Source organism: Rhodospirillales bacterium (assembly GCA_014323865.1).
In the GTDB taxonomy this organism is placed as follows: Bacteria; Pseudomonadota; Alphaproteobacteria; order SP197; family SP197; genus SP197.
Genome location: JACONG010000006.1, coordinates 75607 through 132447, shown reverse-complemented (window position 1 = coordinate 132447; position 56841 = coordinate 75607). Strand labels below are relative to the sequence as shown.

Annotated in this window: 56 protein-coding genes (1 of these 56 only partly in view); 40 read left to right on the top strand and 16 right to left on the bottom strand. The window is 63.5% G+C overall.

The window, feature by feature from the left end:
* The 12 genes from uppS to GDA49_03195 all read left to right on the top strand — a co-directional run.
* Positions 1-463: the 3' portion of a di-trans,poly-cis-decaprenylcistransferase gene (gene uppS, locus GDA49_03250; GenBank protein MBC6439431.1), read on the top strand. It extends 275 nt beyond the left edge of the window; the window shows 463 of its 738 coding nt (coding positions 276-738); its start codon lies off the left edge, out of view; it ends in the stop codon at positions 461-463.
* The gene (locus tag GDA49_03245) at positions 429-1265 is read left to right on the top strand and encodes a phosphatidate cytidylyltransferase (GenBank protein ID MBC6439430.1); all 837 of its coding nucleotides are present in this window, start codon (positions 429-431) and stop codon (positions 1263-1265) included. The genes uppS and GDA49_03245 overlap by 35 nt, the downstream gene beginning before the upstream one ends.
* Positions 1258-2430: a 1-deoxy-D-xylulose-5-phosphate reductoisomerase gene (locus GDA49_03240; protein MBC6439429.1), complete on the top strand. Its 1173-nt coding sequence runs from the start codon at positions 1258-1260 to the stop codon at positions 2428-2430. The genes GDA49_03245 and GDA49_03240 overlap by 8 nt, the downstream gene beginning before the upstream one ends.
* A 30-nt stretch (positions 2431-2460) precedes the next feature.
* Complete coding sequence (locus GDA49_03235; GenBank protein ID MBC6439428.1) at positions 2461-3594, top strand: site-2 protease family protein; 1134 nt, start codon at positions 2461-2463, stop codon at positions 3592-3594.
* A gap of 32 nt (positions 3595-3626) precedes the next feature.
* Positions 3627-5891: an outer membrane protein assembly factor BamA gene (bamA, locus tag GDA49_03230; GenBank protein MBC6439427.1), complete on the top strand. Its 2265-nt coding sequence runs from the start codon at positions 3627-3629 to the stop codon at positions 5889-5891.
* A complete protein-coding gene (locus GDA49_03225) occupies positions 5891-6442 on the top strand; it encodes an OmpH family outer membrane protein (protein MBC6439426.1) in 552 nt (183 codons plus the stop codon). The genes bamA and GDA49_03225 overlap by 1 nt, the downstream gene beginning before the upstream one ends.
* A 3-nt stretch (positions 6443-6445) precedes the next feature.
* Entirely contained in the window at positions 6446-7471 is a 1026-nt protein-coding gene (gene lpxD / locus GDA49_03220) for a UDP-3-O-(3-hydroxymyristoyl)glucosamine N-acyltransferase (GenBank protein ID MBC6439425.1), read from the top strand.
* Complete coding sequence (gene fabZ, locus GDA49_03215; GenBank protein ID MBC6439424.1) at positions 7468-7956, top strand: 3-hydroxyacyl-ACP dehydratase FabZ; 489 nt, start codon at positions 7468-7470, stop codon at positions 7954-7956. The genes lpxD and fabZ overlap by 4 nt, the downstream gene beginning before the upstream one ends.
* 10 nt (positions 7957-7966) lie before the next feature.
* Positions 7967-8767 carry an acyl-ACP--UDP-N-acetylglucosamine O-acyltransferase gene (lpxA, locus tag GDA49_03210; GenBank protein ID MBC6439423.1) on the top strand — a complete coding sequence of 267 codons (801 nt, stop codon included), beginning with the start codon at positions 7967-7969 and terminating at the stop codon, positions 8765-8767.
* Positions 8757-9581: a UDP-2,3-diacylglucosamine diphosphatase LpxI gene (lpxI, locus tag GDA49_03205; protein ID MBC6439422.1), complete on the top strand. Its 825-nt coding sequence runs from the start codon at positions 8757-8759 to the stop codon at positions 9579-9581. The genes lpxA and lpxI overlap by 11 nt, the downstream gene beginning before the upstream one ends.
* Positions 9582-9584: 3 nt before the next feature.
* Positions 9585-10739: a lipid-A-disaccharide synthase gene (gene lpxB, locus GDA49_03200; GenBank protein ID MBC6439421.1), complete on the top strand. Its 1155-nt coding sequence runs from the start codon at positions 9585-9587 to the stop codon at positions 10737-10739.
* A gap of 92 nt (positions 10740-10831) precedes the next feature.
* Positions 10832-11986 (top strand): Rieske 2Fe-2S domain-containing protein, encoded by a 1155-nt coding sequence (locus GDA49_03195; protein ID MBC6439420.1) that lies wholly within the window; start codon positions 10832-10834, stop codon positions 11984-11986.
* A gap of 15 nt (positions 11987-12001) precedes the next feature.
* Here the strand turns inward: GDA49_03195 and GDA49_03190 are convergent, their stop codons facing one another.
* The 3 genes from GDA49_03190 to GDA49_03180 form a co-directional block, all read right to left on the bottom strand.
* Entirely contained in the window at positions 12002-12421 is a 420-nt protein-coding gene (locus tag GDA49_03190) for a VOC family protein (GenBank protein ID MBC6439419.1), read from the bottom strand.
* A gap of 29 nt (positions 12422-12450) precedes the next feature.
* Positions 12451-13791: a citrate synthase gene (locus tag GDA49_03185; GenBank protein ID MBC6439418.1), complete on the bottom strand. Its 1341-nt coding sequence runs from the start codon at positions 13789-13791 to the stop codon at positions 12451-12453.
* A 148-nt stretch (positions 13792-13939) separates the two neighbouring features.
* Positions 13940-15349, bottom strand: coding sequence for a glutamate--tRNA ligase (locus GDA49_03180; GenBank protein MBC6439417.1), 1410 nt, complete (start codon positions 15347-15349; stop codon positions 13940-13942).
* 135 nt (positions 15350-15484) lie between these two features.
* On the opposite strand from GDA49_03180, the gene GDA49_03175 reads away from it, so the two are divergent.
* Positions 15485-17575, top strand: a complete 2091-nt coding sequence (locus GDA49_03175) for a ComEC/Rec2 family competence protein (protein ID MBC6439416.1) — start codon at positions 15485-15487, stop codon at positions 17573-17575.
* Here GDA49_03175 and lexA read toward each other — a convergent pair.
* From lexA to GDA49_03145, 6 genes are all read right to left on the bottom strand, one after another.
* Positions 17569-18258 carry a transcriptional repressor LexA gene (lexA, locus tag GDA49_03170; protein MBC6439415.1) on the bottom strand — a complete coding sequence of 230 codons (690 nt, stop codon included), beginning with the start codon at positions 18256-18258 and terminating at the stop codon, positions 17569-17571. The genes GDA49_03175 and lexA overlap by 7 nt on opposite strands.
* A 131-nt stretch (positions 18259-18389) precedes the next feature.
* Positions 18390-19583 (bottom strand): molybdopterin molybdotransferase MoeA, encoded by a 1194-nt coding sequence (locus GDA49_03165; protein MBC6439414.1) that lies wholly within the window; start codon positions 19581-19583, stop codon positions 18390-18392.
* On the bottom strand, positions 19580-20062 hold the full coding sequence (gene moaC / locus GDA49_03160; GenBank protein ID MBC6439413.1) for a cyclic pyranopterin monophosphate synthase MoaC: 483 nt from the start codon (positions 20060-20062) through the stop codon (positions 19580-19582). Before moaC ends, GDA49_03165 begins: the two co-directional genes overlap by 4 nt.
* Positions 20059-20871, bottom strand: a complete 813-nt coding sequence (gene trpC, locus GDA49_03155) for an indole-3-glycerol phosphate synthase TrpC (protein MBC6439412.1) — start codon at positions 20869-20871, stop codon at positions 20059-20061. The genes moaC and trpC overlap by 4 nt, the downstream gene beginning before the upstream one ends.
* 6 nt (positions 20872-20877) lie before the next feature.
* Positions 20878-21909, bottom strand: coding sequence for an anthranilate phosphoribosyltransferase (gene trpD / locus GDA49_03150; protein ID MBC6439411.1), 1032 nt, complete (start codon positions 21907-21909; stop codon positions 20878-20880).
* Positions 21906-22496 (bottom strand): aminodeoxychorismate/anthranilate synthase component II, encoded by a 591-nt coding sequence (locus GDA49_03145; GenBank protein ID MBC6439410.1) that lies wholly within the window; start codon positions 22494-22496, stop codon positions 21906-21908. The genes trpD and GDA49_03145 overlap by 4 nt, the downstream gene beginning before the upstream one ends.
* 91 nt (positions 22497-22587) lie before the next feature.
* Between GDA49_03145 and GDA49_03140 the strand changes: the two genes are divergently transcribed.
* On the top strand, positions 22588-23760 hold the full coding sequence (locus GDA49_03140) for a divergent polysaccharide deacetylase family protein (GenBank protein ID MBC6439409.1): 1173 nt from the start codon (positions 22588-22590) through the stop codon (positions 23758-23760).
* Positions 23761-23779: 19 nt separating this feature from the next.
* Here the strand turns inward: GDA49_03140 and GDA49_03135 are convergent, their stop codons facing one another.
* Both GDA49_03135 and GDA49_03130 read right to left on the bottom strand, forming a co-directional pair.
* Positions 23780-25297: an anthranilate synthase component I gene (locus tag GDA49_03135; GenBank protein MBC6439408.1), complete on the bottom strand. Its 1518-nt coding sequence runs from the start codon at positions 25295-25297 to the stop codon at positions 23780-23782.
* 1 nt (position 25298) lies between these two features.
* Complete coding sequence (locus GDA49_03130; GenBank protein ID MBC6439407.1) at positions 25299-27185, bottom strand: peptidyl-prolyl cis-trans isomerase; 1887 nt, start codon at positions 27183-27185, stop codon at positions 25299-25301.
* A 214-nt stretch (positions 27186-27399) separates the two neighbouring features.
* On the opposite strand from GDA49_03130, the gene GDA49_03125 reads away from it, so the two are divergent.
* The 13 genes from GDA49_03125 to GDA49_03065 all read left to right on the top strand — a co-directional run bounded on the left by GDA49_03125 (position 27400) and on the right by GDA49_03065 (position 39530).
* Entirely contained in the window at positions 27400-28152 is a 753-nt protein-coding gene (locus GDA49_03125) for a triose-phosphate isomerase (protein MBC6439406.1), read from the top strand.
* Between the two features lie 115 nt (positions 28153-28267).
* Positions 28268-28603, top strand: a complete 336-nt coding sequence (gene secG / locus GDA49_03120; GenBank protein ID MBC6439405.1) for a preprotein translocase subunit SecG — start codon at positions 28268-28270, stop codon at positions 28601-28603.
* A 98-nt stretch (positions 28604-28701) separates the two neighbouring features.
* Entirely contained in the window at positions 28702-30330 is a 1629-nt protein-coding gene (locus GDA49_03115) for a CTP synthase (protein MBC6439404.1), read from the top strand.
* A gap of 7 nt (positions 30331-30337) precedes the next feature.
* Positions 30338-31183 carry a 3-deoxy-8-phosphooctulonate synthase gene (kdsA, locus tag GDA49_03110; GenBank protein ID MBC6439403.1) on the top strand — a complete coding sequence of 282 codons (846 nt, stop codon included), beginning with the start codon at positions 30338-30340 and terminating at the stop codon, positions 31181-31183.
* A 52-nt stretch (positions 31184-31235) separates the two neighbouring features.
* Positions 31236-32522, top strand: coding sequence for a phosphopyruvate hydratase (gene eno, locus GDA49_03105; GenBank protein ID MBC6439402.1), 1287 nt, complete (start codon positions 31236-31238; stop codon positions 32520-32522).
* Positions 32523-32662: 140 nt separating this feature from the next.
* The gene (locus GDA49_03100) at positions 32663-32953 is read left to right on the top strand and encodes a septum formation initiator family protein (protein ID MBC6439401.1); all 291 of its coding nucleotides are present in this window, start codon (positions 32663-32665) and stop codon (positions 32951-32953) included.
* Positions 32954-33099: 146 nt separating this feature from the next.
* Positions 33100-34149 carry a pyruvate dehydrogenase (acetyl-transferring) E1 component subunit alpha gene (gene pdhA / locus GDA49_03095; protein MBC6439400.1) on the top strand — a complete coding sequence of 350 codons (1050 nt, stop codon included), beginning with the start codon at positions 33100-33102 and terminating at the stop codon, positions 34147-34149.
* A gap of 10 nt (positions 34150-34159) precedes the next feature.
* Positions 34160-35146, top strand: a complete 987-nt coding sequence (locus tag GDA49_03090; protein MBC6439399.1) for a pyruvate dehydrogenase complex E1 component subunit beta — start codon at positions 34160-34162, stop codon at positions 35144-35146.
* Positions 35147-35162: 16 nt separating this feature from the next.
* Positions 35163-36404, top strand: a complete 1242-nt coding sequence (locus GDA49_03085; GenBank protein ID MBC6439398.1) for a pyruvate dehydrogenase complex dihydrolipoamide acetyltransferase — start codon at positions 35163-35165, stop codon at positions 36402-36404.
* 11 nt (positions 36405-36415) lie between these two features.
* Positions 36416-37816 (top strand): dihydrolipoyl dehydrogenase, encoded by a 1401-nt coding sequence (lpdA, locus tag GDA49_03080; GenBank protein MBC6439397.1) that lies wholly within the window; start codon positions 36416-36418, stop codon positions 37814-37816.
* 24 nt (positions 37817-37840) lie between these two features.
* Positions 37841-38806 (top strand): lipoyl synthase, encoded by a 966-nt coding sequence (gene lipA, locus GDA49_03075; GenBank protein MBC6439396.1) that lies wholly within the window; start codon positions 37841-37843, stop codon positions 38804-38806.
* Positions 38806-39270: a type II toxin-antitoxin system RatA family toxin gene (locus GDA49_03070; protein MBC6439395.1), complete on the top strand. Its 465-nt coding sequence runs from the start codon at positions 38806-38808 to the stop codon at positions 39268-39270. Before lipA ends, GDA49_03070 begins: the two co-directional genes overlap by 1 nt.
* A 17-nt stretch (positions 39271-39287) precedes the next feature.
* Complete coding sequence (locus tag GDA49_03065) at positions 39288-39530, top strand: DUF1989 domain-containing protein (protein ID MBC6439394.1); 243 nt, start codon at positions 39288-39290, stop codon at positions 39528-39530.
* A 196-nt stretch (positions 39531-39726) separates the two neighbouring features.
* On the opposite strand, the gene GDA49_03060 is transcribed toward GDA49_03065, so the two are convergent.
* Entirely contained in the window at positions 39727-40581 is an 855-nt protein-coding gene (locus GDA49_03060) for an ankyrin repeat domain-containing protein (GenBank protein ID MBC6439393.1), read from the bottom strand.
* Between the two features lie 226 nt (positions 40582-40807).
* On the opposite strand from GDA49_03060, the gene GDA49_03055 reads away from it, so the two are divergent.
* Positions 40808-41236, top strand: a complete 429-nt coding sequence (locus GDA49_03055) for a DUF1989 domain-containing protein (protein ID MBC6439392.1) — start codon at positions 40808-40810, stop codon at positions 41234-41236.
* Here the strand turns inward: GDA49_03055 and GDA49_03050 are convergent.
* Entirely contained in the window at positions 41117-41821 is a 705-nt protein-coding gene (locus tag GDA49_03050; GenBank protein ID MBC6439391.1) for an SDR family oxidoreductase, read from the bottom strand. The two genes, GDA49_03055 and GDA49_03050, sit on opposite strands and share 120 nt — an antisense overlap.
* Positions 41822-41931: 110 nt before the next feature.
* On the opposite strand from GDA49_03050, the gene GDA49_03045 reads away from it, so the two are divergent.
* Complete coding sequence (locus GDA49_03045) at positions 41932-42834, top strand: LysR family transcriptional regulator (GenBank protein ID MBC6439390.1); 903 nt, start codon at positions 41932-41934, stop codon at positions 42832-42834.
* On the opposite strand, the gene GDA49_03040 is transcribed toward GDA49_03045, so the two are convergent.
* From GDA49_03040 to ispD, 3 genes are read right to left on the bottom strand one after another with little or no spacing between them, the layout of a single operon-like run.
* Complete coding sequence (locus GDA49_03040; GenBank protein MBC6439389.1) at positions 42783-43271, bottom strand: CinA family protein; 489 nt, start codon at positions 43269-43271, stop codon at positions 42783-42785. The two genes, GDA49_03045 and GDA49_03040, sit on opposite strands and share 52 nt — an antisense overlap.
* Positions 43264-43731, bottom strand: a complete 468-nt coding sequence (locus GDA49_03035; GenBank protein ID MBC6439388.1) for a phosphatidylglycerophosphatase A — start codon at positions 43729-43731, stop codon at positions 43264-43266. Before GDA49_03035 ends, GDA49_03040 begins: the two co-directional genes overlap by 8 nt.
* Before the next feature lie 26 nt (positions 43732-43757).
* Positions 43758-44921 (bottom strand): 2-C-methyl-D-erythritol 4-phosphate cytidylyltransferase, encoded by a 1164-nt coding sequence (gene ispD / locus GDA49_03030; GenBank protein MBC6439387.1) that lies wholly within the window; start codon positions 44919-44921, stop codon positions 43758-43760.
* Between the two features lie 88 nt (positions 44922-45009).
* On the opposite strand from ispD, the gene ccsA reads away from it, so the two are divergent.
* The 11 genes from ccsA (at position 45010) to GDA49_02975 (ending at position 56817) form a co-directional block, all read left to right on the top strand.
* Complete coding sequence (gene ccsA / locus GDA49_03025; protein ID MBC6439386.1) at positions 45010-45804, top strand: cytochrome c biogenesis protein CcsA; 795 nt, start codon at positions 45010-45012, stop codon at positions 45802-45804.
* A 71-nt stretch (positions 45805-45875) separates the two neighbouring features.
* Positions 45876-46133, top strand: coding sequence for a hypothetical protein (locus tag GDA49_03020; GenBank protein ID MBC6439385.1), 258 nt, complete (start codon positions 45876-45878; stop codon positions 46131-46133).
* Positions 46130-47230, top strand: a complete 1101-nt coding sequence (locus tag GDA49_03015) for a PAS domain-containing protein (GenBank protein MBC6439384.1) — start codon at positions 46130-46132, stop codon at positions 47228-47230. The genes GDA49_03020 and GDA49_03015 overlap by 4 nt, the downstream gene beginning before the upstream one ends.
* The gene (gene ntrC, locus GDA49_03010) at positions 47227-48660 is read left to right on the top strand and encodes a nitrogen regulation protein NR(I) (GenBank protein MBC6439383.1); all 1434 of its coding nucleotides are present in this window, start codon (positions 47227-47229) and stop codon (positions 48658-48660) included. Before GDA49_03015 ends, ntrC begins: the two co-directional genes overlap by 4 nt.
* On the top strand, positions 48657-50942 hold the full coding sequence (locus GDA49_03005; protein ID MBC6439382.1) for a PAS domain-containing sensor histidine kinase: 2286 nt from the start codon (positions 48657-48659) through the stop codon (positions 50940-50942). Before ntrC ends, GDA49_03005 begins: the two co-directional genes overlap by 4 nt.
* Positions 50932-52344 carry a sigma-54-dependent Fis family transcriptional regulator gene (locus tag GDA49_03000; protein ID MBC6439381.1) on the top strand — a complete coding sequence of 471 codons (1413 nt, stop codon included), beginning with the start codon at positions 50932-50934 and terminating at the stop codon, positions 52342-52344. Before GDA49_03005 ends, GDA49_03000 begins: the two co-directional genes overlap by 11 nt.
* 13 nt (positions 52345-52357) lie before the next feature.
* Positions 52358-53734, top strand: coding sequence for a Trk system potassium transporter TrkA (gene trkA, locus GDA49_02995; protein ID MBC6439380.1), 1377 nt, complete (start codon positions 52358-52360; stop codon positions 53732-53734).
* 51 nt (positions 53735-53785) lie between these two features.
* On the top strand, positions 53786-54658 hold the full coding sequence (locus GDA49_02990; GenBank protein ID MBC6439379.1) for a D-amino-acid transaminase: 873 nt from the start codon (positions 53786-53788) through the stop codon (positions 54656-54658).
* Between the two features lie 190 nt (positions 54659-54848).
* Positions 54849-55115, top strand: coding sequence for an RNA chaperone Hfq (gene hfq, locus GDA49_02985; protein MBC6439378.1), 267 nt, complete (start codon positions 54849-54851; stop codon positions 55113-55115).
* Positions 55075-56412, top strand: coding sequence for a GTPase HflX (gene hflX, locus GDA49_02980; protein ID MBC6439377.1), 1338 nt, complete (start codon positions 55075-55077; stop codon positions 56410-56412). The genes hfq and hflX overlap by 41 nt, the downstream gene beginning before the upstream one ends.
* Before the next feature lie 168 nt (positions 56413-56580).
* Entirely contained in the window at positions 56581-56817 is a 237-nt protein-coding gene (locus GDA49_02975; GenBank protein MBC6439376.1) for a hypothetical protein, read from the top strand.
* Positions 56818-56841: the final 24 nt, after the last annotated feature.

The following is a 56841-nucleotide window of genomic DNA, read 5'->3' as shown; positions in this document are numbered from 1 at the left end:
GATTTCCCATATTAGGGGACGCCGTATTCGTCTGGATTTCGTCGGGGACCAGACGGGTCTGGCGCCTGACATCAGGGAGATCATGGCCAATGCCGAGCGCGAGACAGCCGATGGCGACGCGCTTTCGGTGCATGTTGCGCTGAACTACGGCGGACGGGATGAACTGGTGCGTGCCGCACGAAGCCTCGCTGCCGATTGCGCGGACGGTCACATCAAGGCCGATGCCATCGATGAAGACGCCGTAACCCAGCGTCTTGACACCGCCGGCATTCCTGATCCGGATCTGATGATCCGAACCAGCGGCGAGCAGCGTCTGAGTAACTTTCTGGTCTGGCAGTGTGCCTATGCGGAGCTCATTTTCGCACCGGTGCTCTGGCCCGACTTCGGCCGGGCCGACCTCGACGCGGCTATCAAGGAGTTTAACACCCGTGACAGGCGATACGGTGCTGTCGCGGTTTCCTGACCGGGCGGGTTCCGAGCTCGGCCTTCGCGTCCTCTCGGGCGTCGTTCTTGCGACGGTCAGTGTAGCGTTGGCGACGCTTGGCGGCTGGTGGTTCGCCGGATGTGTCCTGCTCCTTGCCCTTGCGGTCACGCACGAGTGGTTCGACCTGACCGGAAGTGCGGGGAAGTGGGCCTCAATGGCCTCGGTTTTTGCGGCCTGGCTCGCCATGGCATACCAGGGCGGCCTGATTCTGGCGCTTTATGTTACCGTGATGGGGGCAGCGGGCACCGCGATGTTCACCCTAATGCTGCGCCGGGGCGAAGGCGGGCTCTGGGGGGCGGCGGGCACGGTCTATGCCACGGTCCCTCTGGTTGCCCTCATCTGGATAAGCCAAGCCGAGGCCGGCTGGCAGGTCATCCTGTGGCTCTTCTTTGTGGTCTGGGCGACCGACAGCGGCGCGTTTGCGGTCGGGAAACTGCTGAAGGGTCCCAAACTTGCGCCTTCAATCAGTCCCGGAAAGACGTGGTCGGGTGCCTTCGGCGGTCTCTTCGGCGCTCTCGTTGTGGGGGTCGTCTTCGACACCTTCATTCAGGCGGATGCGGCTCAGGCCGCCGCCCTTGCGGTCGCCGTCTCGATTGCAGGGCAGGTCGGCGACTTGGTGCAATCGGGCGTCAAACGACGTTTCGGGGTCAAGAACACGGGCTCGATCATTCCGGGCCACGGCGGTGTCATGGACCGCTTGGACTCCTTGGTTGTGGCCTCGCCTGTGCTTGCCATCGTCGTTTCGGGCATCGCTTTCCTGTCGGGAGGCACACATGGCTGAAGCCAGGGCACCGCGAGCCGTTTCGATCCTCGGCGCTACGGGCTCGGTCGGCGAAAGCACGGTCGATCTGTTGCGCCGCGCGAATGGTGCCTTCACCGTCGAGGCGATGACAGCGCACACTAATGTCAAGGGACTGGCGCGCATTGCGCGCGATGTCGGAGCCCGGTTCGCTGCGATCGCCGACCCCGATCTTCACGATGCGCTCAAGGACGCGCTCGACGGTACGGGCATCGCCTGCGGTTCCGGTGAATCGGCGCTTCGGGAGGCGGCCTGCCGCCCGGCGGACTGGGTCATGGCTGCCATCGTAGGCGCGGCAGGCCTGGCGCCGACTCTCGAAGCGGTTCGGCGTGGCGCTATTGTGGCGCTGGCCAACAAGGAGGCGCTGGTCTGCGCGGGCAGCATCTTCATGCAGGAGGCGGAACGGACGGGCAGCACCGTTCTGCCGGTCGATTCCGAACACAACGCAATTCATCAGGTCTTCGATTTCGAACGGATCGAGGCAGTTCGCCGGCTGGTCCTGACCGCATCGGGAGGCCCGTTCCGCACGGCTTCGCACGAGACCATGCGCGATGCGACTCCGGCGGAGGCCGTGGCGCATCCGAACTGGAGCATGGGCGCGAAGATCTCCGTCGATTCCGCGTCGATGATGAACAAGGGCTTGGAACTGATCGAGGCCTGCCATCTCTTTCCGGTGGGGCCTGACAGGGTGGACATCGTGATCCACCCGGAATCGATCATCCACAGCATGGTGGAGTACGTCGATGGGTCCGTTCTCGCCCAGTTGGGTTCGCCCGACATGCGGACGCCGATCGCCTACACGCTGGCTTGGCCCGATCGCATGGTGGGGCCGTCGCCCCGGCTCGATCTGGTCAAGGTCGGCCGTCTGTCCTTCGAAGCGCCCGATGTTGAGCGATTCCCGGCGCTGAGACTGGCGCGGGCCGCCGCTGTCGAGGGGGGGCAGGTGCCGGTTGTTCTTAACGCGGCGAACGAAGTTGCTGTGGGGGGATTTCTGGACGCAGCCATCGGCTTTCTAGATATTGTGGCCGTCGTCGAGGAAACCGTCGATGCGATGGGATCGGGAGCGGTGGAAAGCCTCGACGATATTGTGGCTGTAGATCAGGCGGCCCGACGCATGGCGGCCGATTTCATTGGCAAACGGACATAAGGACCGTGACGGGAAAGCGATAGGATCTTGATCGACGTCATCAACAGCATTATCAATAGCATTTGGCCGTTCCTGGTCGTGATAACCGTGATCGTGTTTTTTCACGAGTTCGGCCACTATTGGGTTGCGCGACGCAACGGCGTCATCGTCGAGGTGTTCTCGATCGGCTTCGGTCGAGAGATCTTTGGCTGGACCGATCGCGCCGGTACGCGCTGGAAAATCTCGCTCCTGCCGCTGGGCGGCTACGTCAAGATGTTCGGCCAGAGCGATGTCGGTCCTGATGCGGACAGTGCCAAATCCCAGTGGACCGAAGAGCAGCGCGCCGGCGCCTTTCCCGAGAAACGTGTCTGGCAGCGGTTCCTGATTGTGCTGGCCGGGCCCATCGCAAACTTCATTCTCGCCATCGTGCTGTTCGCCGGCGTTTTCATGTTCATCGGGCAAAGCCAGACGCTGCCCGAAGCCTCGGTTGTCATGGTGGACAGCGCGGCAGAGCGCGGCGGCATCATGCCCGACGATATGATTGTTGCGATCGACGGTAAACCGGTCTCCCGCTTCGACGAATTGCAGTTCGCGGTCATCACCAGCCCCGGTGTCCCGATGATCTTCACGATTGATCGCGGCGGCAAGCTGATCGAGCTCGAGATTACGCCCGACACGGTCATGACCGACGATGGTTTCGGCAACGAACGTGAAACCGGCCGTCTCGGCATCCAGGCCGACAACGTTTTCCACGAAAACGTGCCGGTCGGCGAGGCGCTGCTTGGCGGTGTCGCCGAGACCTACAAGTGGTGTGTCAGGATCTTCGATTTCCTGGGCAAGATCTTTGCCGGTACCCAGAGCAGCGGTGATCTCGCTGGCCCGCTCGGGATCGCGGGCATGTCACAGGACGTCTCCGAGCACGGCATCGCCAATCTGGTGATGTTCATGGCGATCCTCTCGGTCAATCTGGGCCTGATCAACCTGTTCCCCGTGCCGATGCTTGACGGTGGTCACTTGGTTTTCTACACGATCGAAGCCCTGCGCGGCCGCCCCCTGAGCGAGCGCGCGCAGGAGTACGGGTTCTTTGTCGGTATGGGTCTGGTCGCGGCTTTGTTCCTGTTGGTCACGTTCAACGATCTCGCACGTTTCGGCGTGGTCGATTTCCTGACCGATCTGGTATCCTAACCGCCGTGTCGCGACGTCTGATCCTCATGCCCATGATCCGCGCTGCAGCAGGCCTGTGCATGTTGCTTGTAACGCTACTCGCGGGTACCAGCGGAACGGCGCAGTCGCTGATCGACCAGATCGTCGTGGTCGGCAACCAGCGTATCGAGCCCGAGACCATCGCGAGCTACATGACGGTGCGCGTCGGCGACACGTTCGACGTCAACGAAATCGACGAATCGCTCAAGAGCCTGTTTGCTACGGGTTTGTTCGCCGACGTCGTGATCCGGCCTGAGGGAACCGCGCTGGTCGTGCAGGTCGTCGAGAACCCGATCATCAACCGCATAGCGTTTGAAGGAAACCGCTCGCTCGACGCCGAAGAGCTTGAGGTAGAAGTTCAGCTGCGACCGCGCAGGGTCTACACGCGCACGAAGGTGCAGAACGATGTGGCGCGCATTCTGGAGCTTTACCGGCGTGATGGCCGCTTCAACGCGACGGTCGAGCCGAAGGTGATCATCCAGGAGCAGAACCGTATCGATCTTGTCTTCGAGATCGAAGAGGGGGATGCGACGGTCGTGCGCGAGATCAACTTCATCGGCAACGAGGAGTTTTCTGACGGTACCCTGCGCGAGCGGATCGTCAGCCGCGAGACTGCCTGGTATCGGTTCCTCTCGGCCGACGACACCTATGACCCGGATCGTCTGGCGTTCGATCAGGAACTCCTGCGTCGCTTCTATCTCTCAGAGGGTTTCGCCGACTTTCGGGTCCTCTCGGTCGTGGCCGACCTGACGTCCGACCGCCGGGAGTTCTTCATCACTTTCACGATTGAGGAGGGGCCCCGCTACGAGTTTGGCGACATTGTCGTCACCAGCGAGTTACGCAATGCGGAACCGGAACTCGTCACCGGCCTTGTGAGCATGGACCCGGGCGACTGGTATGACGCCAGAGAGGTCGAGGAAGTTACCGAAGAGATGGTGCTCGCCCTCGGCGACATGGGCTTTTCCTTCGTCGATGTGCAGCCGCGTGCCGAACGTGATCGCGAAAACCTGACGATTGATCTGGAGTACCGGATCGGCAAGTCCGATCCGCTCTACGTCGAACGGATCGACATCTTCGGCAATCTCAGGACCGCCGACGAGGTCATCCGTCGCGAGTTCAAGATGTCCGAGGGCGACGCCTTCAGCATCGCCAGGCTCCAGCGCAGCGAGCAGCGCGTCCGCGAGCTCAACTTCTTCAGCAATGTGCGGGTCGATACGATTCCAGGTTCACAGCCCGACACCACTGTGATTGCGGTTGAGGTCGAGGAGAAATCAACCGGTGAACTCTCGTTGGGTGCCGGTTTCTCGACCTTCGACAACATTCTGTTCAACATCTCGGTCCGCGAGCGAAACCTCCTCGGCAACGGGCAGAGGCTGACGCTCGACCTCTCGCTCTCCGGTCGTCGCCAAACCATCGACTTCCGATTCACAGAGCCCTATTTTCTTGATCGCGAGCTTGAAGCCGGCATCGACCTGTTCCTTCGCAGGCTTGATCTTCAGGACGAATCGTCATTCTCGCAAGAGAACTTGGGTGGTGTTCTCAGGATGTCCTACCCGGTGACGGAGTACCTCGAGCAGACTGTCTTCTACTCGCTTCAGTCGATCACCATTGAGGATGTGCAGGACGACGCGTCGATCTTCGTGCTCGAGGAGGAAGGCACGTCGACGACCTCAGCGCTGGGTTATCAGCTCAACTACGACCGCCGTGACGATGCCTTCAATCCAACCGACGGATACCTGCTCCAGCAGGGCATCGATGTCGCCGGATTCGGCGGCACGGAGAAGTACATCCGCAACAGATTGGGCGCGTCCTTCTTCCATCCCTTTGCCATCGACTGGACCAGCAACATCCGCGGTGAGACCGGCATCATCCAGGGCATTGCGGGTGAGGACATCAGCATCGCCGACCGCTTCTTCATCGGTGGCTCGAGTCTACGAGGCTTCGAGCCCGCCGGTATTGGCCCGCGCGACCTGTCGACCGGTGACGCCCTGGGCGGCAACATCTTCTGGACCGCGACGGCCGAATTGACGTTCCCGCTCGGGCTTCCGCGCGAGCTCGGCCTGCTCGGTCGAGTGTTCACGGACTGGGGCAGCCTGTGGGAGATCGACAACAGCGGGCCGACGGTTGCTGACGAGGACTCGGCGCGCGGTTCGATCGGCGTCGGCCTGTCTTACAACTCGCCGCTCGGACCCATTCAGCTCGACTTCGCCCTGGCGATCGTCGAGGAGGACTTCGACCGCACCGAAGTTTTCCGCTTCAACTTCGGGACAGCGTTCTGATGGCCAGGCCGCGATGGCGTGCGCGGCACTTGGTGTCACTTCTGGTCGCGTTGCTGTTTCCGCTGCACGCGGTCGCGCAGGACGACACCATCATCGCCGTAGTCGACATTCAGCGCCTGCTCCAGGAGTCGCTCGCGGGCCAGTCGATCGAACGCCAGATTGATCAGATCAGAGCCAGCTTCGCCGAGGAAATCGCACAGAAGGAAGCCGCGCTCCGCGAGCGTGAACGGACCCTGATCGAGCAGGCAACCATCTTGGCACCCGAGGTCCTGGCAGAGGAAAGCCGGAAGTTCGAAGAGAGCGTGATCGCGCTTCAGCGGGAGGTGCGCGAGCGCCAGCAGGGGATCGAGCGGGCCTATGCCGAAGGCTTCGCGGCGGTGCGCGAAAATGTTCTGATCATCCTGAAGTCGATCGTCGAGCAGCGCGGCATCGACGTCGTCCTGGCGCGCTCCGGCTACATCGTTGCCAACCTCGAGCTCGACATCACCGATGACGTTCTGGCCGAACTGAACCAGGTATTGCCCTCGGTCACCCTGAGCGGCGGAGAGTAAATCATGGCCGATCCTCGTTTTTTCGCGCGTTCGGGATCCTTCAAGCTGTCTGCGGTGCTGGAGGTTACAGGCGCGCGCGCGCCCGACGGTACTGACGCTGGCCGCATGTTCAGTGACATCGCGCCGCTCGAAGCGGCCACGGCCGACGACATCAGTTTTCTCGATAACAAGAAGTACACGGTGACGTTTACCGAGAGTGATGCGGGCGCCTGTTTCGTCGACCAGCATCTCGCGGCGCGCGCGCCTGACGGGATGATCACCTTGATCACCGACCGGCCCTATCTCGCCTTCGCTCTTGCAGCGCAGATGTTTTACCCGCTTGCTGCGCTTGAACAGGGCATTGCGGAAACGGCTTTGGTTGATCCGAGCGCAACGTTGGGTGAGGGCGCACGCATTGAGGCGGGCGCGGTCGTCGGCCCGGGCGTGGAGCTCGGTGCGCGCTGTCATGTCTCCTACGGTGCGGTGATCTGCGACAACGTGCGTGTTGGCAACGACTGCCATATCGGCCCGGGTGCCACGCTGATGTGTTGCCTGATCGGCGACCGCGTCTGGATCGACGCAGGCGCCCGGATCGGCACGCAGGGTTTTGGCTTTGCCATCGGACCGGGCGGAGCGGTCCGGATTCCTCACACGGGCAGAGTCCTGATCGGCAACGATGTGGAAATCGGCGCGAACTCGACCGTCGATCGTGGAACGGCCGGAGACACGGTTATCAACGATGGTGCGATGATTGATAATCAGGTCCAGATCGCCCATAACGCACAGGTTGGTCGCGGCGCGGTCCTTGCGGGCCAAGTCGGACTGGCAGGCAGCGCGCATGTCGGCGATTTCGCGATGATTGGCGGCAAATCCGGTGTAGCCAACCACGTGAAGGTTGGTGCGGGGGCGAAGATCGGGGCTCTTTCGGGAGCAGCAACCGATCTGGAACCAGGGGGCACCTATCTGGGTCAGCCGGCCATTGCCATCAGGGAGTTTTGGCGTCAACAGGCTGCCATCCGTCGGTTGATGAAGCAGGGCAAGGGGGCATGAACGACGAAGCTGGAACCACAGTCCCAGGAGAGACTGGTTGTTCCGTCGATGTGATCGGGATCGAACGCGTGATGCAGATGATCCCTCATCGTTATCCGTTTCTGATGATCGATCGTGTGATCGATGTCGTGCCGGACGAAAGTGCGATCGGCATAAAGAACGTGTCGATCAACGAACCGCACTTTCAGGGCCACTTTCCGCGCCACCCGGTGATGCCGGGTGTACTGATCATTGAGGCCATGGCGCAATCGGCTGCTGTTCTGGTGGTCGAAACCCTGGGTGCCGAGTTCGAGGGCAAGCTGGTCTACTTCATGGGCGTCGACAAGGCGCGCTTCAGAAAGCCGGTTACGCCGGGCGACGTGCTGAACGTGCATGTCACCAAGGAGCAGAAACGCGGTTTGGTCTGGAAGTTCCGGGCCTTGGCCAAGGTCGACGGTCAGGTCGTAGCCGACGCCAACTATTCCGCGATGATTCTGGATAACTGACCCCCCGTTCATGCCCGACATTCACGCCACCGCCGTCGTCGATCCCGCCGCGGACATCGCCGACGATGTGACCATCGGTCCATACTGCACGATTGGTGCCGGCGTCCGGCTCGGGGCCTTCGTCCGTCTGGTGTCGCATGTCGTGATCGACGGCGAGACGTCGCTTGGCGAGGGCTGTCAGGTCTTTCCCTTCGCGTCGCTGGGCCTGAGGCCACAGGATCTCAAGTATCAGGGTGAGCCTTCGAGACTTGAGATCGGCGCGAACAACACGATCCGCGAGTACGTCACCATGAACCCGGGCACTAAGGGCGGCGGCCTGTTGACCCGTGTCGGGGACAACGGACTTTTCATGGTCGGGGCCCACGTGGCGCACGACTGCATGCTCGGCGATCACATCATCATGGCGAACAACGCCACACTAGCGGGCCATGTGGTGGTCGAGGACTTCGCCATCATCGGCGGGCTGTCGGCGGTCCATCAGTTTGTCCGCATCGGCCGTCACGCCATGGTGGGCGGCATGTCGGGTGTGGAGCAGGATGTCATTCCCTTCGGTTCGGTTAGCGGCGACCGCGCCCATCTCATGGGGCTCAACCTCGTAGGCCTGAAGCGCAACGGCTTCGGTCGTGACGACATTCACACCATGCGCAATGCCTATCGCCTGCTGTTCGCCGATGAAGGCACGCTCGGCGAACGGATGGACGATGTCGACGAGGTCTTCGGTGCATGTCCTCCGGTCGAGGCAATCCTCGCGTTCATGCGTATCGAAAGCACACGCGGCCTGTGCCAGCCCAAAGATGGACATGCCGCCTAAACTCGGCATCGTGGCGGGCGGCGGCATGCTGCCCGGCTATCTCGCCCGAACCGCCTTGTCCCAAGGGCGCGAGGTCTTTGTTCTGGCGCTTGAGCGACACGCCGATCCCGCTGTCGTCGAACCGTTCCCCCATGTCTGGCTACGCCTTGGCGCAGCCGGCAAGGCGCTCGAAGCGTTTCGTGACGCTGGCGTCGAAGAGGTTGTCCTCGCTGGGTCGGTGAGGCGGCCTTCCCTTGCCGAGATCAGGCCGGACGCCCGTGCCGCACGATTCCTGATGCGCGGTGTGCTCGGCCGCGGCGATGACAGCGTTCTCGGAGCCATTGTCGAGGCGCTTGAGAAGGAGGAGGGGCTCCGGGTCGTGGGTGTCGACGGCATCGCCGGCGGTTTTCTGGCCGCCGAAGGTCTCGTCTCGGCACGCGCGCCGACTGAGGAGGAGCAAGCCGACATCCAACGTGGCATTGATGTCCTGCGCACGACCGGCGCAGCCGATGTCGGCCAGTCGGTCGTCATCCAGCAGGGGCTCGTTCTGGGGATCGAGGCGATCGAGGGCACCGATGGCCTGATCCGGCGAACACAGGCGTTGCAGCGTGAGGGACCGCAGCCGGTGCTCGTGAAGATGGCCAAGCCGGGTCAGGAGCGCCGTGTCGATCTTCCGACCATTGGCCCTGACACCATTGCCGCATGTCGTGAGTCCGGTCTTGCGGGTCTTGCCGTCGAAGCCGGGAACTGTCTCGTCGTCGAGCGCAAGGCGGTGGTGCAGATGGTCGACGATGGCGGTCTCTTTCTGATTGGTCTCGCCGTTCCGGAGGCGTGAGCAGTGCCGAGTCCGACAATCTTTCTGGTCGCCGGTGAGCCGTCGGGCGATGCCCTCGGTGCCGCACTCATCCGGTCGCTTCGGGCCCAACGGGATGATCTGGTCATCTGCGGTGTCGGCGGCCCCGAGATGGAGGCCGAAGGGCTCGAGTCCCTGTTTCCAATGTCGGATCTCGCTGTCATGGGCCTTGTCGAGGTCCTGCCGCGGGCCCGTGCGATCCTGCGTCGCCTGCGGGAAACCGCCGAAGCGGTGGCGCGAGTCGACCCCGCCGTGGTGGTCACGATCGATACGCAAGGCTTCTCGTGGCGCCTGGCGAAGCGCCTGCAGCCGTCACCACGCCCCTTGGTCTACTATGTTGCACCAACAGTATGGGCCTGGAAGCCAAGGCGCGCACATAAAGTGTCCCGCCTGATCGACCGCGTGCTGCTGCTATTCCCGTTCGAGAAACCCTACTGGGATGCCGTGGACCAGGATGCCGTATTTGTCGGCCATCCGGTTGCCGATGCACCGGTCGAACGCGAGCGTGCAAGGGAGCTGCACACGGTCCTGAGAGGGGGGCGGGACGGTCCGCTCCTCGCTCTTCTTCCGGGCAGCCGCACAGGGGAGATACGCCGTCATCTCGGTCTCTTCGGTGAGGTCGCAGAGCGAATCGCAAAAGAGCGGCCCGGTCTGTCTCTCGTCATCCCAACCGTCGCCAACGTGGCCGACTTAGTCCGCGCGGAAACCGCATCCTGGACGGTACCGCTCCGCGTTATGGAGGTCGAAGCGGCCGAACGGCGATCGGCCATGGCGGCCTGTGATGCCGCGCTTGCCGTTTCGGGAACCGTCGCACTCGACCTTGCAGCTGCCGGTACGCCGCACGTCATCGCCTACCGGGCCAATCCCATCACCTTTCAGATCGTCCGGCGCATGGTCTCCATCGCACAGATCTCGTTGGTGAACCTGATCGCCGGCCGGCCGGTGACACCGGAGTTGATCCAGCATCAGTGTACGCCTGAAGCCTTGTTCGGGGCTCTTGATCCGCTGATCGACGATGGCGAGCCCGCCCGGGCTCAGCGCGAGGCCATGTCCGCGGTAATCTCTGCCTTGCGACCTCAAGGTGAGACCTCATCGACCACGGCGGCGCGCGCCATTCTGGAGATGATAACGACGCGATAATGATCGGGCACATTTATCCAGTGACACATCAAATGCTATTTTGCTGATGCAAGGCCGATTCATAGCATGCGCCGAACTTCTGGATTGCGACCATGACAGCTGTCCGCTTGAACGCTGAAACCAAGGCAATTATCACCAAGCTCTCGGCCCACGCGAGGAAGAACCTGCCCAACGCGCTCACAATGCCCAAGGAGGTCTACACCTCTCAAGCGTTCCATGAGCTCGAGACAGACCGTGTCTTCGGTCGTGAGTGGCTCTGCGCTGGTCGCGCCGAGTCCATTCCCAGGCCGGGCGACTACCTGACCTATCGGATCGGCGCACAGCCGATCATCGTGATGCGCCAGAAGGACGGTTCGCTCAAGGCGATGTCGAACGTCTGCCGTCACCGCATGATGAAGCTGCTGAACGGGCAGGGAAGCTGCCGCCGTATCGTCTGCCCCTATCACGCTTGGACCTATGACATCGACGGCCAGTTGGTCGCCGCCAAACACATGGAGAGGACCAACCGGTTCGATGCCGGCAAGGTTCAGTTGCCCGAAGTGCGCTGCGAGATCTGGCACGGCTGGATCTATGTCACGCTGAACCCGCGCATCGCGCCGCCCGCGCGCAAGCTCAGTAAGCTCAATGCGATCATCGCCGACTACGGTGCGGGCGACTATGTCGAGGTCGATCACCAGAACCACGTTTGGAATACCAACTGGAAGCTGCTCTGCGAAAACTTCATGGAGGGCTACCATCTGCCTGTGACCCACAGGCGCACTGTCGGTGCCTATTTTCCGGTCGAGGACACGCAGTTCGGCGCTGGCAAGGCCGACGATAGCTTCACCTTCCAGTGGTTCACCAAGACCGAGGAAGCGCCGGTCGGCACCGCCCACCGCAAGAACACCCGGCTTGAGGGCGACATGCGGCGCACCTCCCTGCTGGGCACGGTCTATCCCTGCCACATGTTCGTCCTGGCACCCGACCACCTCTGGTATCTCAGCCTGCAGCCAATTAACCCCGGTGCCATCGACATTCGCTACGGCCTCGCGTTTGCGCCCGAGATTATGGCCGAGAAGGGCAAGCTCAAAGCGCGAATCAGGGAAGCCAAGACCTTCCTCGATCAGACCAACGACGAGGACCGGGGCGTGGTCGAAGGGCTATTCGAGGGCGTACAGGCACCACTTGCCGAGCCGGGACCGTTGAGCTGGCTCGAAAAGGAAAACCTCGATTTCACCCGCTACGTGCTCAAGCGGGTGACGACTTAGAAACGGCCCGACTCCTTACCAGGAGCCGGTGTTCTCCATGGATGCCCAAGGTTCCTGCGGCGGTAGGGACTTGCCCTTCTGCAGGAGTTCGACGGAAATCCCGTCGGGCGAGCGGACGAAGGCCATGTGGCCGTCGCGCGGCGGACGATTGATGGTCACGCCGCCATCCATAAGCTTCTGGCAGAGCGCGTAGATGTCGTCGACCTCGTAGGCGAGGTGGCCGAAGTTGCGCCCGTCGTTGTAATCTTGGGGATCCCAGTTATAGGTCAGCTCGATCTGCGACTCCGGGTTCTCGTTGGCGCCGAGGAAGATCAGCGTGAATCGACCGGCTTCGCTGTCGTAGCGCTTTTGTTCGGTTAGCCCGAGTTTGTTGCAGTAGAAGTCGAGCGAGGCATCGACATCCTTCACGCGGACCATGGTGTGGAGGTACTTCATTGCTCTGTCTCTTTTTTCTTGTTCCGCGATCAGTCGCGCTGGTCGATCGGCACGTAGTCGCGTGCCCGTTCGCCGGTATAGACTTGGCGCGGACGTCCGATCTTCTGCGACGGATCGGTGTGCATTTCGCTCCATTGAGCGATCCAGCCGATCGTGCGTGCCACGGCGAACACGGCCGTGAACAGGCGGCGCGGAATTCCCATCGCCCGCAGGATGATGCCGGAATAGAAGTCGACGTTGGGATAGAGGTTACGTTCGACGAAGTAGGGGTCGTCGAGCGCGATCTTCTCCAGCTCCATCGCGATCTTCAGGTGCTGCTCGTTGTGTGCGCCGAGCTCGTCGAGCACTTGGTGGCAGGTCTTGCGCATGATCTTCGCGCGGGGATCGTAGTTCTTGTAGACCCGATGACCGAAGCCCATCAAGCGGAACGGATCGTCCTTGTCCTTCGCACGCTCCAGGAACTCCGGGATGTGGTCGTAGGAGTCGATCTCTTCGAGCATCTTGAGCACAGCCTCGTTGGCGCCACCGTGAGCGGGGCCCCAGAGGCAGGCGACGCCCGCCGAGATGCATGCAAAGGGATTGGCACCCGACGAGCCGGCGAGCCGGACCGTCGAGGTCGACGCGTTCTGCTCGTGATCGGCGTGTAGGATGAGGATCAGGTCCATCGCGCGCGCAAGAACGGGGTTCACCTGGTAAGGCTCGCACGGAACCGCAAACATCATATGAAGGAAGTTCTCTGCGTAATCAAGATCGTTGCGTGGATAGACGAACGGCTGCCCGATCGACCACTTGTAGGCCATGGCCGCGATCGTCGGCATCTTCGCAATCAGGCGATAGGACGCGATGGCCCGCTGCTCGGGGTCTTCGACATCCGAACTGTCCGAATAGAACGCCGAAAGCGCGCCAACGACACCGACCATGAGAGCCATCGGATGTGCATCGCGCCGGAAGCCGCGGAACAGGAAGTTGATCTGCTCGTGCAGCATCGTATGATAGGTGACGTCCTTTTCGAACTTGGTCTTCTGGTCGACCGTCGGAAGCTCTCCGTAGAGCAGTAGGTGACAGACCTCAAGGAAGTCCGAATGCTCGGCGAGCTGTTCGATCGGAATGCCGCGATAACCCAGCTCGCCTTGGTCGCCGTCGATGTAGGTGATCTTGGATTCGCAGCTTGCCGTAGCGGTATAGCCGGGGTCGTAGGTGAACATCCCGGTCTGGCCGTAAAGCGTACGCACGTCGATAACGTCGGAGCCGACGCTGCCGGTGAGCACCGGCAGTTCGGCGAGGTCTTCACCGTTATCGCTATCGACCAGTTTGACCGTCTTGACTTTGTTGGGTCCGTCCGGCGCGGGAACGGCGCGTACAAGCGTCATGTGGCGCTTCCTCCGTAGGTTTGTTGTTGTGGCGGATCGGCCTGCTGCGTGCGACAGGTCACGGTGGCCACCTTATTTTCTGCAATCTAGCCGAAATGGCTGAAATCGCGCAAATCAAGCGACCTGATACGCTTGTGAATTCTCCATGTCAGGAGAATACCGCGATCGCCTCATCCAGCCGTGCGAGGCTCTCATCCCGGCCGAACAGGGCGACAACGTCAAAAATCGGCGGTGAAATCGTTCCGCCGGTCACCGCGGCCCGGATCGGCTGTGCCACCTTGCCGAGGTGGAGTTCGCGGGCGTCGGCGAACGCGCGGACCAGCACTTCCAGGGCCTCCGCATCCCACGCAGTCGAGGCGGCGAGCTCCTCTTTCAGTTCAGCGAGCAGCGCGATAGCGTCTGGCTTCAACACCTTCTGGGCCTTGGCGTCGAACGCGAGCGGCCGAGTCTTGAAGAAAAACTCTGCGTTTTCGGCAAGTTCCACCAATGTTTTCGCACGTTCTTTCATCAATGGCATCGCTCGTTCCAGCAGAGCGATCTGACCGTCCGACAGCGCGTACCCGAGGTTCGGCGCCAGGTGCTGGGCTGCGAGTACTGCCAAGCGCCGGTCGTCTGCCTGCTTGAGATAGTGCAGGTTGAGCGCCGTGAGCTTGTCCATATCGAATCGCGCTGGCGATTTGCCGATCCCGTCGAAATCGAACCAGGCAACAGCCTGCTCGAGCGAGATGATCTCGTCGTCACCGTGCGCCCAGCCGAGACGCAGCAGGTAGTTTTGCATGGCTTCGGGGAGAAAGCCGAGGTCGCGATAGGCCTCGGCACCCACCGCGGCGCGACGCTTGGAGAGTTTGGTGCCGTCTGGCCCGTGAATCAGCGGGATATGGGCAAATGTGGGCACGACCCATCCGAGCGCTTCGAACAGCTGCATCTGGCGTGTCGTATTGGTCAGGTGGTCGTAGCCGCGGATGACATGGGTGACGCCCATGTCGTGATCGTCCACGACTACCGCCAGCATGTAGGTCGGCGTTTCGTCCGAACGCAGCAGGATCATGTCGTCAAGCTGGGCATTGGCGATCGTAATGTCGCCCAGCACCGCATCGCGAATGACCGTATCTCCCTCCTGGGGGGCCTTGAGCCGGATGACGGGTGCCACACCGACGGGCGCCTCCGAGGGATCGCGATCGCGCCAGGTGCCGTCATAACGTACGGGACGCCCCTCGGTGCGGGCCTCTTCGCGCATGGCCGTCAGTTCGTCGGGCGTGCAGTAGCAGTGGTAAGCCTTGCCGGCCTCAAGCAGGCTGCGGGCCATCTCGGCGTGACGCCCGGCGCGATTGGACTGGTATATCGGCTCGTCGTCCCAGTCCAGCCCCAGCCAGCGCATGCTGTCGAAGATCGCGTCGGTCGCTTCTTTGGTGGAGCGCTTGCGATCGGTATCCTCAATCCTCAGCAGGAACTTGCCACTGGTGTGACGGGCGTAAAGCCAGTTGAATAGCGCCGTGCGCGCACCGCCGATGTGCAGGAAACCGGTAGGCGAGGGGGCGAAACGGGTCACGACGGTCATTGCGTTGTCCGGACGGGCTGACGATGGCGGCTCTTTAGCAAATTGCCCGTGCAGGACAAACCGAGCAGCGGGCCTATGATCACGCTCTTATGGGGTGGATGGCGAGACGCATGCAACCGCGATCTGGGAATGGTCATGGCACTGGCTGATCCGGCCGAACGGGAACGCTGGATTCTTCTGTCGCCACTGGGATTGATTCTGGGGATCGCGCTCTACTTCGCGTTACCGATCGAACCCTGGGCACTGGCAGCGTTGCCGCTTGCGCTTGTCGCTGCTGCCCTTGCGATGATGTCGCACCGACGCTTCTGGCCGCGTGCGATCTGGTGTGCATTGGCTCTCGTCTCGACCGGCTTCGCCTTGGCGCAGTTCGAGACTTGGCGGGCCGAGGCGCCGATCCTTGCCGGCGAGATCGGGCCGCGCATGGTTGAGGGCATGATCCAGTCCGTCGAAGCGCGTCAAACTGGCGTTCGTATCGTGTTGCGTGATCCTGCGATCCCCTGGATCGATCCAGAGGCCATGCCGGAGCGCGTGCGTATCTCCATCAGAACGCATAGCGTCATCGAGCCGATTCCGGGTGAGCGAGTACAGATCCTGGCTATTCTTGGCCCGCCGTCACTGCCGACCTATCCCGGCGGCTTCGACTTCGCGCGTGAGGCCTTCTTCGATCGCATCGGGGGCGTGGGTTATGCCGTCGGGCCGCTTGAGGCCGTCGAGACCGCTGCCTCCGGTCAGCCGGGTCCTCTTGTCCTTGCACGTACGTGGGTGGAAGCGGTCCGTGCGGAAGCGACAACGAGGATCCTCGCTGCCCTGCCTGGGCCCGAGAACGGCATCGCCGCTGCGCTCCTGACGGGCCAAAGAGGTGCAATCGACAGGGATGTCCTGGAGACGATCCGCGCGGCCGGTCTCGCCCACCTCCTGGCGATCTCAGGCCTTCATCTGGGGCTCGTGACTGCGATCATCTTCTTTGTCGTGCGGGCGGTTCTGGCCGCGGTCGAGCCGGTGGCGCTGCGCGCCCCGATCAAGACCTGGACCGCACTGGTCGCGTTCATCGGTGCCCTCCTCTACCTCATGATCAGCGGCGGAACTGTCCCGACCCAGCGAGCATTTCTGATGACGGCGCTCGTGCTGCTGGCCGTGGCGATCGGACGACAGGCGATCTCCTTGCGGCTGGTTGCGCTGGCAGCCATCGCGGTGATGGTGCTGTCGCCCCATGTCGTCACCAGTGCCAGCTTCCAGTTTTCCTTCGCCGCCGTGGTGGCGCTGGTCGCCGTCTATGAGGCTCTGCGCGATCGATGGCCGCGCTGGCGTGTGTCCGAAGGGCCGTTCGCGCAGCTTACGCTTTACTTTGGGAGCGTTCTGCTCACCACGCTCGTGGCCTCACTCGCAACGTCGCCGTTGGTTCTGATTCACTTCGGCCGGATCGCCACCTTCGGCAATCTCGCCAACCTGATCGCCGTCCCTGTGACGGCGTTCTGGGTGATGCCGCTCGGCCTTCTCTCACTACTGCTCATGCCCTTCGGACTTGAACATCTGGCGTTGGTGCCGATGGGATGGGGAATCGAGGTCATCGTCTGGGCGGCAGCCGAGACGACGGCGCTACCGGGAAGCCAGATCACGATCTCGGCGGCGCCGGCCTGGCTGGCGTTACTGTTCGGGACCGGTCTGGTCTGGCTCGCGGTTTGGCGTCGCCGCGTGCGGCTTCTCGGGATTGTGCCGATCGCTGTGGCGCTGGTCCTGACCGTGGTGCAGCGGCCGCCCGACATCCTCGTCGCCGATGATGCGAGCCTTGTCGCGGTGCGCCTCGGTGACGGGGAAACAGCGTTCTCCACGCTGCGACGATCCGGATTCATGCGTGATTCATGGTTGACCATGCTGGGACAACCCGATGCGGTCGCATGGCCAACCAGCGGTCAGGCGCTTGCCAACGGGCGGCTGCGCTGTGACAGTCTGGGCTGTCTTTATCGTCCGCCCGATAGGGACAACGTCACCGTCGCTGTTGAACACGGTGTGGCGGCCTTGGCCGACGACTGTGGGGTCGCAGGTTTTGTGATCAGCCTCGTTCCGATCCATCGCGACTGCCCGTCCGTGCTTGGTGTGATCGACCGCTTCGATCTCTGGCGGCATGGCACGCATGCCATCTGGATCGACCGAAACGCCGTTCGGATCAGAACTGTCACAGAAGATCGTGGTGAGCGCCCTTGGGCGTCCACCGTGTCGTCTCAGTAGCGCCGCAGCAAGCCGATCAGGCGGCCCTGCACCTTGACCCGGTCGGGACTGAAGATGCGGGTTTCATAGGCAGCGTTGGCAGGTTCCAGCGCGACCGAATCGCCCTTGCGGCGCAGGCGCTTGAGCGTGGCTTCCTGATTGTCGATCAGGGCAACGACAACCATGCCGTTCTCGGCAGTCTCGCCACGTTCCACGACAACGGTGTCGCCATCAAGGATGCCGACCTCGATCATCGAGTCGCCCTCGATTTCCAGAGCATAGCAGTCCCGATTGCCGACCATGGCGGCAGGCACATCAACGCTCTGGCTGGGATTGCTCAGGGCTTCGATCGGCGTGCCGGCGGCAATCTTGCCGTGAAGTGCGAGCGAGATCGTGTTGTCGTTGACCCCGGCCGGTACGGTGCTCTCGCCGATCCCATCGTCGCGCGCACCGTTGATCACGCTCAGCGTGGCAACATCGCCTTCGACACCGGGCGGCAGTTTGAGCACCTCGAGTGCGCGGGCGCGGTGGGGCAGGCGGTGGATGAACCCGCGCTCCTCAAGCGCTATGATCAGGCGATGTATGCCCGACTTCGACTTCAGGCCCGCAGCGTCTTTCATCTCGTCGAAGGAGGGCGAGACGCCGTCCTCGCCAAGCCTAGCGTTGATGTAGAGCAGGAGTTCCTGCTGCTTCCGGGTCAACATGTCGCTATCCCCCACAAAATATAGAGAAGAACGATAACTTCGTCACATATTCTAGTAAAATTCGGGCTTTGTGTCAACCGTGTTGCCGGATTGTACCGATTCGGTCGGCAATGTTTCGCCTGTTGGGGGCCTTAGAATCGGATGATCTCGACTCGTTCTCCTGCAAGGGCTGGCAGTGCATGAGGAGGGCGCACGATCAGGCAGGAGGCGGCGGCCAGCGTTGCCAACATCGAGCTATCCTGCCGGCTGAAGGGCGTGGCGACGAAGTCGCCGGTTTCCCCGCGTGCGAGCGTTGCGCGCATGTAGTCCTGACGTTCGTCGTTGGCCCCCAGACCCTCGCCGAGCACGGCGTGATCCGTGCCACCGTCCGCCTCGGATTCGCCCAGCATGGCGCCGATAGCGGGACGCAGGAACAGATGGCCGCAGACTAGGGCCGAGACCGGATTGCCCGGAAAACCCAGCATCGGCGTCGCGCCGAGCATGCCGAAAGCGAGCGGTTTGCCGGGTCGCATGGCGATCTTCCAGAAATCGAGATCGAGCCCTTCTTCGGCGAGCACAGCGCGGACGAGGTCATGCTCACCGACCGATATGCCGCCGGTGATGACGAAAAGATCCGCACGGGCTGCGCCGTGCACGATCTCGCGCAAGGCGTCCTCGTCGTCGGTCGCGATCCCGAGGTTCACTGGTTCGCCGCCGGCCTCGGCGACGATCGCGGCCAGCGCCAGCGAGTTTGAGCTGACGATCTGGTTCGGACCCAGGGGTTCGCCCGGCATCACGATCTCGTCGCCGGTGCCGACGATGGCTACCCGCGGGCGCCGGGTGACCTTGAGCCACGGCACATTCATGGCTGCGATCAGCGCGATCTCGCGTGGCCCGAGGCGTCGTCCGGCCGTCGGCCCGGGATCGCCCACGGTGAAGTCGAGCCCCTTGCGGCGAACATAAAGACCCTCGGCAGCGCTCGTGTTGATGGTCACGATCTCACCATCGCGCGTCGTGTTTTCTTGAATGACGATGGCATCTGCACCGTCGGGAACGGGCCCGCCGGTAAAGATGCGCACGGCCTCGCCGTTCCCGAGAACGGCACCATAGGCACTGCCGGCGGGCGCTTCGCCGACCACGCGCAGATCAACGGGCACCGCTGCCACATCGGCGGCCCGTACGGCATAGCCGTCCATCGCTGAGACCGGATAGGGCGGCTTGGTCACCCGCGATGTCACGCCAGCCGCCAGGACGCGCCCCGCGGCCTCCGAGATCGAGATCTGCTCGGCCGGCAGGTGTGTGAAGGTCTCGAGGATGCGGGCGCGGGCTTCGGCGACCGGGATCACGACGTGCGCTCGTAGGTGCCTGATTTGCCGCCCGATTTGTAAACCAGGCGGATCTCGCCGAGGGTCATGTCGCGGTCGATGGCCTTGCACATGTCATAGACCGTCAGTGCGGCAGCCGAGACCGCGGTCAGCGCTTCCATCTCGACTCCGGTGCGCCCCTTAAGCTTGCACGTCGCGCGGATGGCGACGCTGCTCGAAGCGGCATCGGGTTCGAGATCGACAGTGACCGACGACAGGCTCAGCGGATGGCAGAGCGGGATCAGGTCGGGCGTCCGTTTGGCCGCCATGATGCCGGCAACCCGCCCGACCGCGAGCACATCGCCCTTGAGCACGGTACCGTCGACGATCATGGCGAGCGTTTCGGGTTCCATCGTGATGCGGCCTTCGGCCACGGCGATGCGTTCGGTGATGCCCTTTTCGGAGACATCGACCATGCGGGCGCGGCCCTTGTCGTCGAGATGAGTCAGGTGGTCACTCATGACGCTGCGCGCGCTTCCACGTTGCCATGGAGCAGGGCGCACGTCGCGGCCTTGATGTCGCGCTGGCGCATCAGGCTCTCACCGACCAGGAAGCGGCGGATACCGACACCCGCCATGCGCTGCAGGTCGTCATGGGTCTTGAGCCCGCTCTCGCACACCACGTCGCGATCGCCCGGGACGAGCGGCGCCAGCGCTTCGGTCGTCGCAAGATCGACCGCCAGGGTCTTGAGGTTGCGGTTGTTGATGCCGATGAGCGGCACATCAAGTGTCAGCGCACGGTCGAGTTCGGGCTGGTCATGCACCTCGACCAGGACATCAAGATCATGCCCTGCTGCCGCGGCGCAGAGCTCGCTCGCAAGGGTGTCGTCGACCGCGGCCATGATAACCAGAATGCAGTCGGCGCCGATCGCCTTTGCTTCAACTACTTGATAAGGATCAATCATGAAGTCTTTGCGAAGGCATGGTAAATTCGATTCAAGCTTGACTTCGAGAACGTAGCTGTCGTCACCTTGGAAGTAGGGCTGATCGGTCAGCACGGAAAGGCAGGCTGCGCCTGCGTCCCGGTAGGCTCGGGCGATCAGGGCAGGGCTGAAATCGGCCCGGATCTCGCCCGCGCTGGGCGAGGCTTTCTTGATTTCGGCGATCAGGCCGAAGCCATTGGTAGCTTTCTCCGCCAGTGCATTGGCGAAACCGAGAGGCGTCGGGCGCTGTCGTGCCTCAGCCTCGATGGCTGACAACGGCTTCTTCGCCCTGCAGGCCGCGACATGGTGACGCTTGTCGGCACAGATCTTCTCAAGAATGTCGCTCACGGAGAGTCAGGCTCCACCCGAGGTGATCGCCGCCAACCGTGCCAGCTTGTCGCGCGCCGCACCACTGTCGATCGATTGGGCCGCCTGGGCGACACCTTCGGCGAGGTCGGCGGCCTTGCCCGCAACGATGAGCGCCGGAGCGGCGTTAAACAGCACAGTATCGCGATAGGTGCCTGGATCGCCTGCCAGCAGACCGGCGAGAGCCTTGGCGTTCTCTTCTGGCGAGCCGCCGAGAATAGTTTCGAAGGGTTGTGGCGCGAGGCCCGCGTCGGCAGCGCGCACCGTGTGCATCGTGACCGATCCCTTGTCGAGCACAGCAACAGTGTTGTCGGCCGAGAGTGTGAGTTCGTCGCAGCCGTCGCCGCTGTGGACGACCCAGGCGCGCTCGGCACCGAGCTCGCCCAGTACCTCCGCCATCGGTTCGACCCACTGTGCGGCGAAGACACCGAGCAGATAAAGCTTCACTTCTGCCGGATTGCTGAGCGGTCCCAGCAGGTTGAAGACCGTCCGCGCGCCGAGTTCGACACGGCTCGGCATCACGTGGCGCATGGCGCTGTGGTAGCGGGGAGCGACCATGAAACCGATACCGCCCTCGTCGATCGCCCGCTGAACGACGTCGTAGTCGGCCTCGAGATCGACGCCCGACATCGACAGCACGTCTGCAGCACCCGATTTCGACGAGGCCGCGCGGTTGCCGTGTTTGGCGACAGTGACGCCGCAGCCTGCCACGACCAGCGCCGTGGCGGTCGAGATGTTGAGTGTGCCCATGCCGTCGCCGCCGGTGCCGACGATGTCCATGGCGCCCGCCGGTGCCGACATTCGGTGCATCTTGGCGCGCATGGCCTTGGCACCGCCGGCGATCTCGTCGACCGTCTCGCCGCGCACGGCGAGCGCCATCAGGAAACCGCCGATCTGCGACGGTGTCGCCTCGCCGGACATGATGATGTTGAACGCCTCGTCGGCCTCGGCGAGGTCGAGCGGCTGTCGTGCTGCCGCCTTAGTGATGAAAGGCTTCAGGCCCTGCAGGGCGTCGTTCATGCGGTGCCTGCTACTATCTTGGCATCGCGCAGGAAGTTCCGGAGCATGGCGTGGCCGTGCTCTGACTCGATGCTCTCGGGATGGAACTGAACGCCGTGGATCGGCAGTTCCTTGTGTCGGACGCCCATGATGACGCCGTCGTCGGAGGTCGCGTTGATCTCCAGGCAATCGGGTACAGTGCCAGGCGCGATGGTCAGCGAGTGATAACGGGTCGCCCGCAGCGGGGATGGGATCTGGCTGAAGACGCCTGTGCCGGCGTGTTTCACGTCCGACAGCTTGCCGTGCATCGGCAGCGGGGAGCGCTCGATCGTCCCGCCGAACGCCTGGGCGATCGACTGATGGCCCAGGCAGACACCGAAGACGGGCATGGTTTGGGCCGCGCAGCGCTCGATCAGATTAAGGCAGATTCCGGCGCGATCGGGATCGCACGGTCCCGGTGAGATGACGATGGCTTCGGGCTTCATCGCGAATATCTCGTCCATCGTGACGGCATCGTTGCGGAAAACACGTGCTTCCGCGCCCAGCTCGCCGAGATAGTGCCAGAGGTTGTACGTGAAGCTGTCGTAGTTATCGATCAGCACAAGCATGAAACGGTCCTCGAAGGGATGGGTCGCTTGACGCGGTGGCGCAGAATAACGACAGCACTTGCCCCGAACAATGCGGCAACGGCGACTTTACATGGCCGCCCGCAGAGGCGAAGACTGGTCCTTCATGAACCTCCTCAAACTCAACGGCAAGAACGTCACGGGTACGGCCATATATGTGGCCGTTGTCATAACGGTCGGTTGCCTGGGCGTGCTGGCCGGTGGTTGGGACGCGGGGCGCTGGATCCCGGCACCGCCGGCCATCCCGTCGTTCGTCCAGGAGGTTGCCCTCGCGGAGCCGTCCCGGGAGGTCGCGCTCGCCGAACCCGTTGACGAATTCGCGGAGCCCGGCACCACCACGAACATCCATGACCGCCAGAGCTGGATGCCCACGGCGCTTGATCAGCCGAGGCTGGACGAGGCGGTCGAAGAGGTTGCGATCGCACCGGCACCGCAGGAGAAGCCGGATACGCCGTCCTTCGACAACCTGGCGGGGCTCGCCAACACCGAGTACGGGCCGGACATGGCCTATGCCGTCGAGGTACCGCCCGCGCCCGACGGCTTCGAGGGGCGCCCGATGATCGCGATCATGATCGACGATCTCGGTCTCAACCGGGTGCGCGCCGAACGTGTCGCCGCGCTGCCGGGGCCGCTCACCATGGCTTTCATTCCCTACGGTGGCGAGGTCGCCGATCTGGTGCAGATGGCAGCGCAATCGGGCCACGAGATCTTCCTCCACCTTCCGATGGAGCCCTTGAGCGCAAACGAGGACCCCGGACCGCATGCACTGCTGACCGGCCTTGATGCCTACGAGTTCCGCGAGCGCCTGACCTGGAACCTCGAACGGTTCGACGGCTATGTCGGCGTCAACAATCACATGGGAAGCCGTCTCACGCAGGACGTGCTGGCGATGGGCATGGTAATGGCCGAACTGCGCGGCAGGGGCCTGGTCTTTGTCGATTCCGTGACATCGGCAGGATCGGTCGCCTACGCGACGGCGCGGCAGAACGGCATCCCCGCCACGCGACGCGATGTGTTCCTCGACAATATGGCCGAGCGTGACGCGGTTCTGGCGCAACTTGCGCGGCTTGAGGACGTGGCGCGTCGTCAGGGTTTTGCACTGGGTATCGGACATCCGCACGATGCGACCGTGCAGGCATTGGCCGAATGGCTCCCGATCGCCGAACAGCGCGGTTTCGTCATTGTGCCTGCCACGCGGATCATCGAATACAACGAGTGGCTTCTGGCGCAGCGCGCGTCCGACTGACGCACGAGGCTTTGCGGACCTAGCGGTTCAGCCCGCCGCGTCCGGCGAAGCGGATGGCTTCTTCGGCGGCGCGCAACAGGGCTCGAGCCTTGTTGCGGCACTCCTCGTGTTCGGACTCCGGATCGCTGTCGGCAACGACACCGGCGCCGGCCTGGACATGGAGGATGCCGTCCTTGATGACGGCGGTGCGCAGGGCGATGCAGGTGTCCATCGCACCGCTCGCCGAGAAGTAGCCGATCGCACCGGCGTAAACGCCGCGTCGTTCGGTTTCCAGCTCGTCGATGATTTCCATGGCCCGCACCTTCGGCGCACCGCTCACTGTGCCGGCCGGGAAGCCGGCCACCAGCGCGTCGATGGCGTCGTAGTCGTCGTTGAGATCGCCTTCGACGTTCGAGCTGATGTGCATGACATGACTGTAGTATTCGATCTGGAAGCTCTCGGTGACTTCGACCGAGCCGATCCGGGCGACACGACCGACATCGTTGCGGCCGAGGTCGAGCAGCATCAGGTGCTCCGCGCGTTCCTTGGGATCGGCCAGAAGCTCATCGCACAAGGCTTCGTCCTCGGCCTTGTCGGCACCACGTTTGCGGGTTCCTGCCAGCGGGCGGATCGTGACCCGGTCGTCACGAACGCGCACGAGAATTTCCGGACTCGACCCGACGACCGAGAAATCGCCAAAATCGAGGTAGAACAGAAACGGCGAGGGGTTCACACGGCGCAGGGCACGGTAATAGGCCAGCGGCGGAAGGCTGAAAGGCAGGTCGAAACGCTGCGACAGGACAATCTGAAAGGCGTCGCCGGCGTTGATGTAGTCCTTGGCGTCCTGAACGATCTCGAGGAAGCGCTCGTGCGGCGTGTTCGACACCGCATCGCCCAGATCGCAGTCGAAAACGGTGTCTTGGACATGCGGCAGGTTGCGGTCGAAGTCGGCCGTCACGTCGGCAAGCCGTTCGCAGGCCCGTGCATAGGCGGCGCGCGCGCTGACGCCGTCGGCGGGCCAGACCGGCGTCACAAGCGTGACCTCGTCGGCCACGTTGTCGAAGATTGCCATGACGGTCGGGCGCACCAGAATGCCGTCGGGAACGTCGATAACGCGCTCCTTGTCGGTCGGCAGATGCTCCATCAGACGCACCATCTCGTAGCCGATGTAGCCGACCAGCGCCGAAGCCATCGGGGGAAGCGCTTCGGGCAGATCGATATGGCACTCGCGCACCAGACGCTTGAGTGAATCGATTGTGCCGACGTCCTCGGGGACGAAGGCATCGGTGTCGTAGCGAGCCTGCCGGTTGATCCAGACCTTGTCGTCGATGCAGCGCCAGATCAGATCGGGCTTGAGACCGATGATCGAGTAACGGCCACGTACCGCCCCGCCTTCAACCGATTCCAGAAGAAACGTGTTGGGCTGCCCCGCGGCCAGCTTCAGCATCGCCGAAACCGGTGTCTCCAGGTCGGCGACCAGCTTGGTCCAAACGACCTGCGGCCGTCTGGCGCCGTAGATCTCTTCGAACACGGCGGGATCAGGCAGATAGGTGCTCATGTCAGAAGAACTGTTCGATCATCTCCTGGTCGACGCTGACCGAGGTGCCGTTGACCAACGCTGCGGTCTCCTGATCGACGATGTCGGAGACCAGGCCGTTGGTCAGCGAGGTCCGGACACCGGCATAGCCTTCCGAATCGGCGAGCGCATCGGCCGCCACGATATCGAGGAGCCGGGCGACGACCTGAGCCGATCCGTCGGTCGAACCGACGACGACCGTATCCCCGGGTGAAACTTCAAAGAGGGCGGACACAAGATCAAGGCCGACGTTGGGAATGCCCGGCGTCTCCGTCCGTCGGACGGGTGTGATGGCATCGAAGGTGACCCCGGTCTCCGAGAACGCTGCGGTCAGATCACCCATGGGGCCTGCCGCATCCGCAATCGCCCGGGCCGACTCGGCTGCCAGCCTGGCAAGCTGGTTCCGGTGCCAGTCGGCAAGAACGCGATCCTCGACCTCGTCGAAGTCCCGCAGGCGCGCGTCGACGATCTCGGTCACCTCGACGACGAGCAGGCCGCCGTCATTCGTCTCGATGACGGGCGACGCAAAATCCGGCTCGCCGAAAAAAATCTCATCAAGGAACTCCGGCGCCGTCGGCAGAGCATCGAGCGATAGCGGATCCTCGAACGTGCCGTTCTTGGCGACCCGCTCGATGCGGGCATAGGTGAGCCCGATTTCCTCGGCCGTCTCGGCCACCGTGGCGCCGGACGCAACGAGGTCGTCCAGGTCGAACGCCAGGGTGTAGATGTCTTCCCGCGCCTGCCGGAGCTTCATCTGTGCTTCGATCTCGGGCTGTGCCTCCTCGAACGGGGTCACGATCTCGGGCTCAATCTCGGTGGTACGGAAGATCAGCCAGCCGCCGATCGGTGATTCCAGCGGCGGCGTCGCTTCGCCCAGAGGTGCCGCGAAGACCGGGTCGGCCAGCGCATCGAAGAGGTCGTTGCGCGAGACCCAGCCGAAGTTGAGGGCTTCGGCCTCGACACCGGTGGTGTCAAAGGCGGTCTGGGCGAAATCTGCGCCGTCCTGAAGGCTTTCATAGGCTGCGTCGGCTTCCTCGCGGGTCGGATAGGAAATCTGCTGAAGATGCCGTTGTTCAGGGGTCGTCCAGACCTCGGGCGCCTCGTCATAGACTGCGCGGACCTGCTCTCTGGACAGCACCATCGTTTCCGCCAGATCCTCCGGATAGACCAAGAGGTAGTCGGCGGTGCGGTACTCCGGCGCGGCATAGTTCGAGATGTTGTCTTCGAAGAAGGAAACGAGGTCGTTCCCCTCCGGCTGCGGATCAGGCACCAGCGCCGTGTTGGGAATGACGGCAAGCTCGGCCACACGCTGCTCCTGCCGGTGGCTGAAGACGTTGTCGACCAGGACCGTCGGCGGCGGGGGTGCGGCGCCGATGCTGTTGATGAACTGGGTCTCGCGCAGCCGATTGCTGAGAATTGCCAGATAGCGGCTTTCCGTCAGGCCGCTGTTCTGCAACGTCATGCCGAACCGGGCCGGGCTGAACACGCCCGATGCATCATGGAACAGCCCGTTGCCCTGCATGTCGCTCGCCAGCGTTTCGGTGCCGATGGTGATGCCGAAGGTGTCGGCGGCGGTGTTCTGCAGCGCATCGAGCACAAGATTGTCGAGCGCGATACGGGCCATGGCAAGCGCCAGATCCGAACCCGGCTCGATCTGCATACCCGATCCGTGGAACTGCTGGATCTGCGTGCGATAGGCGAGTTCGAGATCGCGAATGTCGATCTCGGTCGGCCCGACCTCGGCCACCGTGGTGTCGCCGCGGCTGATGAAGATGTCGCCGACACCCCAACCCACGAAACTGAGCGCCAGCAGTCCCAGGAAGATCTTGGCGGGCCAGGAGGAGGTGCCTTCGCGAATTCTGGTCAGCATGTCGGTTCCGTGATGTCGGGAAGGTCAGATGGCGGGGGCATGTTGGGATCCCGTTCCGCAGTGCCGCAACAGCACCGGGGCATTTGCGAGTCTCTTCCACCGAAATGCCCTCAAGATCAATGCCGCTATCAATGCCGCTGACGAATTCTTGCGCTTTCCGGCCTTCGCCGGGTCATGCTAGGCAAGACGGGCACGGAACCGGAGGGCAGGCACGATGCGTTCGCTGATCGCGGGAAACTGGAAGATGAACGGCTTGCGCGGTGACGGCCGCGAGCGTGCTGAGGCGTTGCGCAAACGAGTGGCCGGCGCTGAGGTCTGCGATGTCCTGATCTGTCCGCCCGCCACGCTGTTGTCTGAACTGGCGGGCGTGCTCGACGGGTCCGCGGTGGCTCTCGGCGCACAGGATTGCCATGTCAGTGCCAGCGGCGCGTTCACCGGCGATCTTGCCGCACCCATGCTTGCTGACATCGGTTGTTCTCACGTGATCGTCGGACACTCCGAACGCCGTCGCGACAACCGGGAAGGTGACGCGGATGTTGCCGCCAAGGCTTCGGCCGCGCACGACGCCGGGCTCACGGCCATCATCTGCATCGGTGAGAGTGCCGAGGAGCGCGACGGGGGACGCGCACTCGACGTTGTCCGTGGCCAACTTGAGGGCTCGCTACCCGCAGGAGCGACATCGGCCAACACGGTCGTCGCCTACGAACCCGTCTGGGCCATCGGTACCGGCAACACGGCCACGCCCAATGATGTCGCGGCGATGCACGATGCGTTGCGCGCCGCTCTGGTCGAACGCCTCGGAAACGAGCAGGGCGGCGGCATTCGCTTGCTCTACGGCGGATCGGTGAATGCCGACAACGTGGCCGAACTGCTCGCGGTGCCGCACGTGAATGGCACCCTTGTGGGCGGTGCGAGCCTGAAGGTTGACGCCTTCTGGACCATCGTGGAGAATGGCGCGACCTCTTGATTCCAGTGGCGTGACGCGCCACCTCTGGCGCGAGGCCGAACGCTGTGATACATCCTCGCCAGCCGGGCGGAACCTCTCGCTATTTCGCCCAACACCTTCATCATCGCAGGTCCCCGTGCAAACGGTACTGATCATTCTTCATGTTTTGTTCGCGCTCGCGATCGTCGGCCTTGTTCTGCTGCAGCGGAGCGAGGGGGGCGGCCTTGGACTGGGGGGTGGCGGCGGTGGTGCCGGTAGCATGTCGGGCCTGATGTCGGCCCGCGGCACAGCAAACTTCCTGACGCGCGCGACGGCCATTGCGGCCACGCTGTTCTTCGTGTCGAGCTTGGCGCTGAGCATGTTTTTCTCGACCAGCGGCGAACGCCGTTCGATCGTCGAGGACATTCCGGCGCAGACCGCACCCGTCGAGTCGATCGAGGACCAGCTCCCCAGCGTTCCGGTCAGTGAATGACCGGGCGCCAGGCGACGCCCGGTTTTTCCACAGACTTCCTCCCCCTTCAGCCGACTCCGGAGTTTGGCGCACCGGTGCTTGTGGTAGGGTGACCACCCATGGCGCGGTACATCTTTGTCACCGGCGGCGTGGTTTCCTCGCTCGGTAAGGGTCTAACGACGGCTTCTCTCGGCGCGCTGCTGCAGGCGCGCGGCTTCAAGGTGCGACTGAGGAAGTTCGACCCCTATCTGAATGTCGATCCCGGGACCATGAGCCCCTATCAGCACGGCGAGGTCTACGTCACCGACGACGGTGCCGAGACGGACCTCGACCTTGGCCATTACGAACGGTTTACGGGCGTTTCGGCGCGCCAGAGCGATACCGTGACGAGCGGACGGGTCTATTCCGATGTTCTGCAGAGTGAGCGGCGCGGCGGTTATCTGGGCGGTACGGTCCAGGTCATTCCGCACGTCACCGACGTGATCAAGGAATACATCCAGGCCGACACGGAGGATGCGGATTTCGTACTCTGCGAGGTCGGCGGCACCGTCGGCGACATTGAGGGGCTGCCGTTCTTCGAGGCGATGCGCCAGATGGTCCAGGAACTGCCCCACCGGCACGCCATCCTGATCCACCACACGCTCGTGCCCTATCTGAAGGCGGCCGGTGAGATGAAGACCAAGCCGACCCAGCACTCGGTGAAGGAGCTCCGCTCCATCGGCGTGCAGCCCGACATCCTCGTTTGCCGCTCGGAACACTCCATTCCCGACAGCGACCGCAGCAAGATCGCCCGGTTCTGCAATGTACGGGAATCGGCCGTGATCCCGGCGCTCGACGTTGACACGATCTATCAGGTGCCAATTTCCTATCATGATGCCGGCCTGGACCGCGAGGTGCTGGCAGCGTTCGGCGTCACCGACCAGATCGGCCCGAACCTCGGGACCTGGCGCAGTATCGTCGATAGTATTCGCAATCCCGACGGCGAGGTGACGATCGCTGTCGTCGGCAAGTACACGGGTCTGGCCGACGCCTACAAGTCACTGGTCGAAGCGCTGACCCACGGCGGTATCGCGAACAGGGTCCGGGTCAATCTCAACTGGATCGATTCGGAGATTTTCGAGCAGGAGGATGCGGTCACGCTTCTCGAATCGGTCCACGGCATCCTCGTTCCCGGCGGGTTCGGCGAGCGTGGTGCCGAGGGCAAGGTGGCGGCTGCAACCTTCGCCCGGCAGCATCGGATTCCCTATTTTGGCATCTGTTTCGGCATGCAGATGGCCGTCATTGAGGTGTCACGCAATCTGGCCGGCATCGAAGGCGCGTCGTCCACCGAGTTCGGTCCGGCCAAGGACCCGGTTGTGGGCCTGATGACGGAATGGACGCGGGACAACGAGGTCGAGACCCGATCGGCCGACGACGATCTCGGCGGCACCATGCGGCTCGGCGCTTATGACTGCACGCTGGCCGCCAACAGCCGTGTCCGGGCAATCTACGGCACCGACCACATCAGCGAGCGGCACCGCCATCGCTACGAGGTCAACATCAACTATCGTAAGGTGCTGGAAGATTGCGGCCTGCTCTTCGCCGGCCTCTCGCCAGACGGCGAATTGCCGGAGATCATCGAGCTGGCCAGCCATCCCTGGTTCATCGGCGTTCAGTTCCATCCCGAGCTCAAGTCGAGACCGTTTTCGCCGCATCCGCTGTTCGCATCGTTCGTCGAGGCAGCGGTGACCCAGTCGCGTCTGGTATAGACACACGATCATGACCCACAACACGAACATCCGTCTTGGCCGGGTGACCGTCGGCAACGACCTTCCGCTGGTGCTGATCAGCGGCCCCTGCGCTGTCGAGACGCGCGATCATGCGCTGCAGACTTCGGAGCGTCTGGTGGAGGTCTGTGATCGCCTGGGTCTCGGATTCGTCTACAAGAGCTCATGCGACAAGGCCAACCGGTCGAGCCTCTCGTCGGGCCGCGGTGTCGGCATGGACGAGGGGCTCGCGATCCTTGAGGCGGTCCGGGAAACCCACGGTTGTCCGGTTCTGACCGACGTTCACGAGCGTGAACAGTGTTCTGCCGCCGCCGACTCGGTCGATGTGCTTCAGATTCCTGCATTTTTGTGCCGTCAGACCGACCTGCTGGTGGCCGCGGCCGAGACCGGTAAGGCGGTCAATGTAAAGAAGGGACAATTCCTTGCCCCATGGGATATGACCCACGCCGTGGCGAAGGTGACGGAGTCCGGCAATCCCAATGTGATGGTCACCGAGCGTGGTGCCAGCTTCGGCTACAATACCCTAGTCTCCGATATGCGGGCATTGCCGATTCTCGCCAAGCACGGCGTGCCGGTCGTGTTCGATGCGACCCATTCGGTGCAGCAACCCGGCGGACGCGGCGGCACGAGCGGCGGGCAACGCGAATTCGTGCCCGTACTGGCGCGCGCTGCGGTCGCGGTCGGGGTTGCGGCGGTCTTCATGGAGACCCATGAAGACCCGGAAAATGCGCCGTCGGACGGCCCCAACATGGTGCCGCTCGATCAGATGCCGCAGGTGCTCGATCAGCTCGTTGCGATCGACGCGCTCGCCAAGGAGTTCACGAACAAGGCCTGACGCGCGGGGGTTAGAACCCGTGCGTTCAACGAAGCAGAGAAGGGGCACGGCCATGGCCGCCATTGTCGACATTCATGCACGCGAGATCCTCGACAGCCGGGGTAACCCGACCATCGAGGTCGATGTCGTTCTCGAAACCGGCGTCGTCGGCCGGGCCGCGGTGCCGTCGGGCGCCTCGACCGGAACGCACGAGGCGGTCGAACTGCGTGACGGCGACGCCAGGCGCTACCACGGCAAGGGTGTGCAGAAGGCGGTCGGCGCGGTGAACGGCGAAATCTTCGATGCCCTGGGCGGCATGGATGCGGACGATCAGCACGGCATCGACAGCGCCCTGATCGGCTTCGACGGCACGGACAACAAGGCCAGGCTTGGTGCCAACGCCATCCTGGGCGTCAGCCTCGCCACGGCCCGGGCTGCGGCAGAAGACAATCTGGTTCCGCTCTACCGCCATGTCGGCGGTCTGACGGCGCACCGGCTGCCGGTGCCGATGATGAACGTGCTCAACGGCGGTGTGCATGCCGACAATGCGCTCGACTTCCAGGAGTTCATGATCGTGCCGGTCGGTGCCACGACTTTCGCCGACGCCCTGCGCGCGGGTTCCGAGGTCTTCCAGGCGCTCAAGAAGGCACTGTCCGAGCAAGGCCTGTCGACCAACGTGGGCGATGAGGGCGGTTTCGCGCCCGATCTCGGCAGCACGACGCAGGCGATCGATCTTCTGATGACCGCCATTGAGGCGACTGGCCGCAAGCCGGGCGACGATGTCGCGCTCGCGCTCGATGTCGCCTCGACCGAGTTCTTCAAGGATGGCCGCTATGTCATGGAAGGCACAGGCAAAACCCATGACGCCGCAAGCATGATCGGGTTCTACGGCGAGCTCATGGCGAACTATCCGATTATGTCGATCGAGGATGGTCTGGCCGAGGACGACTGGCAGGGCTGGATCGCCATGACCGAAGCGCTCGGCGACCGCGTCCAACTGGTCGGCGACGACCTCTTTGTCACCAACACCGAACGTGTGGCCGAAGGTCTCGCGCAAGGTGCCGCCAATGCGGTGCTCGTCAAGGTCAACCAGATCGGCACGCTGACCGAGACCATGGCCACGGTCGACATGGCCCATCGCGGCGGTTTTGCGACTGTCATGTCCCATCGTTCCGGCGAAACCGAGGACACGACCATTGCCGATCTGGCCGTCGCGCTGGGCGACGGCCAGATCAAGACCGGATCGCTGTCGCGCTCCGATCGCACGGCGAAATACAACCGGCTTCTCAGGATCGAGGAGGAACTGGGTGCCGCGGCATACTATCCCGGACATGCCGCGTTCCACGCTTCCCGAGGTTAGGGCGAAGAGCTTCGTCAAGGACTCCGAGTCGCGCGACAAGCGTATGAAATTCAAACATTTTTGTTGACGCGACTCCGGTGCCATGCTTCACTGCGTCCATGCTGTGGCTTGGCGACATCTTTCGTTCCTCGAAACGCTCCATGCCGGTGGTCTTGGGCATGTGCGTGGTGGTCTATTTCGGCTACCACGCGATCCAGGGACAACACGGTGTGATTATGCTGCTGTCGCACGAGCGCCGCATCGCCCAAGCCGAGGTTGAACTGGCCGCTGCGAAGGCGGAAGAGGAACGGCTGGCCCACCATGTCGCGCTGCTCCGTCCGCAGAGCCTCGACCGCGACATGCTCGACGAGCAGGTTCGGCTCGTGCTCAATCTCGCCCATCCCGATGAGATCGTGATCCTGCGCGACGATCTGCGCAGCGAAACGCACTAAGGAGTATAACACACTAAGGGTATATTTCCCATTCGGGGGATTATTCCCTCACACTTCATCGCACTGTTACGCGGGATCGCTTGCATCTGTCCTGCCAGCTTCCTAGGTTCACTGCAATTGCCGGTGAATCCGGCCAGCAAGGGGGGATGCCCATGGCCCGTACCGCCGCAAAGGCGAAGACGTCGCGCAAGGCTGCCGACAAGAGTGGGGAGAACGTCCCGCCTGTCGCGGACGACCTGCTTCTCGATTTCTATCGCAGGATGCTTCTGGTTCGACGCTTCGAGGAGAAGGTCGGTCAGATGTATGGCATGGGCCTGATCGGCGGTTTCTGTCACCTCTACATCGGTCAGGAGGCGGTCGTCGTCGGTATTGACACCGCGATCGGCCCCGAGGATGCCGTGATCACGAGCTATCGCTGTCATGGCCATGCGCTGATCCGCGGTGTCGAGCCCAAGGCCGTGATGGCCGAGCTGACCGGCCGCGCCGGCGGTGTGTCGCAGGGCAAGGGCGGCTCGATGCACATGTTCGATCTCGAGCGTGGTTTCTACGGCGGCCACGGCATCGTCGGCGCACAGGTGCCGCTGGGCGCGGGCATCGCTTTCGCCCAGAAGTATCGCGGCGACGGCAATATCACGATGATCTTCTTCGGCGAGGGTGCGGCGAACCAGGGTCAGGTCTACGAGACCTTCAACATGGCGAGCCTTTGGAAACTGCCGGTCGTGTTTGTCGTGGAGAACAACCAGTACGCCATGGGCACCGCGATCGCGCGCGCCAAGGCGGGCACCGAGCTCTGCCATCGCGGCGAGGCCTTTGGTATTCCAGGCATGCAGGTCGACGGCATGGATGTCGAGAAGGTCTACGCGGCGACCCGGAAAGCTCTGGACCATGTCCGATCCGGTGATGGCCCGATCCTGGTCGAGATGCAGACCTACCGTTACCGCGGCCATTCCATGTCGGACCCGGCGAAGTATCGCAGCAAGGACGAGGTCCAGAAGGTACGGGCCGAGCATGACCCGATCGATCACCTGCGCGAGACGATCGCCAGGCGCGGCGTGGCCGACGACGATCAGCTCAAGCAGATCGACAAGGAGGTCAAGAGCGCGGTCGCCGAGGCCGCCGAGTTCGCCCAGACCAGCCCCGAGCCCGACCTCGGCGAGTTGATGACCGATATCTACGTCGATCACGCAGCGGCCTGAGGAGGGATCGATGGCTGAAATCACCGTACGTGAGGCTCTGCGCGACGCCATGGCTGAGGAAATGCGGCGCGACGAGAACGTCTTCCTGATGGGCGAGGAGGTCGCGCAGTATCAGGGTGCCTACAAGGTCAGTCAGGGGCTGCTCGAGGAATTCGGCGACAAGCGTGTGATCGACACGCCGATCACCGAACACGGCTTTGCCGGTATCTCGGTCGGCGCGGCGATGGCCGGTCTGCGGCCAATCACGGAGTTCATGACCTTCAACTTCGCCATGCAGGCGATCGACCAGATCATCAACTCTGCTGCAAAGACTCTCTACATGTCGGGTGGCCAGGTGCATTGCCCGATCGTGTTTCGGGGGCCCAACGGTGCCGCGGCCCGCGTTGCCGCTCAGCACAGCCAGGATTATGCGAGCTGGTACGCCCATGTACCGGGCCTGCAGGTGATCGCGCCCTATTCGGCCGAGGACGCGAAGGGTCTCCTGAAGGCTGCGATCCGCGATCCCAACCCGATCATCTTCCTTGAAAACGAGCTGATGTACGGGCAGGCCTTCGAGCTGCCCGACGACGACGATCTCGTGCTGCCGATCGGCGAGGCCAAGATCGAGCGCGAGGGTAGCGACGTCACGATCGTTGCCTACTCGATCATGGTAGGGAAGGCGCTCCAGGCCGCCGAAACGCTGGCGGGTGAGGGGATCGAGGCCGAGGTGGTAAACCTGCGCACGATCCGCCCGCTGGACACCGATACGATCATCGCTTCTCTGGAGAAGACCAATCGTCTCGTCGCCGTGTCGGAAGGCTGGGCCTTCTCGGGTATCGGGGCGGAGATTGCGGCGGTTGTGATGGAGCAGGGCTTCGATCTTCTTGATGCGCCGATCGCGCGGGTCAGCGCCGAGGATACGCCGCTGCCCTACGCCGCCAACCTGGAACACGCGGCGCTGCCGCAGGCAGATGATATCGTACGTGCCGCGCGCGACGGCTGCTACGTCGAATCCTGAGGGCCGGAGAGAACCGATGCCGATCAAGATTACCATGCCCCAGCTTTCGCCCACCATGGAGGCGGGCACCCTCGCACGATGGCTCGTCAAGGAGGGCGACGACGTCTCCTCGGGCGATATCCTTGCCGAGATCGAAACCGACAAGGCCACGATGGAGGTCGAATCCATCGATGACGGCAAGGTCGGCAAGATCCTTGTCGCCGAAGGCACCGATGAGGTGCCGGTCAACCGGGTGATCGCCGTCCTGCTCGAAGACGGCGAGGACGCATCGGCGCTCGACGGGATTGATGTCGGTGCACCGGAGCCCGAGGCCTCGCCTGCCGCGGCTGCACCGGATGCCCCATCGCCCGCGCCTGCCGACGACGACAGCCGCGTGAAGGCGAGTCCGCTCGCCCGTAGCATGGCGCGTCACGCCGGGCTTGATCTCGGCGCGATCGACGGTACCGGCCCCCACGGTCGGGTCGTCAAGCGCGACATTGAGGCGGCTCTTGCAGCCGGCGGCACGCCCGTTGCCACGCCGGCGGCCGCCGAAGCGCCGCGCCCGGTCGCTGCGCCTGCCCTGCCGCTTCCGGGGACCTCTTATGAGGAGATCAGGGTCTCCAACATGCGCCGTGTCATCGCCGAGCGCCTGCAGGAAGCCAAGCAGACCATCCCGCACTTCTACCTGACCGTGGACTGCGAGGTCGATCGTCTGCTCGCCATGCGCAAGGATCTCAACGGGCGCAGCGAGGCCTACAAGATCTCGGTTAACGACTTCGTCATTCGCGCGCTGGCGCTGGCGCTCAAGAATGTGCCTGACGCCAATGCCCAGTGGGGCGGCGACGTGGTCTGCCGTTTCGCCACGGTCGACATTGCCGTCGCCGTGGCGGTCGATGGTGGTCTTGTCACGCCGGTCGTGCGCAATGCCGCCGCCAAGGGCCTGGCCGAAATCTCCGGGGAGATGAAGGACCTCGCTGCCCGTGCCCGCGACGGCAAGCTGATGCCCGAGGAGTATCAGGGCGGCGGTTTCAGCCTCAGCAACCTTGGCATGTATGGCATCAGGCAGTTCGATGCGGTCATTAACCCACCCCAGGCCGGCATCCTGGCCGTGGGATCGGGCGAACAGCGCCCGGTCGTGAGGGACGGCGCGCTCGATGTGGCGACCGTCATGAGCACGACACTCTCCTGTGACCACCGGGTCATTGACGGTGCGATCGGGGCCAACCTCCTGACCGCATTCAAGGGTTACATCGAAGACCCGCTCACCATGCTGCTCTGACGGAGACGATCATGGCCAATAAGAGCTTCGACCTCGTGGTCATAGGCGCCGGACCTGGCGGCTATGTGGCGGCCATTCGCGCGGCACAGCTCGGCATGTCGACCGCGGTCATCGAGCGTGAACATCTCGGTGGAATCTGCCTCAACTGGGGCTGCATCCCGACCAAGGCTCTGCTGCGCTCAGCAGAGGTCATGCACCTCATGAAGAACGCGGGCGACTACGGTCTGAAGGCTGAGAACATCGGCTTCGACGTCAGGAAGGTCGTCGAGCGCAGCCGCAAGGTCGCCAAACGCCTCTCGGACGGCGTCAGATTCCTGCTCATGAAGAACAAGGTCACGGTCATCGACGGCGAAGGTTGTCTGGCCGGCAAGGGCAAGATCGTCGCCTCGAAAGATGGCAAGGACGAGGAGATCAGCGCCAGGCACATAATCCTCGCGACCGGCGCCCGGTCCCGCGAACTGCCCGGCCTCAAGGCCGACGACAAGACGGTCTGGACCTGCAAGGAAGCCATGGTGCCCGAGGCGATTCCGGCCTCGCTGCTGGTGGTCGGCTCCGGCGCGATCGGCATCGAGTTTGCAAGCTTCTATCGCGATATGGGAGCAGAGGTCACGGTCGTCGAGGTCGTCGACCGCATCCTGCCCGCCGAGGACGCCGAAATCGCCAGGTTCGCCCACAAGGCGTTCGAAAAGCGGGGTATCAGGATCATGAGCGGCTCCAAGGTGACCGGCATGCGCGCGACCAGGAAAAGCGCCAAGGTCGATATCGAGGATACCAAGGGCAACACCCGGACGATCGAGGTCGAGAAGGTGCTCTCAGCTGTCGGAATCACCGGCAATGTCGAGAACATCGGGCTCGAAGGCACCAGGATCGAGGTTGATCGCGGGCACGTTGTGGTCAACGAGTGGCTCGAGACCGGAGAACCCGGCGTCTATGCCATCGGCGATCTCGTCGGTCCGCCCTGGCTGGCCCACAAGGCGAGCCACGAGGCCGTGGTTTGTGTCGAGAAGATCGCCGGACAGCCCGATGTTCACCCGCTCGACACCCGGAACATTCCGGGTTGCACCTATTGTCATCCCCAGATCGCCAGCATCGGCTATTCCGAGGCGGCGGCGAAGGATGCGGGCTACGAGATCCGTGTTGGCCGCTTCCCGTTCACCGGGAACGGCAAGGCGATCACCCTGGGCGACGACCAGGGCATGATCAAGACGGTGTTCGACGCCAGGACCGGTGAATTGCTGGGCGCTCATTTGGTCGGTGCCGAGGTGACGGAGCTGATCCAGGGCTATGCAGTCGCCAGGACGCTCGAGACGACCGAGGTGGAGTTGATGCATACGGTCTTCCCTCACCCCACGCTCTCGGAAATGATGCACGAGGCGGTGCTTGCGGCCTACGACCGCGCGATCCACATCTAGGGCTGAACGGCCCAGGAGCCTGCCATCACCAAGGTTTCGCTCATCGATCAGGCCGCCGATACCGCGGCACGGCCGCGTCATCCGGAGAAGGTCTGGAAACCCGCCACCGCCCCCGTCCGCAAGCCGAAGTGGATCCGTGTGAAGGCGCCGGGTTCGCCTGCGTTCCATGAAACCCGCAAGCTGATCCACGAGGCCGGCCTTCACACGGTCTGCGAAGAGGCGACGTGCCCGAACATCGGGGAATGCTGGGCCGAAAAGCACGCCACGGTCATGATCCTGGGAGACATCTGCACCCGCGGATGCACCTTCTGCAACGTCGCGACCGGCAAACCCGGCCCCGTCGATGCCGACGAACCCCGCAGGCTGGCCGACATGGTGAGCAGTCTCGATCTCAATCATGTCGTGATCACGTCGGTGGACCGCGACGATCTTGCCGACGGCGGGGCAGACCACTTTGTCGCCTGCATCGGCGAACTGCGCGCCAGGGCGCCGGACACAACGATCGAGATCCTGACCCCCGACTTCCTGCGCAAGAAGGGCTCGATCGAGCGGGTCGCGCAGGCGAGGCCCGACGTCTTCAACCACAATCTTGAGACGGTCCCCCGGCTTTACCGCGAGGTCCGGCCGGGATCGCGCTACTTCGCGTCGCTCAACCTGCTCTGGCTTGTGAAAGAGGTCGATCCCACGATCTTCACCAAGTCGGGCCTGATGGTCGGCCTGGGCGAGAGCAGGGACGAAGTCCTTCAGGTGATGGACGACCTGCGCGCGGCCGGTGTTGACTTCCTGACCGTGGGCCAATACCTGCAGCCGACGCCGCGCCACCACACAATCGACCGGTTCTGGACGCCCGAGGAGTTCGAGGAACTCGAACGTTTGGCCTATGCCAAGGGTTTCCTGATGGTCAGTGCCAGTCCGCTAACCCGCTCATCGCACCACGCCGACAGGGACTTTGCCCTGCTCAAGCAACGGCGCGAGGGCGGCGAAGCCTGATGCCCGTCCATCGCGAGCAGAAACGGCTGCCCTGGAGCGCGGAGCAGCTTTACGACCTCGTGGCGGATGTCGGCCGCTACCCGGAGTTCATCCCGTGGTGCATTGTGTCCCGGATTCGCAAGCGGGAGGGCGACGTGTTCTGGGCGGATCTCGTGATCGGCTTCAAGGTGTTCCGCGAGCGCTTCACCTCGAAGGTGATCCTGACGCCGTCCGAGCGTATCGACGTCTCCTATACGGACGGACCGTTCAAGCACATGCGGAACCGCTGGCTCTTCATTCCCCAGGATGACGGAAGCTGCATCGTCGACTTCGACATCGACTTCGAGTTTCGTTCGAAGGTGCTGCATAAGGCCATCGGGGTGTTGTTCCATGAAGCCGTCCGCCGAATGGTGAGGGCCTTCGAGGCGCGCGCCCACGATCTCTACGGGCCGGGAAGAGCCGGGGAGCAGGATGCCGCCGAGTAGCAACGGAGGGGCGTGCCATGGCCAAGACCATCGCGACGACGGACATTCCCGGTTACGGCAACGGCTCGATCCGGGCCAGGAATGGGCAGACCGTTCGTTTGACCGACGTCGAGGGGCACCAGGTGGCCGATCTCTGGGCGATCGGTGCTCGGGACCATGACGAGTATCTCTCGACCGCTTTCACCCGGATGCTGACCGGACGCATGTTTCCCGCAAGCTGGGCGGGCCGTTCATGTCCACCTTCGACCGGTCGATCCTGACCCGGATGAAGAATGCCTCGCCCGGGCACCACGACATGCTGTTCGCGAGCTGCTGCGATGCGCTTTCCATCCTGGTTTGTGGCAGGCGAGCGTTTTCTGCTTTGGCAACAAGAGCGAACAACGCAACCATGATACCCAACCGTGGACAGACCTTTTTCGCTCATGAGATCTCCTGTTCCAATGAACTGCAAAGTGGTCAGTCGCGTGCTTCGTTCAGCGTCGAGAACACGGGATGATTGCGCACGGCTTCGTTGTCTTCGGCAAGATCGGCGGCGAGCTCGCCGTATCTGTCCCGCGCCCTGATGTCGGCCCCTGCGGCGATCAGGGCCTGCACGCTCTCCGCTGTGCCGTACTCCGCCGCCACGTGCAGGGGCGTCGATCCGAGTGCGTCCCGCGCTCCGAGGTCGGCCCCTGCGGCGATCAGGACCTGCACGCTATCCGCTGTGCTCGAAATCGCCGCCACGTGCAGCGGTGTATTTCCGAGTTCGTCCCGCGCCCCGATATCGGCCCCGGCGGCGATCAGGGCCTGCGCGGTCTCGCGATCCCGCGCCCAGTGCAGCGGTGTATGTCCAAACAATTCTTCCCGCGCCTCGATATCGGCCCCGGCGGCGATCAGGGCCTGCACGCTCTCCGCTGTGCCCGCCTTCGCCGCCACGTACAGCGGTGTCCATTCGTTTTTGTCCCGCGCCTCGATATCGGCCCCGGCGGCGATCAGGGCCTGCACGCTCTCCGCTGTGCCCGCCTTCGCCGCCACGTGCAGCGGTGTCCATTCGTTTTTGTCCCGCGCCCCGACGTCGGCCCAAGCGTCGAGCAGGGCCTGCACGCTCTCCGCTGTGCCAGAATGTGCTGCGTAGTGCAGGGGTGTCCATCCGTGTTCGTCACGGGCATCGATGTTGGCACCGGCCTTGATGCAGCGCTCCACATCCGGCAGGCCCGCGCCTCGCCAGAACGCCTGTCCCGTCCAATTGCATCCGTAGACCTGTGCCCCGGCCTGACCGGTCAGGATTAGTGCTGCCAGCATGGTGCTTGCGATGGTATTGGAAATTTTCATGGTTGGTCTCCTTTATGTTGAAGCGGCTATGTTGAAGCGGCGTGGGGGTGCGTATAACGCTGAGGGAATAAAACGATACGACACCCCCTGACGATAGCCGTTGCTGACTGAGGTTATCAGTAACCGACAGGCTCAAGTTCCTCTTCGACGAAGGTATCAGGTTTAACCTTGCGAACCGAGATAACAAAGGTCCGACCCCCAGCGTGGTAAACCATGGTGCCTTCCTATGCCCGCCGTGCTCACCAGGGACCATCCCGACTGCCGCGACAACGACTTCATCGCGGCCGAAGCGGCCGGCATCAAACACAGCCACATCCTTGACCCGCTGAACATCTTCCAGAACACCCCACCGCAGCCGGACGGTTCGTTCCTCTATGGCGTGGCCATGTCGGTTGCCGGTGACCATGTTGCGTTTTGCGCTGAACGCGACGGCATCGTGATCGTGACCGCCTGTTCATCGGAGCCGATCGACGCGGGCCGATCGACGTCGCTGCGTCTGGAAATCTTCAAGGGAACCTGGCCGCTCACAACCGACCTAGACGGCGCGGGTGATTCCGCCGTCGACACGGATGTTCTGACCTGTGATGTAACCACCGCCATCGGAGGCGAGGAACGCGACCGTCGCCGCAATTTCGTCAACCTGTCCGTAGCGTGACATTGGGATTCGCGCCTTGAAGTCCGGGTTCTCGGGAAGACTGTCGATGAAGCCCGGCAGCACGTTGTTCATGCGTACGTTGTCGGCGGCGTAGCGATCGGCGAAGAGCTTGGTGAAGCCAGCAAGGCCGGCACGGAAGACGCCCGAGGTCGGGAAAACGGGGTCGGGCTCGAAGGCCGCGAAGGTCGAGATGTTGACGATCGATCCGGAGCGCTGCGCCTGCATGATCGGCGCGACGAGGCGTGTGGGGCGGACGGCGCTGAGAAAGTAAACGTCCATGCCTGTGTGCCAGTCATCGTCCGATAGGTCCAGGACGGGTGCCCGCGGGCCGTGGCCGGCGCTGTTCACCAGGACATCGATGCGGCCCCAGCGGTGCATGACCGCGTCGACCAGCGCCTTGAGATCGTCGTTCGACTGGTTCGATCCGGTGAACCCGATGCCGCCAAGTTCCTCGGCCAGTGCCCGGCCCTTGCCCGACGACGACAGGACGGCGATCTCATGGCCTTCGGCGGCCAACCTTCGTGCCGCTGCCGCGCCCATGCCGCTGCCGCCCGCTGTCACGATTGCAACCTTCTTTGTCATCATCACGCCTCCGCGTCTGGTGTTCGGGCCAGACGTGGCACGGATGCGGTCGATTGACCAATCATGATTTGTCGCGTGAGACTGTAGAGAGTCTGCTGGCTGGATGAATGACGATGCACCGTCGACCCAATCTCGAATCGCTTCGGATGTTCGACGCGGCCGCGCGCCATCTGAACTTTCGCAAGGCGGCGGACGAACTCCACATCACGCAGGGAGCGGTCGCCCAGCGCGTGCGCGCTCTCGAAGACGACCTTGGTGTGCGGCTTTTCGACCGCCATGCGCGTGGTCTGATGCTGACACCCGAGGCGGTGACGTTCCACCAGCGGATTGCCGCTGCGCTCGTCTCCGTCGATGAGGCCATCGGCAACCTGGAACCCGATGCGGCGACCATTCGGCTCAGTCTTCCGCCCTCGCTGGCCGCCAAATGGCTGGTTCCCAGGCTCGCTGCGTTCTCGAGAGCTCATCCCGGGATCGATCTCCAGACGATCGCGACCGCACAACTCGCCACGTTCGGCGGCGACGGGGCGGACATCGCCATTCGCCAGGGGACGCCGCCGTTCGGCAACAAACTCGTCTGCGAGCGCCTGGCACCGCTTGGGTTGTGCGCTGTCTGCAATCCCGCCATGGCCGACGGTCTGTCGATGTCGCCCACACTCGGCGATCTTTCGGAACAGAACCTGATCGAGGACAGCCACGACAACTGGGCGAATCTGTTTCGGCGCGAGGGAACACCTGGGGTCCGCCCGGCGCTGCGCATCAATCGCACCGCACTCGCGCTCGATGCGGCCGCGATGGGGCAGGGGATTGCCCTGGCACCCCGTTTGCTCGTCGAAGATGGCGTTGCGCGAGAGGACCTGGCCGTGGTCTGGGATGAGTCGGATGACGACGCCTCTGGCTACTATGTCGTTTATCCGGGCAACCGCAGGAATCAGGCGCGTGATGCCGTCGCGGACTGGCTTATGAGCTATGCGCAGAGTTCCAGGACGAGCGACAAGGCGTCGCAAACGGCAGCCTGACGCACGGCATCCCGTCCGACGTCGCCGTAGCGCCGTTCCAGATGGCGAATCTCGCCGCCAAGGCCGGCTGCGAAGTGAACCAGGCCGGCCGGTTTGGCCTGGCTGTCACTGCCGGGACCAGCGACGCCCGTTACAGCAACTGCGATGCGTCCGGGATGACGGGCCAGAACGCCAATGGACATGGCGCGTGCAACCGCTTCGCTGACGGCACCGCGATCCATGATCAGGTCGCGTGGCACGCCGAGCATTTCGGTCTTGGAGTCGTAGGAATAGGTCACATAGCCGCGGTCGACGACGTCGGACGAGCCGGAGACGGCCGTCAGCGCACTGGCCACGAGGCCACCGGTGCAGGACTCCGCAATGACCATCATCAGCCCGCGCCTGCGGCATGCCGCGAGAACCTCAGCGGCGAGGATGTTTATCGCATCGTCAAACATCGGCGAGCCCGATCTGTGCGAGAACGAAGACGCCGACCGCGGCGAAGATCCCGGCCACGATGTCATCGGCCATCACGCCCAGGACGCCGGGAACATCGCGGTCGAGGCGACGGATCGGCCAGGGCTTCCAGATGTCGAACAGGCGAAACAGCAGGAAGGCGGCAACCCACAACAGTGGCGACAGCATCGCCGGGATAAGCGCGATCAGTTGTCCCGCGACCTCGTCGACAACGATGGCACCGTGATCGTGATCCGAACCCTGGGGGAAGGAGGCGATCAGGCGGCCGGCGGACATCATGCCGAGGCCGAACACCGCAACGGCGACGACCGCCAGGGCCCAGGGCCCCGCAAGATAGAGAACTGCGATGCCCAGAGGCAGCGCGGCCAGGGATCCCCAGGTGCCGGGGGCAGGTCTCAGGAGGCCTGCGCCGAACCATGTGGCGATGAACGCGCCCGGCATGCCGAGGGTGACGGTGGCCCGGGTCTTCATTGCGGATCGTGCGACGGCATGGCGATCGTGACCGCCGCCTGGCCCGCAATGCCTTCGCTCCGGCCGGCAAAACCCAGGCCGTCCGTCGAGGTGACCTTGATATTGACCCGCGACGGTGCCACGCCGAGCAGTTCTGCGACACGTGCCTTCATGGCGGTCTGGTGTTTGGCGAGCCTGGGTTTTTGCGCGATCAGCGTGATGTCGGCATGGACCAGCCGGGCGTGCCGTTGCTGCATGAGACCGACGGCCACGGCGACCATGTCGCTGGACGGGCGGCCCTTCCATTCCGCCGATCCCACGGGGAAGTGAACGCCGAGATCGCCTTCGCCCATCGCACCCAGCATGGCGTCGACCAGTACATGAAGCCCGACATCGGCATCGGTGTCGCCGGACAGGGTCTGATCGTGCGGAATGCGGATGCCGCACAGCATGACGTTATCACCCTCTGCGAAGGCATGGACGTCGAAGCCCGTGCCCGTGCGGGTTTCGATGTGCTCCAGGCGCGCGGTCGCGGCGTCGAGGTCGTCGGCCATGGTTACCTTCACGTTGCCTGTGTCTCCGGGAACGGTGTGGACGGCCATGCCGGCCGCCTCGGCGACGGCTGCGTCATCGGTCAGTTCATTGCCCTGTACCTTGTGATGGGCCTCCAGCAACGCCGCGAAACCGAAGGCCTGCGGGGTCTGGGCCAAGCCGAATTCGCTGCGGTCGAGCGTGGCGGCGATGATGCCGTCGGGGCAACGCTTCAGAGTGTCGGTCACGGGCAGCACGGGGATGACGCCGTCAGCGCCAGTCGCAAGGGCGTCCCGCAGGCGTTCAACGAGCGCCGATGTCACGAATGGCCGCGCGGCATCGTGCACCATGACCCAACCAGGATCGTGGGCTGCGAGGGCTTCGAGGCCCCGGAGGACCGAACCCTGACGTGTGGTGCCGCCGGGGCAGGCTGGCAGGAGATCGAAGCTACGGGTCGCGCGCTCGTAGAGTGCCCGGTGGTCTGGGTCGATCACGATCTGAATGGGCCCGACACCGTCGATGGCGGCGAGACGGCGCAGAGTCCATGTCAGCAGCGGGGCGCCCGCGATCTTGCGGTACTGTTTCGGTGTGCCGCCGCCTGCGCGTTCGCCACGCCCGGCGGCCACGATGACGGCTGCGATCTGCTGCATGGGGCCGGTCACGGGTCAGAGGTGCCCACCATAGGTCAAGCGGTCGAACGGGTCGACGGCGAGCCGCAAAATGCTCTAGATACCGCTCATGACGTCATCGCTTTGGCCCCATCTCATCGCCGCCGCCTGTGTGATTCCCGCAGCGGTCGTCGCCTGGCGCGGTGCTCGGGAGGCACCGTTCTGGGCGGTCTTCGGCTTTGCGGCGCTTGCCGCGACCGGCTGGGCCGCCGCACAGCAGGGTTCTGCATGGAGCGCCGGCTTCGGCGCAGCGCTCTGGCTGACCGTTGCGGCGACTCTGGTCATCTACCTGGTGTTGTGCCTCGTGCTGAGCGAAATGCGTCAGGTCGGCTGTCTTCTGGCTCCTTACATGGCGTTCCTTGCATTGGCCGCGGCGGTCTGGAGCCAGGCACCTGGCAGGCCGCTGAGCGAGGAGACGGCCCTGGGGTGGTTCGGCATCCATGTCACCCTGTCACTGGGGACCTATGTCTTTCTGACGCTTGCCGCGGTCGCGGGCGCGGCCGTCGTGTTGCAGGAGCGGGCGCTGAAGCGGCGCGAGCCCGGCCGTCTGACGAACCTGCTGCCGTCGCTGTCCGACAGCGAGCAGCTTGAATACCGAATGCTGGGGGCGGGCGAGGTGATCCTGGCGGCAGCAATCGTGACCGGCATGGGTGCGCAGTATGCTGCCGACGGCAGTCTGATTGACCTCAACCACAAGACGATCCTGACCATCGCCGCCTTTCTGGTGATCGGAGCCTTGCTGTTCGCGCGCCAGCGATGGGGTACGCGCGGACGCCTTGCGGCCCGCTACGTGCTGATCGGCTATCTGCTGGTCACGCTGGCGTACCCCGGTGTGAAGTTCGTGACCGATGTTCTGATCAGTTGACGATTGCATTCTGAGGCCTGGCGTACTAAAAAATGCTCAAAATTTGAGCAAAAAATGAAATTGCTAAAGAAATGAGCATCGAGATTGGCGATATCCAGCTTGAGGACTGTGCGCTCCTGGTGCCGCTTTCAGGCATCAAGGACATGGTGTTCCGTCGCATCATACGCCGGTACGGCGCAGCTCTGGTGTTCTCGGAAATCGTCGTTGAGTCGAGAACTGCTGTCTGGTTCCCGCGAGAGCGTGTCGAAGACCCTGATGCGATGGCGGTCATGATCATGATCGCAGGGACCTTCGATGACAATCGTGTCGAGCAGGCACTGACCGCATGAACGCGCTTCCCGCTGCCGCAGAACCTGTTGCCGATCTTCTGCCCGAGGGCTGGGACATTCTCGATCAGATGCCGGACGGCGTGCTTCTGGTCGCGCGCGACGGTCCGGTTTTCTGGGTGAACGCGGCGGTCGAAGCCGTGCTGCAGCAGGGCCGCGCCGATGTCCTCGGTCGGCACCTGGACGATCTCCTGGGCAAGGGATCGGTGCTTGCGGGACTGTGTGCCAGCATCGGTCCGGACACGGTGTCGCTGCGCGAACGGGCGATGCTTTTGTCGGGTCCGCCGCCCGTCTCCGACGGTGTCTACGATGTCCAGATCACATGTGCCGATCCGGCAGGTGAAACGTTGATCGTCACCTTGCGCGAGCAGGGTTTCGGGAACCGCCTCGAGGGAGCGCAGCAAGGCAGGGGCACGGCACGATCGCTCTCCGGGCTTGCGACGGCGCTGGCGCACGAGGTGAAGAACCCGCTCTCGGGCATCCGTGGTGCAGCACAGCTTCTGGAGTCGGCGGTCGGTGACCCGGATCGCGATCTCGCCCGCCTGATCGCCGACGAAGTCGATCGGATCTGCTCTTTGCTCGACCGTATGGAGGCGTTCTCCGAGCGCCATCCTGTCCCGCACGAGACGCTCAACATCCATGAGGTTCTCGACCATGTCGCCCGCCTCAGTCGCACCGGCATGGCCGAGCGCCTGACTGTCGTCGAGCACTACGATCCGAGCCTGCCGCCGATCGACGGCAACCGCGATGCCCTGATCCAGGTGTTTCTCAATCTCGTCAAGAACGCGGCCGAAGCCTGCGGTCCCGGCGGCACGATCAGGCTCGGGACATCCTATGACGGCAGCATCCGGCACGGCGGCGGACGTCACCTGCCGCTCGTCGTCACCGTGACCGATGACGGACCCGGCATACCCGACCACCTGATGGAGACGCTGTTCGAGCCCTTTGTCAGCGGCAGCGAGACACGCTCGGGCCTCGGGCTCTCGCTGGTTGCCAGGATGGTTGACAGCCACGGCGGGATCGTCTCGGCCGATCGCCTCGGTGACGAAACTGTCTTCCGTGTGGCCCTGCCGTTCGCACAAGGCGTGGCGACGCCATGACAACCGGCCAGATTCTCATCGCCGATGACGACAGCGCCGTGCGCACGATCATCGAACGCGCCCTGCAGCGCGACGGCCACGAGACGCGGGCGACCGAAAGCGCCGGGACTCTGTGGTCATGGGTTGCGGCGGGCGAGGGCGACCTGGTGGTGACCGATGTGATAATGCCGGACGGCAACGGCCTTGAGTTGCTGCCGCGCATCAACGGATGCAGGCCCGAAATGCCCGTCATCGTGGTGAGTGCACACAGCACGCTGATGACGGCGGTAAAGGCCACCCAGAGCGGTGCCTACGACTACCTCGCCAAGCCGTTCGACATTGATATTCTGTGTGAGACCGTCACGCGGGCACTGGCCACCCCGAGTACGACGCGCAACATGCCGGATGACGAGAGTGAGACGCCTTTGATCATTGGCCGATCACCGGCGATGCAGAGCATTTTCCGCATGATCGGCCGGCTGGCCTCGACCGATCTCACGGTGATGATCGAGGGCGAATCCGGTAGCGGCAAGGAGTTGGTCGCCCGCGCGCTGCACGACTATGGCCACAGGCGGGATGCGCCTTTCGTCGCGGTCAACATGGCGGCAATTCCCCGCGACCTGATCGAAAGCGAACTCTTTGGCCACGAGCGCGGCGCCTTCACCGGTGCCAACCAGAGACGCGAGGGGCGGTTCGCCCAGGCGCGGGGCGGCACCCTGTTCCTCGACGAGATCGGCGATATGCCGCCCGAGGCGCAGACCCGCCTTCTCCGTGTTCTGCAGGAAGGTGTCTTTGCGCCGGTCGGCGCGCGCCAGACGGTCGCGGCCGACACGCGGATCGTCGCCGCGACCCATCGCGATCTGACCGAAGCGATCATACAGGGGCGTTTTCGCGAGGATCTCTTCTACCGGTTGAATGTCGTGCCGATCCGCGTGCCGCCGCTGCGGGAGCGGAAGGAGGATATCGGTCTTCTGGTGCATCACTTCCTGCGGCAGGCCGCGCACGAGGATCTCCCTTTCAAGACGGTCGCTTCGGATGCGATCGACGCACTGATGGATCATGGTTGGCCCGGCAATGTGCGTGAGCTGGAAAACCTGGTTCGACGGCTGGCGGCGCTGTGTTCGGACGACATCATCACGGGCGCCGACGTCCTGCCCGAACTCGCCCGCAGCCGGACACTGTCATCTGTGCTCACAGGCAGCCTGACCGAGAGCATCGAAGCGCATCTGGAGGACTATTTCCGACAGCATGCCGACATGCCGCCGGCACCGGGGCTCTATGACCGCATGCTGCGCGAACTGGAACGCCCGCTTCTGGCGCTGACGCTCGACGCCACGGAAGGCAATCAGCTTCGTGCCGCAGAGATCCTGGGCATCAATCGCAACACCCTGCGCAAGAAGCTTCGCGATCTCGATATCTCGGCCATCCGCGGTCAGGGAGCCGGGCGGTGACCGCGGTTCCCGAACAGTCGGGCGGGCAGCGCCTGTGGCGCTGGTTCCTGCTGTGGTCGCGTCGTCAGGGACTGACGCGCAAACTGACGTATCTCCTGGCCATCGCCGCGACGGTTTCCGGGTTTGCAACCTACGGTGCCCTGACACGCTCAGGCCCCTACGGTCCCGATACCGATACCGTCATCCTTCTACTCAACATCGATCTTGTCCTGCTGCTCTTGCTGGGCGCGGTGGTCGGTCGCCGGTTGCTTGTTCTGTCGTCGCAGCGGCGGCGGGGCATGACCGGCTCCAAGCTGCAGGCACGTCTGGTGGCGGCGTTCGCGCTGGCAGCCATCGTGCCGGCGATCCTAGTCGGTGTTTCCTCGGTACTGTTCTTCACGCTCGGTGTCGAGGCCTGGTTCAGCGAGCGCGTGAGGACGGCGCTTGAGCAGTCCGTCGAGGTGGCCGAGGCTTACACGACCGAACACGCGGGCAACCTGCGTTCGCACACCTCGGCGATGGCGCGTGATCTCGATCGTGCTGGACCGGCCCTGCTGGCGAATGAATACAACCTCAGCCGCATGCTCGAGGCGCAATCGGCTCTGCGCGAGCTCTCCGAAGCCCTCGTGTTCCGTGGCGACGGCCGGATTCTGGGGCAGACGTCGTTGAGTTTCTCGCTCGCCCTCGCTTTACAGCCGTTGCCCGAGGATCTGCTGGTTCGCGCGGGACCGGATACGGTCCTGATGCTGACGACGGAAACGAACGACCGTGTGCGCGCGCTCATCGAACTGGAAGGAACGCCTGACACCTATCTCTTTGTCGGCCGGCTGGTTGATCCGATCGTGATCGGTCATACCGAACAGGTGTCCGAAGCGGTGAGCGAGTTTCAGGATCTTGAGGGCCAGCGCTCGAGCCTGCAGATCGTCTTCGCGTTGGTCTATGTCGTGTCCGCGCTTCTGTTGCTCTTTGTCGCCATGTGGTTCGCGCTGCAGTTCGCCTCACGCATCGTGCAACCGGTGACGGCGCTGGCCGGTGCGGCCGAGCGCGTGCGGGCGGGCGATCTCACCGCACGGGTCGAGGGCGAGGGCGGTGCGGACGAGCTGGCCTCGCTCAGCCGTGCGTTCAACCGAATGACCGGCCAGCTTGCGACCCAGCGTCATGAACTGATCGAAGCCAACCGACAGTTGGATACGCGCCGACGGTTCACGGAGTCGGTGCTGTCCGGGGTCAGCGCAGGTGTGATCGGTCTCGATGACAACGGCATCGTCGAGTTGCCCAACCGCCGTGCACTCTCTCTCCTCGAGGTGGGTTATCAGGACCTCGTCGGGGCCCCTCTGGGTGAGGTCGTTCCGGAGCTTGAGCCGCTGTTGGGAACCGCAATGACCAGCAGGGATCACGGTGCGGCGGGCAACGTCGAGCTGATTCGCAGCGGCCGGGTCACGAACCTGATGGTGCGGATCAGCCTGGAACGCGGTTCGAACATGACGGCCGTGGGCGCCGATAGCGAACCGGCACATACCGGCTATGTCGTGACCTTCGATGATGTGACCCCTCTGGTCGCCGCCCAGCGCAAGGCGGCCTGGGGCGACGTTGCGCGCCGTATCGCGCACGAGATCAAGAACCCGCTGACGCCGATCCAACTCTCCGCCGAACGCCTCAAGCGCAAGTATCTGGCGCAGATCGAGGACGCGCCGGATGTCTTCGAGGCGTGCACGGACACGATCGTCAGGCAGGTCGGCGATCTGCGTCACATCGTCGACGAGTTCTCGAACTTTGCGCGCCTGCCATCACCGGAGTTCCATCGTGAGAACATCGTGGAACTGGTCGATCAGGCACTGACACTTCAGGAGGTCGGCGGGACCTACATCGCCATCAAGCGCGACTTCCCGACGGAGTCATGTTTCGTCAGTTGCGACCGGCGACAGATCGGCCAGGTTCTGAACAACCTGATCAAGAACGCTGTCGAGGCGATCGGTGAGCGCAATGACGCCGCTACGGACCGGCGCGGTCTCATCCGGGCGACGGTTGCCGATGAGGACGGTCACTGTATCATCTGCATTGAAGACAACGGACGGGGCTTGCCCGAGGGTCCTCATGAGAAGCTCTTCGAGCCTTATGTGACCAACAGGGACAAGGGCACAGGTTTGGGACTGGCAATTGCCCAGCGTATTGTCGAAGAACACAACGGTTGTCTCGATCTCCGGAACAATCCGGACGGGGGCGCCTGCGCAACAATCATGCTTCCGCTCGAAATCCCGGGGCGTGGCACCGCGACAGCAGGCGATGGTCACGATGGTGCATGACATTCTGATCGTTGACGATGAAGCCGATATCCGATCGGCAATCTCCGGCATTCTCGAGGATGAGGGTTACTGCGTGCGCGGCGCTGCGGATTCGGCCTCGGCCGAGGCGGCGATCCGGTCGCGCGTGCCCTCGCTGGTCGTTCTCGACATCTGGCTGCAGGGCAGCGATCGCGACGGTATGGAGCTGCTCGGCCAGCTGGTCGCCGAACATCCGACCATGCCGGTGATCATGATCAGCGGGCACGGCAACATCGAGACAGCCGTCAACGCGATCAAGGTCGGCGCCTACGACTTCATTGAGAAACCGTTCCAGGTCGATCGCCTGCTGGTCGTCGTGAGGCGAGCGATCGAGGCCGCACAGTTGCGCCGCGAGAACGAGGAGCTCAAGCAGAAGACCCTCGTCGAGGACGAACTGGTCGGCGGGTCTCAGGCGATGAGCCAGCTCAAGGCGGCGGTCAGGCGTGTCGCGCCGACCGGGAGCCGTGTCCTGATCACCGGACCGGCCGGCGTCGGCAAGGAGGTCGTGGCGCGGCAGATCCACAGGATGTCGCAGCGTGCCACCGGGCCGTTCGTCGTGATCAATGCGGCGACGATGGCGCCCGACAGGGTGGAACTCGAACTGTTCGGCGCCGAGCGCGGTGCAATGGGCGGGGATTCGGCGCGCATGATGGGTACCTTCGAACGAGCCCATGGCGGTACGCTGCTGCTCGACAACGTCACCGACATGCCGCTCGAAACCCAGGGCAGGATCCTGAGGGCCCTGCAGGATCAGACCTTCTTCCGGGTGGGCGGCAACACGCCGGTCCAGGTCGACGTCAGGGTGATTGCCACGGCCAACCGCGAGCTCGATGCCGAAATCGCGGCCGGTAACTTCCGCGAGGATCTCTTCTACCGCCTGAGCGTGGTGCCGATCCGCGTGCTGCCCCTGGCCGAGCGGCGTGAGGATGTGCTGCTGCTGTGCGAACACTTCATCGAACGTGCTGCCGAGTACCAGGGGCTTCCGGCGCGCCAGATCACCGATGATGCCATGGCCACGCTGCAGGCGTCGGAATGGCCCGGCAACGTGCGCCAGCTGCGCAATGTTATCGACTGGCTCCTGATCATGTCGCCCAACGAAGGCGACGGGCGCATCACGACCGACATGTTGCCGCCCGAGATCGCCTCGAATGGCGCCATGCCGGTGCGCAGCGACGACGGGACCGAGATGATGACGATGTCGCTGCGCGAGGCGCGTGAGGTCTTCGAGCGGCAATACCTGACCTCGCAGCTCCTGCGGTTCGGCGGCAACATCTCCCGCACGGCAAGCTTTGTCGGCATGGAGCGTTCGGCGCTCCATCGCAAACTCAAGACGCTTGGCATTGGCGACGAGGACCGCGCTACCGAACGTCCGTCAAGGGCCTGAGAGAGACCGGCTCATGCAGGTGATCGTCTGCGGTGCAGGCCAGGTCGGCTTCAACATCGCGCGCCAGCTGGCCAACGAGGCCAACGACGTGACGGTGATCGACATGGACGCCGAGCGGGTCCGGCGGGTGGCCGAATCGATCGACGTGAGGGGGCTCGTCGGCTTTGCCGCCCATCCGCCGGTGTTGCAGCATGCGGGCGCCGAAGACGCCGACATGCTGATCGCGGTGACCTATGCGGACGAAGTCAACATGATCGCCTGCCAGGTCGCGCATTCGCTGTTCAACATTCCGACCAAGATCGCACGCGTGCGGCACCAGTCCTATCTGGAGCCGGCGTGGCGCAACATGTTCAGCCGCGACCATCTGCCGATCGATGTGATCATCTCGCCCGAGGTCGAGGTCGCGCAGACGATCATCCGGCGGCTCGAGGTGCCCGGCGCGCTTGATGTCATCCCGATGGCCGACGACCAGGTCCGCGCCGTCGCCGTGCGCTGCATGCCCGACTGCCCCCTGCTCGATACGCCGCTGGCGGAACTGACGGAGCTGTTCCCCAACCTCAAGATCTTCGTGGTCGGAATCATCCGCGACGACCAGCTGATCGTGCCCACGGGCAAGACCGAGGTGCGCGAAGGTGACGAGGTCTACTTCATCGCCGATACCAGCCACGTGCGACGCGCCATGTCGGCTTTCGGTCATGAGGAGCCCGAGGCGCGCCGGATCATCATCATCGGCGGCGGCAACATCGGGCTCTACATCGCGCACGAGCTGGAGGAGGAGCACCCGGACATCCGCTGCAAGCTGATCGAGCTGCACGAATCCCGGGCCCGCGAGGTCGCGGATCAGCTATCACGCACGACGGTCCTGCTGGGCGACGCGCTGGAGCGTGAAATCCTGGAAGAAGCCAATGTGGCGCAGACCGAGACCGTTGTGGCGGTCTCGAACGACGACGAGGTCAACATCCTGTCGTCGCTGCTCGCCAAGCGGCTTGGCGCGGACTGGGCCATCACGCTGGTGAATTCGAACAGCTACGGTCCGCTGGTCGGGCAGCTCGGCGTCGATGCCGTGGTGAACCCGCGCGGATCGACGGTCTCGACCATTCTCCAACACGTTCGGCGCGGGCGCATCCGCGGCGTCTACAGTGTGCGCGAGGGAGCGGGTGAGTTCATCGAGGCCGAGGCGCTGGAAACCTCGTCGATCACCGGCAAGAGCATCTGCGACATCCGGTTGCCCAAGGGCATTCTGATCGGCTCGGTCATCCGCAAGGGACAGGTCATCGTGCCGCGCGGCGACACCCGGATCCTGGCCCACGACCGCGTCGTACTCTTCACCAACGCCGATCTCATCAAGAAGGTGGAAAAGCTCTTCTCGGTCGGCCTGGAGTTCTTCTGATAGGGCGCAGAACCGGCTGGGTTCCGCCAACGACAAGGTTTGGAGGCCATCATGTCTCGTGTGGCTTACGTCAACGGGCGCTATGTCCCCCACAGCCAGGCGCATGTTCATATCGACGATCGTGCGCACAATTTCGCCGATGGCGTCTATGAGGTGATCCTCGTGGTGAGCGGTCGCATGGTCGATGAGGACGGCCATATGGTTCGCCTCGCGCGCTCCCTGCGCGAGCTCGATATCCCGGCGCCGACGACGGATCGGGCGCTGATCCACATCATGTACCAGACCATCGCACGCAACCGCGTGAAGGACGGCACGGTCTATCTACAGATCAACCGCGGGACGTCACCGCGCAACCATGTCTATGACAACGATGCTCTCGGGGCGACGATCGTATGCACGGCGAAGTCGGTTAAGCTGCCGAGCGATGCCGATGCCGCGCCGGGCGTGAAGGTGATCACGAGATCCGACAACCGGTGGGAGCGGGTGGACATCAAGACCGTGTCTTTGCTGCCGAACGTGCTCGCCAAGACGGCGGCGGCGAAGGAGGGCGCTTACGAGGCATGGCTCGTCGACGACGATGGCTTCGTGACCGAGGGCAGCTCGTCGAACGCCTGGATCGTCGATCAGGAGGGCAGGGTGATGACCCGTCCCCTTGGCGTCGATGTTCTGCCGGGCATCACGCGCGATCGGGTCATTCATCTGGCGCAGGAAAACGGCATTGAGGTCATCGAACGTGTCTTCAGCGTCGAGGAAGCGAAGAACGCACGCGAGACGTTCCTGACGAGCACGACATCGTTCGTGAAGCCGGTGACTCAGATCGACGATACGGTTATCGGCAACGGTCATCCCGGTACGACGACACGAACGCTGCTGGCTGCCTACCTCGCTTTTGCCCGGAAGGTTGCGCTGGAAGCCGCCGTCTGACGCGACCGTTTCTGTGATGTGACGTCTGTGTGGATGTTTCGGCGTGTCGTGGCTGCCACACAAGTTTCCGAAATGCGCATGCTTTCGCTTGTGTGCCGATGTGAACAGCGACTAGCGTTCACGGACGACGGGATCGGCGGGGAGGCCGGCAGGAACGTCCGAAAGAAACAAGAACGGGGGAGGCCGTGCCATGTCCCAGGACAGGCCGCACAACCTGCAGGACAGGTTTCTCAACAGCGTCCGCAAGGCGAAGATGCCGGTCACCATCTTTCTGGTGAACGGCGTGAAGCTCCAGGGCGTCATCACGTGGTTCGACAATTTCTGTGTCCTGCTTCACCGCGACGGTCATTCGCAACTGGTTTACAAACACGCGATCTCCACAGTGATGCCCGCATCGCCGCTGAAGCTCTTCGAACATGAAGACGCCGAGGGGATCGGGGAGACGGTCGACGTCTGAATTCCACGAAACCAGGGCCGCGCCCACGCGCTGCCTGGTTCTCTACCCATCCATGCGCGGCAAGTGGCGACGGCCGCGCGACGACGAACGCGCTCTTGAGGAAGCCGCGGCGCTGGTGCGCGCGATTGATCTGGAGATCGTGGCCGAAGAAATCGTCACAGTGCGCCTGCCCAAACCTGGAGCCTTTCTGGGCTCGGGCCAGGTCGATGGGCTGAAAGGTTACATCGCCGAGAAGGACATCGGGCTTGTGTTTCTCGACACCACGCTATCGCCCGTTCAGCAGCGCAACCTGGAAAAGGCCTGGAAGGCCAAGGTTATCGACCGCACCGGTCTGATCCTCAATATCTTCGGTGCGCGTGCGGCGACGCGGGAAGGTGTGCTGCAGGTCGAGATGGCTGCGCTGACCTACCAACGCAGTCGGCTGGTGCGCAGCTGGACTCATCTGGAGCGGCAGCGCGGCGGTCTCAGCTTCGTCGGCGGCCCCGGCGAATCGCAGATCGAGATCGACCGACGCCTGATCGACGAGCGCCTCGCGAGGCTGCGCAAGGAGCTGGAGGATGTCGTCCGCATGCGCGAGCAGCACCGGGGTGCCCGACGCAAGGTGCCGTATCCGATTGTCGCGCTGGTCGGCTACACGAACGCCGGCAAGTCCACTCTCTTCAATCGCCTGACCGGCGCCAGGGTCTACGCCGACGACAAACTCTTCGCGACGCTCGATCCCACCATGCGCAGCATCGACTTGCCGTCGGGACGCCGCGTGATCCTGAGCGACACGGTCGGCTTCATCTCCGACCTCCCGACCACGCTGGTCGCCGCCTTCCGCGCCACGCTGGAGGAGGTGATCGAGGCCGACGTCATGGTCCATGTGCGCGACATGAGCGATCCCGATGCGGAGGCGCAGTCGGAAGACGTCATCGCCGTGCTCGACGAACTCGGCATTGGCGAGGCCTGTCGCGACGACCGCCTGGTCGAGGTCTTCAACAAGATCGACCTGCTCGACGATGAGGCGCGCGAACACACCCTTGCGACCGCCGCACGTCGCCACGACGCCGTCGCCATCTCTGCCGTCACCGGCGAAGGCATCGACGACCTGCACGATCTCGTCAGCCGCCGCGTCTGGAACGGCCGCCAAGTGGTCGACCTCAAGGTTCCGGTCACCGATGGCAAGGCGATCAGCTTCCTGTATCGCCACGGCGAGGTGCTCGAACGCACTGACAGCGACACCGAGGTCGCCATGAAGGTCGGTATCGAACACAAGGACCTGGAACGGTTCCGGAAGATGGGCGCGACAGGCTAGCGGAACAGCTTTTGACCGAATATGGTTGTTTCGGTTGCATTCGTGTCGTTCATGCACTGCTTCCAAACCATCCAGGACATCGGCATGAGCTGAGTTGGATGCCTCGGAGGGTGTTCCCGCTGTTGCTCACTGTGGGGACAACCCAACCATCATGAAAGGAGGCATCCGGTGGAGGTCCGGATCGAGCACCTTGACGACGTTTTGCCCTATCTTCCCGAAGGGGAGGGCATGATTGTCCGCGAACGCGATGGCTTCAGGGTCATCGATTATGTCTACCAGTCGAACAAGACGTTCCCGAATGATGTCGCGCTGCAGTGCCGCGGCCTGAAGTTCGGGCCGGATGGGCGAATTTTGGCGCGCCCGGTCGCAACAGCGGAGCGGAACCGCATGATCGTCAGGTTCTGACCGGTCTTCCCCCCCCCCCCCCCC

Excerpts from the sequence above, each read along its gene's own strand:
- GDA49_03240 (MBC6439429.1), top strand. The coding sequence starts at position 1,258 with ATGGCTGAAGCCAGGGCACCGCGAGCCGTTTCGATCCTCGGCGCTACG.
- bamA (MBC6439427.1), top strand. The coding sequence starts at position 3,627 with ATGATCCGCGCTGCAGCAGGCCTGTGCATGTTGCTTGTAACGCTACTC.
- GDA49_03225 (MBC6439426.1), top strand. The coding sequence starts at position 5,891 with ATGGCCAGGCCGCGATGGCGTGCGCGGCACTTGGTGTCACTTCTGGTC.
- lpxD (MBC6439425.1), top strand. The coding sequence starts at position 6,446 with ATGGCCGATCCTCGTTTTTTCGCGCGTTCGGGATCCTTCAAGCTGTCT.
- fabZ (MBC6439424.1), top strand. The coding sequence starts at position 7,468 with ATGAACGACGAAGCTGGAACCACAGTCCCAGGAGAGACTGGTTGTTCC.
- lpxA (MBC6439423.1), top strand. The coding sequence starts at position 7,967 with ATGCCCGACATTCACGCCACCGCCGTCGTCGATCCCGCCGCGGACATC.
- lpxI (MBC6439422.1), top strand. The coding sequence starts at position 8,757 with ATGCCGCCTAAACTCGGCATCGTGGCGGGCGGCGGCATGCTGCCCGGC.
- GDA49_03195 (MBC6439420.1), top strand. The coding sequence starts at position 10,832 with ATGACAGCTGTCCGCTTGAACGCTGAAACCAAGGCAATTATCACCAAG.
- GDA49_03190 (MBC6439419.1), bottom strand. The coding sequence starts at position 12,421 with ATGAAGTACCTCCACACCATGGTCCGCGTGAAGGATGTCGATGCCTCG.
- GDA49_03185 (MBC6439418.1), bottom strand. The coding sequence starts at position 13,791 with ATGACGCTTGTACGCGCCGTTCCCGCGCCGGACGGACCCAACAAAGTC.
- GDA49_03180 (MBC6439417.1), bottom strand. The coding sequence starts at position 15,349 with ATGACCGTCGTGACCCGTTTCGCCCCCTCGCCTACCGGTTTCCTGCAC.
- GDA49_03175 (MBC6439416.1), top strand. The coding sequence starts at position 15,485 with ATGGCACTGGCTGATCCGGCCGAACGGGAACGCTGGATTCTTCTGTCG.
- lexA (MBC6439415.1), bottom strand. The coding sequence starts at position 18,258 with ATGTTGACCCGGAAGCAGCAGGAACTCCTGCTCTACATCAACGCTAGG.
- moaC (MBC6439413.1), bottom strand. The coding sequence starts at position 20,062 with ATGAGTGACCACCTGACTCATCTCGACGACAAGGGCCGCGCCCGCATG.
- trpD (MBC6439411.1), bottom strand. The coding sequence starts at position 21,909 with ATGAACGACGCCCTGCAGGGCCTGAAGCCTTTCATCACTAAGGCGGCA.
- GDA49_03145 (MBC6439410.1), bottom strand. The coding sequence starts at position 22,496 with ATGCTTGTGCTGATCGATAACTACGACAGCTTCACGTACAACCTCTGG.
- GDA49_03140 (MBC6439409.1), top strand. The coding sequence starts at position 22,588 with ATGGCCGCCCGCAGAGGCGAAGACTGGTCCTTCATGAACCTCCTCAAA.
- GDA49_03135 (MBC6439408.1), bottom strand. The coding sequence starts at position 25,297 with ATGAGCACCTATCTGCCTGATCCCGCCGTGTTCGAAGAGATCTACGGC.
- GDA49_03130 (MBC6439407.1), bottom strand. The coding sequence starts at position 27,185 with ATGCTGACCAGAATTCGCGAAGGCACCTCCTCCTGGCCCGCCAAGATC.
- GDA49_03125 (MBC6439406.1), top strand. The coding sequence starts at position 27,400 with ATGCGTTCGCTGATCGCGGGAAACTGGAAGATGAACGGCTTGCGCGGT.
- GDA49_03115 (MBC6439404.1), top strand. The coding sequence starts at position 28,702 with ATGGCGCGGTACATCTTTGTCACCGGCGGCGTGGTTTCCTCGCTCGGT.
- eno (MBC6439402.1), top strand. The coding sequence starts at position 31,236 with ATGGCCGCCATTGTCGACATTCATGCACGCGAGATCCTCGACAGCCGG.
- GDA49_03100 (MBC6439401.1), top strand. The coding sequence starts at position 32,663 with ATGCCGGTGGTCTTGGGCATGTGCGTGGTGGTCTATTTCGGCTACCAC.
- pdhA (MBC6439400.1), top strand. The coding sequence starts at position 33,100 with ATGCCCATGGCCCGTACCGCCGCAAAGGCGAAGACGTCGCGCAAGGCT.
- GDA49_03090 (MBC6439399.1), top strand. The coding sequence starts at position 34,160 with ATGGCTGAAATCACCGTACGTGAGGCTCTGCGCGACGCCATGGCTGAG.
- GDA49_03085 (MBC6439398.1), top strand. The coding sequence starts at position 35,163 with ATGCCGATCAAGATTACCATGCCCCAGCTTTCGCCCACCATGGAGGCG.
- lpdA (MBC6439397.1), top strand. The coding sequence starts at position 36,416 with ATGGCCAATAAGAGCTTCGACCTCGTGGTCATAGGCGCCGGACCTGGC.
- GDA49_03070 (MBC6439395.1), top strand. The coding sequence starts at position 38,806 with ATGCCCGTCCATCGCGAGCAGAAACGGCTGCCCTGGAGCGCGGAGCAG.
- GDA49_03065 (MBC6439394.1), top strand. The coding sequence starts at position 39,288 with ATGGCCAAGACCATCGCGACGACGGACATTCCCGGTTACGGCAACGGC.
- GDA49_03060 (MBC6439393.1), bottom strand. The coding sequence starts at position 40,581 with ATGAAAATTTCCAATACCATCGCAAGCACCATGCTGGCAGCACTAATC.
- GDA49_03055 (MBC6439392.1), top strand. The coding sequence starts at position 40,808 with ATGCCCGCCGTGCTCACCAGGGACCATCCCGACTGCCGCGACAACGAC.
- GDA49_03050 (MBC6439391.1), bottom strand. The coding sequence starts at position 41,821 with ATGATGACAAAGAAGGTTGCAATCGTGACAGCGGGCGGCAGCGGCATG.
- GDA49_03045 (MBC6439390.1), top strand. The coding sequence starts at position 41,932 with ATGCACCGTCGACCCAATCTCGAATCGCTTCGGATGTTCGACGCGGCC.
- GDA49_03040 (MBC6439389.1), bottom strand. The coding sequence starts at position 43,271 with ATGTTTGACGATGCGATAAACATCCTCGCCGCTGAGGTTCTCGCGGCA.
- GDA49_03035 (MBC6439388.1), bottom strand. The coding sequence starts at position 43,731 with ATGCCGGGCGCGTTCATCGCCACATGGTTCGGCGCAGGCCTCCTGAGA.
- ispD (MBC6439387.1), bottom strand. The coding sequence starts at position 44,921 with ATGCAGCAGATCGCAGCCGTCATCGTGGCCGCCGGGCGTGGCGAACGC.
- ccsA (MBC6439386.1), top strand. The coding sequence starts at position 45,010 with ATGACGTCATCGCTTTGGCCCCATCTCATCGCCGCCGCCTGTGTGATT.
- GDA49_03020 (MBC6439385.1), top strand. The coding sequence starts at position 45,876 with ATGAGCATCGAGATTGGCGATATCCAGCTTGAGGACTGTGCGCTCCTG.
- GDA49_03015 (MBC6439384.1), top strand. The coding sequence starts at position 46,130 with ATGAACGCGCTTCCCGCTGCCGCAGAACCTGTTGCCGATCTTCTGCCC.
- ntrC (MBC6439383.1), top strand. The coding sequence starts at position 47,227 with ATGACAACCGGCCAGATTCTCATCGCCGATGACGACAGCGCCGTGCGC.
- GDA49_03000 (MBC6439381.1), top strand. The coding sequence starts at position 50,932 with ATGGTGCATGACATTCTGATCGTTGACGATGAAGCCGATATCCGATCG.
- trkA (MBC6439380.1), top strand. The coding sequence starts at position 52,358 with ATGCAGGTGATCGTCTGCGGTGCAGGCCAGGTCGGCTTCAACATCGCG.
- GDA49_02990 (MBC6439379.1), top strand. The coding sequence starts at position 53,786 with ATGTCTCGTGTGGCTTACGTCAACGGGCGCTATGTCCCCCACAGCCAG.
- hfq (MBC6439378.1), top strand. The coding sequence starts at position 54,849 with ATGTCCCAGGACAGGCCGCACAACCTGCAGGACAGGTTTCTCAACAGC.
- hflX (MBC6439377.1), top strand. The coding sequence starts at position 55,075 with ATGAAGACGCCGAGGGGATCGGGGAGACGGTCGACGTCTGAATTCCAC.